Annotated in this window: 47 protein-coding genes (1 of these 47 running past the window's edge); 28 read left to right on the top strand and 19 right to left on the bottom strand. The window is 66.1% G+C overall.

The window, feature by feature from the left end; all coding sequences use genetic code 11:
* From NY1_RS13420 to NY1_RS42815, 8 genes are all read right to left on the bottom strand, one after another.
* Nucleotides 1-5,124 carry the 5' portion of a DUF8616 domain-containing protein gene (locus NY1_RS13420; protein WP_067711935.1) on the bottom strand. The gene continues 1,035 nt to the left of window position 1, outside the view, so the window shows 5,124 of its 6,159 coding nt (coding positions 1-5,124); the start codon lies at nt 5,122-5,124; its stop codon lies off the left edge, out of view.
* 20 nt (nt 5,125-5,144) lie between these two features.
* Nucleotides 5,145-5,666 (bottom strand): YbaB/EbfC family nucleoid-associated protein, encoded by a 522-nt coding sequence (locus tag NY1_RS13415; protein ID WP_067711932.1) that lies wholly within the window; start codon nt 5,664-5,666, stop codon nt 5,145-5,147.
* Nucleotides 5,667-5,717: 51 nt separating this feature from the next.
* A complete protein-coding gene (locus tag NY1_RS13410) occupies nt 5,718-6,029 on the bottom strand; it encodes a WXG100 family type VII secretion target (protein ID WP_157762204.1) in 312 nt (103 codons plus the stop codon).
* A gap of 116 nt (nt 6,030-6,145) precedes the next feature.
* Nucleotides 6,146-7,315 (bottom strand): hypothetical protein, encoded by a 1,170-nt coding sequence (locus NY1_RS42830; protein WP_157762203.1) that lies wholly within the window; start codon nt 7,313-7,315, stop codon nt 6,146-6,148.
* Nucleotides 7,296-8,093: an ESX secretion-associated protein EspG gene (locus tag NY1_RS13400; RefSeq protein WP_067711916.1), complete on the bottom strand. Its 798-nt coding sequence runs from the start codon at nt 8,091-8,093 to the stop codon at nt 7,296-7,298. Before NY1_RS13400 ends, NY1_RS42830 begins: the two co-directional genes overlap by 20 nt.
* Nucleotides 8,090-9,988: a hypothetical protein gene (locus NY1_RS42825; protein WP_157762202.1), complete on the bottom strand. Its 1,899-nt coding sequence runs from the start codon at nt 9,986-9,988 to the stop codon at nt 8,090-8,092. The genes NY1_RS13400 and NY1_RS42825 overlap by 4 nt, the downstream gene beginning before the upstream one ends.
* 45 nt (nt 9,989-10,033) lie before the next feature.
* Nucleotides 10,034-10,753: a hypothetical protein gene (locus NY1_RS42820; protein WP_157762201.1), complete on the bottom strand. Its 720-nt coding sequence runs from the start codon at nt 10,751-10,753 to the stop codon at nt 10,034-10,036.
* Nucleotides 10,750-11,517, bottom strand: a complete 768-nt coding sequence (locus tag NY1_RS42815; RefSeq protein ID WP_157762200.1) for a hypothetical protein — start codon at nt 11,515-11,517, stop codon at nt 10,750-10,752. The genes NY1_RS42820 and NY1_RS42815 overlap by 4 nt, the downstream gene beginning before the upstream one ends.
* A 148-nt stretch (nt 11,518-11,665) precedes the next feature.
* On the opposite strand from NY1_RS42815, the gene NY1_RS13390 reads away from it, so the two are divergent.
* The 13 genes from NY1_RS13390 (at nt 11,666) to NY1_RS13330 (ending at nt 22,889) form a co-directional block, all read left to right on the top strand.
* Nucleotides 11,666-12,031, top strand: a complete 366-nt coding sequence (locus NY1_RS13390) for a hypothetical protein (protein ID WP_084534933.1) — start codon at nt 11,666-11,668, stop codon at nt 12,029-12,031.
* A gap of 23 nt (nt 12,032-12,054) precedes the next feature.
* Nucleotides 12,055-12,342, top strand: a complete 288-nt coding sequence (locus NY1_RS13385; RefSeq protein ID WP_067712444.1) for a YbaB/EbfC family nucleoid-associated protein — start codon at nt 12,055-12,057, stop codon at nt 12,340-12,342.
* 110 nt (nt 12,343-12,452) lie between these two features.
* The gene (locus NY1_RS13380) at nt 12,453-12,767 is read left to right on the top strand and encodes a type VII secretion target (protein ID WP_157762199.1); all 315 of its coding nucleotides are present in this window, start codon (nt 12,453-12,455) and stop codon (nt 12,765-12,767) included.
* The gene (locus NY1_RS13375; RefSeq protein ID WP_067711910.1) at nt 12,764-14,134 is read left to right on the top strand and encodes a hypothetical protein; all 1,371 of its coding nucleotides are present in this window, start codon (nt 12,764-12,766) and stop codon (nt 14,132-14,134) included. Before NY1_RS13380 ends, NY1_RS13375 begins: the two co-directional genes overlap by 4 nt.
* Before the next feature lie 27 nt (nt 14,135-14,161).
* Nucleotides 14,162-14,479, top strand: coding sequence for a PE family protein (locus tag NY1_RS13370; protein ID WP_067711907.1), 318 nt, complete (start codon nt 14,162-14,164; stop codon nt 14,477-14,479).
* Between the two features lie 14 nt (nt 14,480-14,493).
* The gene (locus NY1_RS13365; RefSeq protein WP_067711904.1) at nt 14,494-15,525 is read left to right on the top strand and encodes a PPE domain-containing protein; all 1,032 of its coding nucleotides are present in this window, start codon (nt 14,494-14,496) and stop codon (nt 15,523-15,525) included.
* Between the two features lie 23 nt (nt 15,526-15,548).
* On the top strand, nt 15,549-16,337 hold the full coding sequence (locus NY1_RS13360) for an ESX secretion-associated protein EspG (protein ID WP_084534967.1): 789 nt from the start codon (nt 15,549-15,551) through the stop codon (nt 16,335-16,337).
* Nucleotides 16,338-16,381: 44 nt separating this feature from the next.
* Nucleotides 16,382-16,720, top strand: a complete 339-nt coding sequence (locus NY1_RS13355) for a WXG100 family type VII secretion target (RefSeq protein ID WP_067711899.1) — start codon at nt 16,382-16,384, stop codon at nt 16,718-16,720.
* Nucleotides 16,721-16,768: 48 nt separating this feature from the next.
* Nucleotides 16,769-17,086 carry a hypothetical protein gene (locus NY1_RS13350; protein WP_067711896.1) on the top strand — a complete coding sequence of 106 codons (318 nt, stop codon included), beginning with the start codon at nt 16,769-16,771 and terminating at the stop codon, nt 17,084-17,086.
* 85 nt (nt 17,087-17,171) lie between these two features.
* A complete protein-coding gene (eccB, locus tag NY1_RS13345; RefSeq protein ID WP_067711894.1) occupies nt 17,172-18,680 on the top strand; it encodes a type VII secretion protein EccB in 1,509 nt (502 codons plus the stop codon).
* Nucleotides 18,681-18,774: 94 nt separating this feature from the next.
* Nucleotides 18,775-20,022 (top strand): DUF7373 family lipoprotein, encoded by a 1,248-nt coding sequence (locus tag NY1_RS13340; protein WP_157762198.1) that lies wholly within the window; start codon nt 18,775-18,777, stop codon nt 20,020-20,022.
* Between the two features lie 56 nt (nt 20,023-20,078).
* Nucleotides 20,079-21,326 carry a DUF7373 family lipoprotein gene (locus NY1_RS13335; protein WP_067711882.1) on the top strand — a complete coding sequence of 416 codons (1,248 nt, stop codon included), beginning with the start codon at nt 20,079-20,081 and terminating at the stop codon, nt 21,324-21,326.
* A 9-nt stretch (nt 21,327-21,335) separates the two neighbouring features.
* A complete protein-coding gene (locus tag NY1_RS13330) occupies nt 21,336-22,889 on the top strand; it encodes a serine/threonine-protein kinase (RefSeq protein ID WP_067711878.1) in 1,554 nt (517 codons plus the stop codon).
* Here NY1_RS13330 and eccE read toward each other — a convergent pair.
* Both eccE and eccA read right to left on the bottom strand, forming a co-directional pair.
* Complete coding sequence (gene eccE, locus NY1_RS13325) at nt 22,882-24,639, bottom strand: type VII secretion protein EccE (RefSeq protein ID WP_233434323.1); 1,758 nt, start codon at nt 24,637-24,639, stop codon at nt 22,882-22,884. The two genes, NY1_RS13330 and eccE, sit on opposite strands and share 8 nt — an antisense overlap.
* A gap of 10 nt (nt 24,640-24,649) precedes the next feature.
* Complete coding sequence (gene eccA / locus NY1_RS13320) at nt 24,650-26,485, bottom strand: type VII secretion AAA-ATPase EccA (protein ID WP_067711875.1); 1,836 nt, start codon at nt 26,483-26,485, stop codon at nt 24,650-24,652.
* 153 nt (nt 26,486-26,638) lie between these two features.
* Between eccA and eccD the strand changes: the two genes are divergently transcribed.
* Genes eccD through NY1_RS13295 form a run of 5 tightly spaced genes read left to right on the top strand, consistent with a single transcriptional unit; the run spans nt 26,639 to nt 35,503 of the window.
* The gene (eccD, locus tag NY1_RS13315) at nt 26,639-28,114 is read left to right on the top strand and encodes a type VII secretion integral membrane protein EccD (RefSeq protein ID WP_067711872.1); all 1,476 of its coding nucleotides are present in this window, start codon (nt 26,639-26,641) and stop codon (nt 28,112-28,114) included.
* A complete protein-coding gene (gene mycP, locus NY1_RS13310) occupies nt 28,111-29,556 on the top strand; it encodes a type VII secretion-associated serine protease mycosin (RefSeq protein ID WP_067711869.1) in 1,446 nt (481 codons plus the stop codon). Before eccD ends, mycP begins: the two co-directional genes overlap by 4 nt.
* A gap of 17 nt (nt 29,557-29,573) precedes the next feature.
* Nucleotides 29,574-33,584: a type VII secretion protein EccCa gene (gene eccCa / locus NY1_RS13305; protein ID WP_067711866.1), complete on the top strand. Its 4,011-nt coding sequence runs from the start codon at nt 29,574-29,576 to the stop codon at nt 33,582-33,584.
* Nucleotides 33,585-33,596: 12 nt separating this feature from the next.
* Nucleotides 33,597-34,358, top strand: a complete 762-nt coding sequence (locus NY1_RS13300) for a DUF4229 domain-containing protein (protein ID WP_067711863.1) — start codon at nt 33,597-33,599, stop codon at nt 34,356-34,358.
* A gap of 2 nt (nt 34,359-34,360) precedes the next feature.
* Nucleotides 34,361-35,503, top strand: a complete 1,143-nt coding sequence (locus NY1_RS13295; protein WP_067711860.1) for a serine/threonine-protein kinase — start codon at nt 34,361-34,363, stop codon at nt 35,501-35,503.
* Between the two features lie 20 nt (nt 35,504-35,523).
* Here NY1_RS13295 and NY1_RS13290 read toward each other — a convergent pair whose 3' ends face one another.
* The 5 genes from NY1_RS13290 to NY1_RS13270 form a co-directional block, all read right to left on the bottom strand.
* Nucleotides 35,524-37,089: a serine/threonine-protein kinase gene (locus NY1_RS13290; RefSeq protein WP_067711857.1), complete on the bottom strand. Its 1,566-nt coding sequence runs from the start codon at nt 37,087-37,089 to the stop codon at nt 35,524-35,526.
* Between the two features lie 8 nt (nt 37,090-37,097).
* Nucleotides 37,098-38,354: a DUF7373 family lipoprotein gene (locus NY1_RS13285; RefSeq protein WP_067711855.1), complete on the bottom strand. Its 1,257-nt coding sequence runs from the start codon at nt 38,352-38,354 to the stop codon at nt 37,098-37,100.
* Nucleotides 38,355-38,362: 8 nt separating this feature from the next.
* Entirely contained in the window at nt 38,363-39,586 is a 1,224-nt protein-coding gene (locus NY1_RS13280; protein WP_067711852.1) for a DUF7373 family lipoprotein, read from the bottom strand.
* A 69-nt stretch (nt 39,587-39,655) separates the two neighbouring features.
* Complete coding sequence (locus tag NY1_RS13275) at nt 39,656-40,300, bottom strand: GNAT family N-acetyltransferase (RefSeq protein WP_084534932.1); 645 nt, start codon at nt 40,298-40,300, stop codon at nt 39,656-39,658.
* Complete coding sequence (locus NY1_RS13270; RefSeq protein ID WP_067711849.1) at nt 40,297-41,136, bottom strand: GntR family transcriptional regulator; 840 nt, start codon at nt 41,134-41,136, stop codon at nt 40,297-40,299. The genes NY1_RS13275 and NY1_RS13270 overlap by 4 nt, the downstream gene beginning before the upstream one ends.
* 145 nt (nt 41,137-41,281) lie before the next feature.
* Between NY1_RS13270 and NY1_RS13265 the strand changes: the two genes are divergently transcribed.
* Complete coding sequence (locus NY1_RS13265) at nt 41,282-41,821, top strand: DUF4254 domain-containing protein (RefSeq protein ID WP_233434322.1); 540 nt, start codon at nt 41,282-41,284, stop codon at nt 41,819-41,821.
* A gap of 49 nt (nt 41,822-41,870) precedes the next feature.
* Here NY1_RS13265 and NY1_RS13260 read toward each other — a convergent pair whose 3' ends face one another.
* The 4 genes from NY1_RS13260 to NY1_RS45385 form a co-directional block, all read right to left on the bottom strand.
* Nucleotides 41,871-43,754 (bottom strand): serine/threonine-protein kinase, encoded by a 1,884-nt coding sequence (locus tag NY1_RS13260; protein WP_067711846.1) that lies wholly within the window; start codon nt 43,752-43,754, stop codon nt 41,871-41,873.
* Entirely contained in the window at nt 43,751-45,646 is a 1,896-nt protein-coding gene (locus NY1_RS13255; protein WP_067711843.1) for a serine/threonine-protein kinase, read from the bottom strand. The genes NY1_RS13260 and NY1_RS13255 overlap by 4 nt, the downstream gene beginning before the upstream one ends.
* Complete coding sequence (locus NY1_RS13250) at nt 45,643-46,833, bottom strand: DUF7373 family lipoprotein (RefSeq protein WP_067711840.1); 1,191 nt, start codon at nt 46,831-46,833, stop codon at nt 45,643-45,645. The genes NY1_RS13255 and NY1_RS13250 overlap by 4 nt, the downstream gene beginning before the upstream one ends.
* A gap of 170 nt (nt 46,834-47,003) precedes the next feature.
* Nucleotides 47,004-51,317, bottom strand: a complete 4,314-nt coding sequence (locus NY1_RS45385; protein ID WP_369690434.1) for a MinD/ParA family ATP-binding protein — start codon at nt 51,315-51,317, stop codon at nt 47,004-47,006.
* A 314-nt stretch (nt 51,318-51,631) separates the two neighbouring features.
* Here NY1_RS45385 and infA point away from each other — a divergent pair, with 314 nt between their 5' ends.
* From infA to NY1_RS13190, 9 genes are all read left to right on the top strand, one after another.
* Complete coding sequence (infA, locus tag NY1_RS13230; RefSeq protein WP_040804562.1) at nt 51,632-51,853, top strand: translation initiation factor IF-1; 222 nt, start codon at nt 51,632-51,634, stop codon at nt 51,851-51,853.
* Nucleotides 51,854-51,949: 96 nt separating this feature from the next.
* Nucleotides 51,950-52,063 carry a 50S ribosomal protein L36 gene (gene rpmJ / locus NY1_RS13225; RefSeq protein WP_033085975.1) on the top strand — a complete coding sequence of 38 codons (114 nt, stop codon included), beginning with the start codon at nt 51,950-51,952 and terminating at the stop codon, nt 52,061-52,063.
* Between the two features lie 223 nt (nt 52,064-52,286).
* Nucleotides 52,287-52,658, top strand: a complete 372-nt coding sequence (gene rpsM / locus NY1_RS13220; protein ID WP_067711829.1) for a 30S ribosomal protein S13 — start codon at nt 52,287-52,289, stop codon at nt 52,656-52,658.
* A gap of 9 nt (nt 52,659-52,667) precedes the next feature.
* Nucleotides 52,668-53,081, top strand: coding sequence for a 30S ribosomal protein S11 (rpsK, locus tag NY1_RS13215; protein WP_019045110.1), 414 nt, complete (start codon nt 52,668-52,670; stop codon nt 53,079-53,081).
* A gap of 21 nt (nt 53,082-53,102) precedes the next feature.
* Nucleotides 53,103-53,708 (top strand): 30S ribosomal protein S4, encoded by a 606-nt coding sequence (gene rpsD, locus NY1_RS13210; RefSeq protein ID WP_067711827.1) that lies wholly within the window; start codon nt 53,103-53,105, stop codon nt 53,706-53,708.
* Between the two features lie 184 nt (nt 53,709-53,892).
* On the top strand, nt 53,893-54,951 hold the full coding sequence (locus NY1_RS13205) for a DNA-directed RNA polymerase subunit alpha (RefSeq protein ID WP_029923719.1): 1,059 nt from the start codon (nt 53,893-53,895) through the stop codon (nt 54,949-54,951).
* A 53-nt stretch (nt 54,952-55,004) separates the two neighbouring features.
* Entirely contained in the window at nt 55,005-55,499 is a 495-nt protein-coding gene (gene rplQ / locus NY1_RS13200; protein WP_067711824.1) for a 50S ribosomal protein L17, read from the top strand.
* A 199-nt stretch (nt 55,500-55,698) separates the two neighbouring features.
* Nucleotides 55,699-56,613 (top strand): tRNA pseudouridine(38-40) synthase TruA, encoded by a 915-nt coding sequence (gene truA / locus NY1_RS13195; RefSeq protein WP_084534930.1) that lies wholly within the window; start codon nt 55,699-55,701, stop codon nt 56,611-56,613.
* Nucleotides 56,614-56,714: 101 nt separating this feature from the next.
* Entirely contained in the window at nt 56,715-57,539 is an 825-nt protein-coding gene (locus NY1_RS13190; protein ID WP_157762197.1) for a hypothetical protein, read from the top strand.
* Nucleotides 57,540-57,671 lie beyond the last annotated feature (132 nt).

Genomic DNA, 57,671 nt, shown 5'->3' with positions numbered 1-57,671 from the left:
ATCGATCACGTCGCCGACCTGATAGTTGGGTCGAGGTGGTCGGTTCTCTCCGCCTTCCACCATTCGCTGGACCTTGTCGATGATCCCGTCGCCGGACTTGGTGCGCAGGCTCGTGCGCGCTCCGTCGACAACTTCGGTCAGCCGAGCAAGTTCGGCCTTTACTGCTGGCTGAACGTCAGTGAACAGGCGACGGGCGTACTCGGCGACCTGCGCCCGTTCGGCGGTGGTCGGATGTGCTCCGACCTGTCGGGCGGGGTCGATGGCTTTGGCCTCGGCGACGAGCGCGTCCAGCCGCGTCTGCCCGTCGGGTAGGTGGTTGACCTCGGGTGCCAATTCCTCGAACAATGAGCCATGTCCGGGATTCTCGGCAAGGTACTCAGCCAGTGAACGATTGCCCAGGGCCTCGCCGTCTGCTAGCTCTGCCAGTATCTTCAGCGTCGAATCACGTCGGCTCGGGTCCAACAGCGCGCGAGTCAGGTCGAGCGGATGCGCCGAATCTTCGACCAGATCGCGCACAACCTTTGCGATCTCGGGATGGTTCGGAAGTGCTTCGTCGATGAGCGCATGAACCGGATTTACTGGTTCCGCTCCGCGGTGAGCAATCTCGGGGTTGCTCTCCGGTGCAGTCTGTTCGTGGAGACTCTCGTCCTGAACGACGACTGCTCTCTGCTCTTCATGAGCGCCGGGCGCGAGCTTTTCGTCCGGAGCGCGTTGCGGTGTCTGTTCGCGAGGCGCCTCGTTCGTATGGGCCGTCGGGGTTTCAGCCCGGCTTCCCGGCTGGGTATCTGCTGGCGCTGTTTCGACTGTCTCCGGTTTGTAGCCGGGGAGGATTTCGTGTTGTTCGAGGCCGAATTGTTCTGTGACCCAACTGAAGTCGCGGTTGTTCTCGGTGAGCCATTCGTGGTATTTGGTCCAGAGTTCTGGGTTTTTCTCGACCCATTTGGCGAAGCTGGTGTCTTTGGGTGGCCAGCGTTCGCTGAGTCCTTCTGGGATGTGTTGGCCGAGTTCGAGTTCCTTGTTGATTCGGAGGGTGTCGAGGAGGGCGTGAACGCGGCGTTCGATCGGTTCTTGTTCGACGCGGAAGACTTCGTATGCGGTGTGGGTGAGTTTGTTGGCTCGCCAGGCGGCGTCGGTGGGGAATTGGACTTCGAATTCGCGGCCTGTTGCCGATTTGAGAGTGGCGTTGATGTTGATGTAGCGGTTGTTTTCTTGCCAGAAGTTTTTGACGTCGACTATCTCGTATCCGCGTTCGCGGAGGGTGTTGAGGGTGTGTTCGAGTGCGGGAGTGTATCGCGTGCCTTCGGGGAGTTGGATCGAGTAGCGGACGATGTCGTTGGTTCGTTCGAGGAAGCTCTCGACCGTTTCGACGGTGTGGGTTTGTTTGTCGACGGTGCGGTCGGTGTAGTACTTGCGTTCGAGTGATTCGGCGGATTTGACGCGGTGATCTTCGCCGAGGGTCTTCAGCGGTTCGTGTTGGAGGTTGAGGTCGTTGTTGACCTGGTTGAGCGTGTCGTGCAGGTCGGTGAGGATCTGGTCGGCGTCGGGTCTGGCCTGACGGACGGCTTCGGCGATCTGCTCTCGGTCGTGGGTGGCCAGGTCGACGGTGACCTTGTCCGCGGGCTTGGCCGCGTATACGGGCGCATGCTCCGAACCCAACAGATCACCTGGCAAGAGACTGCGTTGCTCCGCAGCCCGAAACAGTGCTATCTCGTCCCATGTTTCGGCAACGCGCCCGGGCCTGTAGGCGACATCGCCATGCTCGCCGCCGACACGCAATGTGCCATCAGCAAGTTCGCGAATCTCGACGCGTAACGGGTTGCGCTCGCGCCGGCTTTGATCCCACTCGTGTGCCCAATCGGCCAATCGCTCCGAGGGCGAGTGCAGTGCGATCGGTACTTCCTCGATGCCCGCCATACGCGCCGCAGTCAGACGACGGTTGTCGAGACTGACGACTCGTCCGTCTTCGTACAGCACAGCGTGTGCTGGACCGCCTCGCCATCCGGTTTCCGCCATGCGGTTCGCGAGCTCCTCGATGGGAATTCCATCCGAGGTTTCGCGGCTCACGCTGCGCTGGGTGAAGCGGACTTCCTCCGTGGGAACCATCTTGGTGACGGGTAGCGCTTGTTCGACGCCATGCCGTATGTCCAGGGGCACCTCTTCGAGATCACGGAACCCGAGATCCTCCAGCGAAGCTGGCCGATACTCTTCAATCGGCCCTGCCTGATGCTCTAGAGATTCCCTTTGGTGAAGGGGATTCGGAGTTTCCTCCTCGATGCGTCTGGCAAGCTCTGGGTCGTGTTCGCGGAGTAGCCGTTGTTGCGACTCCTTGGTCGCCGGATCCCGCATCCCGAGTTCGTCCAGCACCTCGGCGATTTCGTTACGCAGCCTGGTGTGCTCGTCGGTCCGGGTCTTGTCCTGCAGAGCCCTGTCGAGTTGGGCGTCCAGTACTTTCAGCTCCGCGAATCGACCACCCAGGTGGGTTGTCATCTGTGCCGGAGTCTCGGAGATCGGGTCTCGCAGGATCGCCGGATCCTGCTCCAACCGGATCTCGGCGACCTCGTGCGCCACTGCGCGGGCGACGTCTTCGGTGCGCGCACGTTCGGAGACGGTTACTTCGTAGGCGGGCTTCTGTTTCGAGCCCTCCGGGCCGTGTGCTTCGGTTTCCTCGCGCCGGGTGAACTTCGCCACTGTGCCGGGATCGGACTCGCCGACTCGGACGTGGATCTCCGTGCCATCCTCGAGGACGAATCGGGAGCCTTCTGCATCCCACACCGCGTCCTCGGGCTTGACCGCGGCGAGATTCTCCTCGATTTCGCGAGTCAATTCGGGGTGAGTGAGGTTGGGTTCGTTCGGTGGTCGGGCATCGCCACGGAAGCTGCCGAGATCGGATGCGTTGCCGCCACGGCTGGAATCCGGGCGAGCGGGCTGCGTGTCGTTCGGCCGGGCGGCTTCGATCGGTTCGGGGACCGGGAACACGCCTCCGGTGGGATCCGCGGGTTCGGCCTGGCGCCGGTTTTCCGGAAGGTCCGCACGGCCGTTCGGATTCCGTTCCGCCACAGGTGTGCTCGACCCGGGGCGTGTGGGCGGAGTCTCGCCGGTACGGCCTGGCTGGCCTTCCGGCATCCGCTCCGGACGGGGTATGGGAGCGTCCGCAGACGGGCGATGGGGCGCGACGGGCGTTTCGGCGGGTGTCCGGGTGCCCACATCGGCGGGGGGCCGATTGGGTGCCGCGGGTTCAGCCGCGTTGCGGTCTGGGGGAGCGGCAGGTTCTTCGGTTGCACGCTGCACCGGTGTCGCGGGATCGCGCGCCGGCGTCACCGGCTCGTGGGCCGGGGCCGCAGGGGTGTGCCGAGGCGCCGCAGGTTCGACGGGCGCGCGGGTAATCTGCGGTGCGTCGCTGTGGATCTCCGCTCCGGGCCTGGCGGCTTCCGTCTTGCCCGGCTCACCGTGATTCTGTGTTACCTCGCCCGGGCGAGCTGTTTCGGAAGGAGTTCGCTCGGGCGCTACTTCCTGCACAACGCTTTCGCGGCCAGTGACCTTCGATTCCGGTCCACGGACCGGCACGGGCTTTTCACTCGCACCTGCTGCGACCGGCGAGCGCTCCGCATTGGCTGTAGCCGCGGCATTCCGGGCCCCGCTTTCCGCGGGTTGTGGTCGATTCTGTGCGGCGTCCCGGCTTTGCGCGTTATCGGTCGATGATGCTGCGCGGCCGGTGTTGTCAGCGGAGCGACCAGTGTTATCGGCGGCTCGCGTGTTCTCTGCCGTTGCCGCCGGACCGCCGCGCCCGCCTTCGGCCGCACCCGCGTTCGCGACTTTCGGCTCCTGGCCGACCCCGATAACGCTTGCGCCGCTGTGCTGTGCACCGTTCTGGTCCACGCCGATGTGCTGCCCGACTTCGGACTTGCCAGCTCCCGCCTCCACGAGCGACCCATGCTGCCCGCTTCGATCGCCGTGACTGGCGTTGATCTCCGGTGTTGCCGCGGCGGCACGCGAATTCTCGCCCAGCGCATTGCTCTTCGGCGCCCCGCTGGATTCCGGTGCGGCGGTGCGCGAGCTGCCATCGTGCGGAGTCATGCCATGGCGTGCACCACCCAGCCCACCCATACCCAAACCGCCGAGTGCGAGTTGGTAGTGGAACTTCTTGTCGACGTCGTTCCAATTGCCTTTGTCGTAGTACTGGTTACCGAGTCCCGCCGCGTACATGCCCCCGCCGCCGGCCAGACCGCCGAGGCCGCCAGCCAGGGTCTCGCCGAACAACTTGGCCGCTGCCGGGCCCTTGCCTGCGACCTGTTTCTCGAGCATGGACGGGATCAGCTTCCCCAGCCCGGCACTGAGCAGACCGTGCACCGGCGCACCGACCGCGCCGCCCGCACCCCATTCCAGCGCAGTTTGGAAGGTCCGCTTCAGGTCGTAACCATTGTCCCGATTGCCTTCCAGCATTTGGACGCCCTGAATCGCGGCATCCATACCCGCGCCGATCGCAGCGCCACCCCCCGCGCCGATAGCTCCCAGCGCCGGATACTTGATAATGGCCGGCGCCTTGTTGATCGCCCCCAGCCCCTTGGCGACCGGCACCCCGATATTCCGAACGAGCGGGGCGGCCATCTTTTTCGCGGCATTGCGCGCCATGATCAACCCGATGCGTTCGGCCGCCGCGGACGCGAACTTTGCCAGTGTTGTCCGCGCCGCGACCAGATAGGCCGGAGCCAGGGCGCTCCCCGCAGCCGAGTACATCAGCGAAAGCACACCCCACAGGGTCAGCAGCGCGAAGATCTCTTCCTGGATCTTCGTGTACTCGATTTCGGTTGCCGCCGAGCGGGCATCGGCTCCCAGCGATTCCAGGCTCGCGACCAATGTCGGAATGGAGTACTCGCTCTCACCGAGGAGAGTCGCCAACTCCTTGACCGCCGCCGCGCCGCCATCTCCGACGTAGTACTGCGAGAGTTTGTTGTTGGCAGCCCGCAGTTCGGGTTCGAGGTTCTTGAGGTCGGACGCCGCCTGCTTCCACGCGTCACCGAGCGCGAAAAGCTGATCCTGATCGCCCTTGGGGTAAGCCGCACCCCAATTGAGCCACTGCATGAGCCAGCCCGGGAGAAAATCACCGGCTGCGGTCAACCCCGACATCGATTACCGAACCGTGTCGTTCACCACTCGGGTGCCGAGATACTCGAACGCTGGCGAGCCTGCGGATCATGCTCGTATTCTTCGACATTCGTGAACTGCGGACCGTCGTCCTCTGCGGCGTCCAGTCGGCGCTCACGCGCATCGGGGGGTGCTGTGGAGACCTTCGGCGGCGTCGGCAGCATCGCTTTGATGTCGGGCATCTCGGGAAAGAATTCCGTGATCGTCGGGATCTGTGCTTGCTCCCGCTCCAACTCCTCCATGATCTGCGCGGCCTGCTGCTGAACCTGTGCCGCGGCATCCTGGGTGGCGGTAGTGACCGCGGTGGCGATTTCTGCGTAGGTGAGATCGTCCACGGCATCGGAGAATTCGGTCTTGATCACGATGCAGTCCGCATTGACAGTGATCGTGACGCGCCGGCCGGCCGCATGTGCGGTGGCCGTCAGCCGAGCGCGTTGTTCTTGCGCCCTCGCGACGGCGGTCATGCCGCCCTTTACCATCTCGATCAGGTCCGCAAGCTGTGCCTTCGCATGCTCGTTCACCATTGCTGTGTCCTGCTCTCCCCGTGCGCGACCCGAATTCCGACGGTTCCAGGGTCAGAACTGAGTGCCGCTGTCTCGGTCCGTCGTGTCGAGCGAAGTGGCGGCGCCGCTCAGCGTGGTAGAGCACCCGTCGATGTGAGAAACCTTGGACTTCAGAGAATCCACGAGTTTCGGCTCACGCGTCTCGTAGCCGTTCTGTCCCTGGGAGAAGTTGTGCCCGTGCTCGTCATCTCCCCAACAGCCGTTACCGGCTTGAACTGCCGCCTCAAGTGTCGTCAGAATGCTAGCGACTTCAGTGGAGATGCCTTTGAGACTGCTTGCTACATCGCGCAAACCAGCCACATCTACCTTCAGTTCTGGTGCCATGTCAACCCCCCGAGTTCGCGACTATCGGCCTGGAGAAACCCATACTCCCCGCTGATCATATACAGGGCACGTCTGGGTCGCGACCGCGTCATCTGGGCGAAGGTAATGGTTCGAAGTCACTTCACCACTCCTGCCAGCATCAACTGGTAATAGCCGCCACCGATATCAGGCACGTTGCGGCCCAGCGCATTCAACAGATGCGCGCGACTCACATACCCGCCCTCCGCAGCGAGTACCAGCGTCTCGAGCGCTGCTCGGTCGGCGTTGCCGATCAACTGTGCGATCACATCGACCGTGTCCGCTGTACTCCAGATCCCGGGCAGCGCCGCCCGCAAGGCTTCGGCCGCAGGCGATTCCCCTCGCCGCCACTCATCCGAATCCCACCAGTAGCAGAATGACAGCAGTCCGCTATCGGCGCGAGGATTCAATACCGGCGCGGCAACCCAGTCCGGAGCCCCACGATAGAGCTCCGGCAGTGGTGCCTGGTCGTTGTAGAAGGCATCTAATTCCGGTGCGTTCCATATTCCGCCCGACAGCACGGCACGACCGGCCGGCAATCGATGCAGGGAACATCCACTGTGACCTGATCCTTCGAACCAGCCCAAAGCCGTTGTAACTCGCGGCCCCCATGGCGAATTCATCGCTACGAATGCGGCAGATACGACCGCCCAGCGTGCCCAGAGCACGGGAAGCGCTGGTAACACGCCGCTGTCACGAACAGCATGGATCCCCGCGTCGGCCTCGGTCAGCGACCGGGCGAATGCATCGGCCGGTGTGCGAACCTGAACTCCCTCGTTACCGATGTACGCCGCGAGCCAGACCGGTAGCCGACGGCGCGGATACGTCTCCAGATCGGCGCGATAGGCGTGCGCCGGAAACAGGTGCTCACCAGGGAAAGGTTCAGCGCCGAAATCGTATTCGACCTGGACTCCATCACCTTCGGTCACCGCGGCCAGGAACCGCCACCATGGCCCATCGGCCGACCGCGCCGAAAGCTGCCGATGCTCCCGTAGCGCCGCGAGTAGTGCGGTCGACGGGCGAGCCAGCGCCGCCTGCTGTCCGCTCGATAGGACCATTTGTGCTGCCTCATCGGTAACTGTCATCGCGATCGCGACATCCAGACGCTCCCAACCGGGCGCGAGCAATGCGGTCAACTCGGCGGTGATCACCGACATCGGATCATTATCCAAGCGAGCCTTGGGCGTCGCAGCGATCGTCTCGCCGAGACCGAGCGTGAATCCGATGTCCGGGGACTCGGCGCTCGCGTCAGGGTTGAAGGGTCCCACGCTCATCCTTGATCGCCCGGATGACCGCCGCGACACAGACATTGATCGTGGTGATCAACTGTTTCGAATCGGCTGGAACCGCCATGTAAGGCGGCTCGCGGCGAATCACATAGCGCCCGTCGTCCTCGAGATCACGCCACTGGAGACTGTGCGAGACCATCCCCTTCGGACCGAACTTGGAGTGTCCTTGGCGGACCTCGATTGTGCCGAGGCACATCGGAGTTATCGCGAGAAACCTCTTCGAACGCACCGATGTCGAGTCCGCGAAGATGTCGTCGATGATCAAGCGGTCGAACTGTGGTTCAACAGTGGTGGTTTCGCGGGGATCGGTCAGGGGAGTGTTGCCTTGGCGGCCTGCTTCCACCTGAGGCAGAGCCGCGGTCACTTCGTCGGCCAAGCGCACGGGATCGCACTCCCGGACCGTGAATCCGGCACTATGCGAGTAGGTTTCGCCAGGCAGCTGCTCGATCAACAGGCCGCGGTCGCCCCGTCGCAAAGCGATCATCCGGATCCGTCCGTCGGCTCGCCACTCGTCGCGTCCATCGACTCCGGTGACGATCATCCGCAGGTCGGGCTGTTTGATAACGTCCGCCAGCGCGTCCACGGAGTAGTCCCACCTACTGCGCAGACGCTCCGCCATCTCGCGCTTCTCGCGAAAGTAGTCGTCTCGGAGCGGGGTACGACTGGTGAAGATCAAGGGGGCGGGCAAGTCTTCGCCGGTGATCATCTCCCAGAGCACGGTGAACTCGAGGTCGCCGAATCGCCAGTGTCTGCTCATGAGCGATCCGCCACTGGGAGGACGGCGTTGGGAGCAGCCTCGAAGACCTCTTCGAGATTCTCGTTCGATTTGAGGTACTCGGCTCGCTTCGCTTCCTTGCCCGCGCCTTGCCCAGCAGAACCTGCCCCAGTCATCGGCATGCCCGACATGGGTGTGCTTGTGGTGCCGGTCGACGTGGTCGCCAAGCCAGCTCTGGATGTGGTTGCCGCGACCTCGGTTTCGGCGCTCGCGCTCGTTTGCGCACTGGCGCGTGGGAACAACTTGCTCGACAGTTCCTTGGCCGAGGCCGCTGCGACACCCGCCCCGGAACCGCCACCCGAACCGCCGCCGGATCCGCCACTCCCGACGATGCCGGCACCTGCGGCCACACCCTCCAGGTTGGCCTTCTGTTCCTGCTGTTCGCCGCTACCCGTTCCGGTCCCCCCAGAGTTCTGTTTGAGCGAGGAGGACAGTGCCTCGATCCCCTTCTGTGCCACTGTGGAACCCTGCGTCGCCAAGGTGGATATCAGAGAGGCGCCCTGCGTGGCAACGGTGGATGCCAACGAGGCGAGGGTCGAAAGCGTGGTATCGCTGGTCGGCGAAGTGGGAGATGTCGGTGACGTGGGGGATGTCGGCGAGGTCGGTGATGTGGGGGATGTCGGTGAGGTAGGCGAGCCAGGGGTCGGAGTGGTCGGTATGCCGCTACCGTTCCCGGTGCCGTTTCCCGTTCCGCTCCCTGTCCCATTCCCTAGCCCATTCTGGCCTGGGACCCCCGCTGGGCTTCCGGGCTGCGGGTCGGGAAAATCATCGAACTTTAATATGGCTTTGTTGTACTCTTCAATTCCTTGTCTGACATAGATCATGTCGAATGAATAGCGATACTTTCGAACTAGAAGCTCAAGGCAGGCGTCAAATGAAGTTGCATATTTACGTTCACCATTATCGACGGCTTCAAACGAGGTTGGGCTGTTGGTGATAATCTGCGGCGGATGCTCGGTGGTAGGCATCGCCTTCTGTGTAGTGCTGAGAACGGCTGCAGCTTGGAATAGCTGAGTTGCGACATCGCCTAGTTTGTTTGCAAATTTCTTCGCTTCATCGACATACCTGCCAGCCGCTGACCCCGCATCGCTGGCGCCGCGTCCCGTCCATCCGTCCTTTATGAAGGTGTCCTCGGATACGGCCTTGCGGAATATATCCAATGACTGATTGAGTTGGTCTTGCATCCACAAGTAGTCGATAGCAAGTGACTCGACATTGGTATTTATTTCATTGCGCATCGCGGCGAAATGCTCCCAGAGAAGGCTCGCGGAATTCTCTGGTGTGACCGCTCGGTCATTATCGGGAACCGTTACTAGTGGGCCCTCGGCTCGGTATGACCCGTCGATATTTGTCGGGTAATGAGGTCCCGGTTGCCTGACTACAGGAACACTCGGATTATTGTTGATCGGATTAGGAAACTCTACATAGAGCCATTCTTCACCTGTGCCGACCGTCTTTCGGTGGTCGGCTATCTGCTGGTCGGTCACCCTGGTATCCAGGCTTGATGCGGATCGATTGATGGGAATGCTGGTGAAGGCTGCTGCGGAGCCATCTTCGGCACTCGAATACGTCTTTGCTGCCTCTTTGTACAGCCCGATAAAAAATTCTACTGTCTTTCGGTTCGATTCGATTATCCCGCGAGCGTCGTCTGCAATCCGCTGAAAACCATCTGCCCATTTTCTTCCCGACGCGATCGGATCATTCGGACCAGCGAAGTCGGTAGTATTTCCCTTGGTCTCATCGAGTTTATTTCTTACCGCTAACAAATGGCCGAGAAGGTCGTTGCATGCATTGATAGCCTTAGTGGCAGCGGCCGGATTGAAGCGCAAATCGTCGTTTGCGGCGAAACTGAGAAGGTTTCCTAATGACTCGACCACCGATATCCTCTCCCCGGCTGGATATTCTTTTCGACAACCATATTGCTACCCGTTGAGTCTCGGAAGGGTCGATTCTGCAACCTTGCGAAGCATTGCGAGGAGGTCGCTATCCGGCGCGAGAGTGATCTCACCAGGGTTGGCGACCAGTTCCTGAAACCAGGATATTCCATAGACCGCCCAGCCGTGTCGGATCCACAATTGCATCTCTGTATTGGAAGTCGATCCAACCTTGTGGGTGACTGTCTGGTAAGCCTCATCACCGAGGCCATCTATGCGACTGTAAACGGTGACTGGAACCAGTGACCCCAACTGATCGTCTCTGTCCGCCAGGTACCCTGCTTTGAATTCGGGGGCTGGATCGGATTGTTTGTATAGCTTGACGATCACTCTCAAATTTGTCACCGATTGTTGTCTGGCAGGAGATTCGCCAGGTGATCGGAACCGGATGGTGCAGCGCATCGTATCGAGGGCTGGATGCACGGACGCGGCGGGTGCAGGATTGCGGTAGAAGCCGGACGGGACCGACTCTGCCACGAACCCTGCCGCAACGAACGGAGTGAGGTCGGTTACCGTGCAGATGTCGTCGACGAAGTGATAACCACGCAGGTCCGCGACGGGGTTGGGATCGTCAACGGCTTTCGTACCTGCGGGACCAACAGGCTTGCCCACCGTCGAAAAAGCACCTGCCCACACCGCCGATGTCAGTAGGACAGCACCGAAAACCAATAGCCAGCGGCGGGTTCCGGAAGTGCTCGCTTTGGTCACCGGTACCTCGCCAAACCATCGCTGGCGAAGGCCGTCAATACCTGTCGCATCATGTCGTTGGAGACAGCGGTCGTGCTCGCGCCGAACGTCTGCCAAGTTGCTTCGAAGGTGAACCAGCCATCTCGAACTCGTAGTGCCGCGTGGGATCGATCATCGCTGTACACGATGTACGCTTCGTCCCCGAGCCCGGAGAGCTTCTCAACGGACTCCCCAGCGTCGCCGCTCACTCCCGATTGCTGGGTGGTTTCGAGTTGGGCCCGGAATACCGGGAGCGGATTGGACTGCTTGTGCAGGTCCGCGACGGTGCTGATCCTCGCACCGACCGCCGAAGAAGACATCAGGTCAACTTCGCAACTTGCACTGTCGATGGCTTCATGCCGAGAAACCGTGATCTGCATTCGGGAATTCGCACCATTGGCAAGCTGGAACCCTTGGGACGAGAGGCCGGCGAAATCACCTACCCGACAAGGAGTCTCGATGATTCGATGACCTCGGAGGTCTGCAGCCGTAGCTGTGTACAGGTTCTCACCCTCGACCGTGAATATCCGAGTGCCGAATACCAGCGTCGCCCATGTTAGTGAGGTGATCACTACCGCAACAACGACCCACGCTATTGCGCTGACCTGCCACTGACCAGGTAGTTGGCTCGTAGGCGCGGGTGGTGGGGGCAGGTCGGGCGCGGGCTGAATGTCCCATGCGGTGTGCGGCATGGTTCTTCGCGCGAACACCGCATCATCGTGCTGCTGATCCCCCGACCTGGACATAACCGGACCGTATCACGAAGCTGATACACCATCCTTGTGTGTGTGGTTCGGCCTACAACGCGCGAAGACGATCCCGCCGCTATCTCATTGGCGAGGACTCATGAGTATGTGATACTCCTACGCTAACGATCTGGGAGGGAGTTCGTCGATGGCCGATGAGGTGACGGGGGCAGTTGGCCCTGCTGGAGGGGGCTGGCAGACGGTTGATTCGGCGTCGCAATCCGGATCGATTCGCGTGCGAACCACCCCGCAGGGGATTCCCGTGGCCTTGAAGGTCGATCCGGCTGAGCTGCATCGAAATCCAGACGAGTTGGCTGGGGAGTTGCTGCGGTTGTGTCAGCGTGCTGCCGCCCGCGCCGGCCTCGCCCTCCGCAAGCAGTTGGAGGAGTCCGGGATGAGCGCTGAAGCGCTCGCCCGCACCGGTCTCCCCACCGAAGCCGATGTCGCTCAGCAAGAACTTGTCGAAGAGCAGGACTACGATACCGAGCCACAGAGCTGGTTGCGGACTGTGTGAGGAGGGGCTCTGTGGTTCAGTCGATGGATGAGCTCGAGGAGCGGGTTCGTAGACAGCTGTATCGGTTTCAGGATTTGGCTGATCATATGAAGGCGGTCCGGGGGCGGGAGACTTCGGAAGACGGGGCCGTTGTTGCCGAGGTGGATGGCAATGGGGCGCTTACGGATTTGCAGTTCAGCGCGGGGATTTCGCGGATGACGCCGGAGGAGTTCGAGCGGGCCGTGGTGACCACGGCGGCTGCTGCGGCTCGGGTGGCGTTCGAGCGGCGGGCGGCGCTGGTGAACCGGTTCAACGAGGAGATGGCCGGGTAGGGGCCGTTTTGTTCACGCAGGGTTGAGACTGCGTTTACGGTTTATCGTCTGGCACAACCTTTTTCAAGATTGTAGTGTTGTTCAAGATCGAGGCATGAGGGAGGGGAACCGTGCTCAAGGCGGATTACCTGTCAATCGCGAATTACGGGACCGAACACGGGGTTATCGCGGCGAACATCGCGGGGGCGGCGGCGGCCGACTCGGTGGGTGCGATGGCGCAGGCGGTGCCGGTGTTCGGGCTGATCGGGCAGGATTTCCTGGTGGCTTTCGGGCTGGCGCAGGCGAATTACCTGTCCTCGGCGGCCGAGATCGCGGCGGTGCACGCCAAGACGACCGTCGCGGCTTACTCGGCGGTGGGCGTGTACGAGGGCGCTGAGACCACGTCGGGCGTCAACCTCCTGAAATCCGTTCTGTCTTCGCTGTGACCGAAGCGGCCAATCAGACCGTCCTGGACGTGGTCCGGACCACGCCGGTGGGACCGTACCTGGACAAGCCGGTGTCGGAAGTGCTGAGCGGATTGAATCTGCCTCAGCTGCCTTCGCTTCCGACCATCAGCTTTCCGGACCTGTCCGGGATCAGCCTGCCGACCCTGCCGACGATCGACCTGTCGTCGCTGATCTCGCCATTGACTTCGCTGCTGTCCGCATTCGGCACCGCGGGAAGCAGTTTGGCGAGTGCGTTCGATCTGTCGAAGATCTTCACCGCGGTGTCGTCGGCGCTCACTTCGGCCACGGGAGCGAGTTCGGCGGCTTCCGCGACGGTGGACACCGGATTCGTCGGCCAGGGGGCGACGGCCGCAGACATTCAGAGCAAGCAGGTCGATGCCTACAACCCGATCGTCGGCGCCCAGGGCGATGCGCTCAAGGTGATCCTGGCCGATGCGGAACGTGCCGTGGCACAGGGGTATGCGCTGCTCAGCGCGCTGATCACCCGGACCATCGCGCAGATCAGCGGGGGCATGGCGCTGCTCGCCACCCCGGCCGGGGTGCCCTGGCTGATCGCCACCGTCACCGACGCGCTGACCGAGGGCGGCGTGATCGTCGCGCAGACCCGCGCCGACCTGGCGGTGCACACCGTCTCGGCGGTGCAGGCCGGTACGAAGATCGCGATCGCCGGCGCGCCGACCATCGCCGATATCGGCACGCTGGCCAGCGCTGCCTCGCAGGCGGTTACGCCGTACCTGAGCGCGGCGGGCACCGCGGCTACCAAGGTGGTCGAGAAGGGCGCTTCGGTGGCCTCCACCGGCACCACGCTCGCCAGCAGCGTGGGCTCGGCGGGCAAGGATCTGGTGAGCGCGCTGACCAAGGACACCAGCGGGACCAGCGGTGGTTCCGGTTCGGGATCCGGGTCCGGCAGCAATGGCGGCAGCGCCAAGCAGGAAGAGAAGACCGCCAGCGGCGGATCCGGCGGCTCGGGTGGGAGCGGCGGCGGTTCCGGCAGCGGCATTGTCGGCGGTCTGCCGAGCGCGGGGAGCGGCGCCGGTAGCCCGGCCAGCGGCGCGACCAGTGGCCGTATCGCGGCCAGTGAAGCCACGGCCGGCTCGGGCAGCCGTGGTGCGACCTCGGGTGCGCAAACCGCAAGGGCGGCAAGCACTCCCGGCATGATGTCGCCCGGCGCGGCGAACACCGGACGGGCCGGCGCCGCCGACGAGTCCGAAGCCGAGACCAAGGCCAACCTGGTCACCGGCGCACACGGCGACGAAGTGGTCGGCGTGATCGAAGGCGTCTCGATCCCCGTCGTCGGTGCGGTCGAGACCGTCGAAGAACCACCGGACAAAGCGCTCACGCTCTGACATATCAGGGGTAACAGGAGGATTGGCATGAGCACCAACGAATTCGAGGGCATCAGCTTCGACGCGACGAGCGCTCTCGCCGTCGCCTCGCAGCTCGACGCGCTCGCCGACCGGCTCGCCGGGGGGATGAGCATCGAGCAGGCGAAGCTCGCTATCACCCCGGCCGGCTCCGACGAGGTGTCCGTGCGGGCCGCGCAGTCGCTCAACGCGGTGGCCGCCTCGTTCCAGCAGTCCGGTGGCACCGGCGTGGACGAGGTGCGCAAGCTCGCGGCGGTGCTGCGCGCGCAATCCACCCAGTTCACCCGATCCGAGGACGAGAACGCCCTCGGCTTCACGGTCGCCTGAGCAGGTCGTATTCGATGGTCGAACCGACGAAACCCGGCTTCACCGACGTTGTCTGGGAAGCCAGGGAACCGGAGCAGCTGGCGCGTGACCTGGTGAGCGGGGCCGGTGCGGTGCCCGCTGCCGAAGCGGGTCTCGCGTGGGCGCGATTGAGCGCCGGGTTCGGGGCGGCGGCCATCGAATACGAGCGGATCCTGGCGAACCTGGATACCGCGTGGGAATCGCAGAACAGCCGGGCGTTCATCGAACGCATTCGGGCACTGCGGGATTGGTTCACCGAGTCCGCGGCCGCCGCGGCCGGTAACGCCATCAAGGCCGAAACCCACGCCGCCGCATACGAAATCGCTCGGCTGGCCATGCCGGATGCCGGTGAGGTCGAGCAGATCCGGGATATGCAGAAGCTGCTGGAGACGGTCGGGGCGGCCATCGGGGCGCCCATGCTGGCGCAGGTGGCGAAGGCGGACGAGGACGCCGATGCCGCGAAAGCCGTTGCGGCGCGGGTCATGCGGACCTACGAGGCGACCACCGAACCACTCGCCACGCCCTGGGAGCACCAGGCGGCACCCGCGGTGACGGCGGGCATGGAAGCGCTCACCGAAACGCCCGCGGCCGCGCCGGCCGAAGCCGAGGCGCCGCAGGTGTCCGGCGGGGTGCCGCAGATGCCGATCGGGCCGATCAATATCCCGCGCGTGCTGACGCGGATATCCGCGCGCGGCGTCACCCCGGTCACCAATGTCACCTCGGAAAAGACCACGGTGCAGCCGGTTACGGTGCAGCAGGGCGTGTCGTCCATGCCGATGGCGCCGGCGGCGGCCGGTGGTCACGGACAGGACGAGGAGGAGCACACGGTGCGGCCCGGCCTGGCCGGGGTGCCCGGCTCGGACGAAGCGCTCGGGCTCACCTCGGGCATGCAGGTCGCGCCCGCCGTGCTCGGCGGCGTCGATCCGAACGCGCAGCGCATCCCGGACATCGCGTTCAATGCCGCGAGCACCGGATCGGAACCGGCCGTGCCCGCAGCTCCCGCCGCCACCGCGGAGGCGGCTTCGTGATCACATTGAGCAATGACGGAGTGATGGCGCTGGCCGCGCAGCTCGGGGTGCAGACGTTGCCCCTGGTGCTCGCCATAGGCCCGCAACAGGATTCGTACCGTGAGCTGGCGCGCGCACAGGAACAAGCGCGCGCCGAACTACGCAGCGGGCGAGTGATCGACGCATACGGAGACGCGCAACCGGACACCGCCGCAGAGCTTTTCGTGCTCGCGCAGCCGGATCATGAACTCGCAGTGCGGGTCTACACCTCGAACGGTCAGATCCGGATCTGCGTCGCCCAGCGCGACGGCCAGCACGTGGTGGCCGTCCGGCGCGGGGACAGCATCGAGATCCGTTCGATCTGGGCCGACGGCACGGGCGAATCGCTCGCCGGACCGATCCTCGAAGCGCTCGGCCCCTGCCCGCCCGCAGCCGTCGCGAACTTCAGCGCCCCGGCGCAGGAAATCCGCGAAAAGCTGGATGCGGCAACGAGTTCAGCGGACTACACGAACGTGATCTACGCGCTCGGACTGCCCGAGACCGACGCGACCGCCTACGGCCTGGCCCTCGCGTCCTGCCACAGCTACGCCGAAGTAGTGGCCTATGCCCACGCCGACGGCGTCACAGACCGATCACCGGCGGCTGTCGTCATCTACGACACCGCGCGCGGCCGCATCGTGGCGGCACCGGGGGTCGCCTCGGACCAGCAAGTCTGGTCCACGTTCACACCTGGCACCGATCACCGGATCGCGCAGGCGATTTCGGCATTGGTTGGGATCGTGCCGGGAGGGAGGTGGATGCCCGATTATCACGCGAGCGACCACACCGTATGAGAGCCACAGAGCCGAAATAAGTATCACCAGGAGAGGGCAGAAGAATGGCCGGAACAGAGATTAATTTCGAATCGTTCGGCGCCAAGGGCGTCGCGGATTCGATGGCCGACGCGGTCAACGCGATCAAGACCACCATCAACTCGGTTACCGAGGCCGCCGCGGCTGCCAAGGGCGGCTGGCAGGGCCAGGCGCACACCGCCTTCGCCAGCGCCGCGATCGCTTGGGAAGACGAGGCGGACCGCTTGAAGGGCATCCTCGACAACATCACGCAGATGGTCGGCGAGGGTAACACGAAGTACTCCACCATGGACTCCGATAACAAGGACTACTTCGACAACCTGCGCAACAACGCGACCGCCGGCAAGTCGTACACGAACCTCTGACGGTTCACCAACTTCTACTAAGTCGAATACCAATCGAAAGGGTCTGTCATGTCCGACGGATTGAAGTATCACTTCGGCACCATCAGTGAACTGCAGAACACGCTCGACGAGCTGCGTGGAAAGCTGCTGGCGGAGGCCGCGAACCTGGAGACCGCCGCCAAGAATCTGATGACCGCTTGGGAAGGCAACCAGGGCTACGAAGCGTTCGCAACCACCAAGAAGAAGTGGGACGACGAGTTCGGCAGCGCTGACAGCCCGCAGCCCGGCTCGACGATCTACACCCTCGACGCCATGTCGCAGGCTGTGCGAGATGCGGGTTCCCGTGCGTCGGGTGCAGACAAGTCTGTCGAGAGCCTGTTCAGCTAGTCTCAGACGTGATGCGGCCCGCCAGCTCGCTCAGTGTGAGCAGGCGGGCCGCTAGCGTGTACGCCGTTGGCCTGATGGAGGTTTCGTGCCAGCACAATTGACCACAAAGGCCCAGGTCAATGGGTATCGGTTCCTGCTGCGTCGACTCGATCACGCGCTTATCCGCCGCGATGTGCGGATGCTGCACGACCCGATGCGGGCGCAGTTCCGTTCGCTGATCTCGGGTGCAATCCTGGCTTTGCTGGTGGTCGCGGGCGCCGCGATCATGGCGTTCATCAAGCCTCAGGGGTCGATCGGCAACGCGAATATCGTCATGGGCAAGGACAGTGGTGCCCTGTATGTGGTCGTGCGTGACAAGACCGACAAGACCAAGATGACCCTGCATCCCACGCTGAATCTCGCGTCCGCGCGATTGATCGCTGGGAGCAATGAGTCGCCGACGTCGGTCAAGGACAGCAAGCTCAGTTCGGTTCCGCGCGGGCCGATTCTCGGTATTCCAGGTGCGCCGGCTGCGCTGCCAGGAACGCGGCAAGGTGATCGATCGCAGTGGACCCTCTGCGATATCGTCCAGCTGTCGGCCACCGGTGGTGCCGCTTCCTCCGCCGGTGCCACCACCACTGCGATCGCCGGCGGCCTCGAACTCAGCGACCGTATGAGAAAAGCGGATTCCAGCGCTGCTCTGCTGGTCCGTAAGGGCGACAAGTCCTATCTGATCTACGACGGCAAACGTGCCGAAGTGGACCCGCAGAATACCGTCATGTCCCGTTCGCTGAATCTTGCCGGGCTGCAACCGCGTCCGGTATCGGCGGACCTGCTGGGAGCGGCTCGGGAAGTTCCGCCGCTGGTGGCACCCTCGATTCCGCAAGCCGGTGAATCAGGTCCCGGCAAGCTGAGCAACATCAAGATCGGCAGCGTTATCCGGGTCGGCGCGGCGGACGCGTCGAGCCCTGAGCTGTACGTGGTGCTCGCCAATGGTGTGCAACGCATCTCGACCTTCACCTCGGTAGTGATCCGAAATGCCGACTCACAGGGCATGAGCGAGATCAAGTCCGTGCCACCGGATCTGCTCGACGGTGTCCCGACTGTGAGTTCCCTTCCGGTGAAGGACTTCCCGGCGGAAACACCGAAGGTGGTTCGGGCCGAAGACAGCCCCGTTGCCTGCATATCGTGGGAAAAGGCCAGTGGCGCGGGCCGTACCGAAACCGATGCGACCGAAGGTCCCTCGGATCGCTCCACCGTGACCTTGCTGACAGGAACTCGCCTGCCGCTGGCCGAGTCGGCGACCCCAGTGGCACTGGCCACCGCGGACAAGACCGGCGATCGGATCGATGCCGTCTATATTCCTCCGTCGACTGGTGAGTACGTCGTAGTCACCGGGACGGAACCCGGCAGCCTGCGGCGCGACAGCCTGTTCTATGTGGCGGACAACGGGATTCGGTACGGAATTCCGGACAGCAAGACGGCCCAGACACTCGGCTTGGGTAGCACCCCTCATCTGGCGCCCTGGTCCATTATCGGCCAACTGGTAGCCGGTCCCACCCTGTCGACTCAGGACGCGCTGACGCAGCGTGACATCCTGCCCAGCGATTCCTGATCGGGTGGCAGGCCGCGCTTTGATCGGAACTGTTGGTTAGAATCCGCGAATCGAAAGGCATTCTCCGACAGTTGGAGTGGGTGGGGGCAAGCTCATGCTTGGGCTGAAGAAGCTATGGCGAGTCGGCGTCGGACAACGTGCAGTGCTGGCGCTCGGGCTTGCGATCGCCGTAGCGGCGAGCGCCGGCTGCGGTTCTGAATCGGAAGCGGCCACCTCGAATTCGGGATCCATAGACCTCTCGAAGCTGGACGTTGGCACGTATTCATCCGGGCCACAGGACTTGACTCCGAAGGACCCGGCTTTGCTGGGGCGAAACTTGGAGGCGTTGCGTTTTGCGCAGCTCATGCCCCTCCCACAGGAGATAGACCCCGCGCTCTCTCACCGGGCGGGCGCCGTCGCTCCCTTCATGCGCTCGGAAGACTTCAGCGGTGGCTCGATCTTGGAAGTGCTCGATGGTGACCATTTCGCGGAGAACACGCCCGGATTCGTCTCGGGCTTCCATATCCGCGGCCAATCGAGCAGCGATCAGGTGATCTCATACTCGATCAGCGCTGCCGCGATGCTTTTCGAGACCGAGGAGGCTGCGGCGGTAGCCGCGCCCGCCCTTGCGCGAAGCGGCTTCACCGAACGTTTCAAGTACAGCGAAGGAACGGAACCTGCGCGGTCGAGCATGTTTCCGACAGCCTCAGCTGTTTGGACACCCAAGATGCAAACATTCGCATCGTGGTACGCCACAGGCAGATTCGTCATTGTCAGCGTCACGCGCAGTATGGAGAACGTTCTGCTGCAGGTGACAGATCAAACTGGACTGGTGACCCTGGCGGACCGTACGACTAGCCTGATTGCCGAGCGCCTGAAGAACTTCCAGCCGACTCCCGCGGACAAGCGGCCGGGGCTACCAGTAGATCCCGAGGGAATACTGAGGCTGACACTGAGCCGCCCACCCGGCGATCAGACAAGCTATGCGGTAACCGGCACGCTCGACCGTAATACCGCTCTGCAACGCGTAGTCGATCCAACGAAGACCCGAGTGCTCTACGAGAAGGCTGGCGTTGACTTCATCGGTTTCGGAGCGGGAGAGCTGGTCCGGACGCGCGATGCTGCTTCTGCTGAAATCTACATGAAAGAGGTATCCGCCAGCAGATTCCTGCACCGCATCGACTCACCGCCAGGCTTGCCGGTTGCTTTGTGCGAGAAGTATCGCGGTCCGCGGAAACGGGAGTTTCCCTTCCACTGCTATGTGGCTTACGGAAGGTATGCCGCAGAGGTCTGGTCTCAGCAGCAGCAGGACGCGTACCAGCGGATCTCCGCCCAGTACGCCATTCTCGCGAACGACAAGTAGGGGGATTTGTGTCCGAGCGTCGGACCGACCGTTTCACTGGCCGAGCGGTTTCGGCGGTGTTCGCTGTCGTCGTGACTGCGGCGTGCTCGACCAGCTGCGGGAGCAGTGTCGCGGGTACGTCGGTCGCGGCCGAGATCGACATTCGAGCCTTGGACGTCGGTAATTACCCGACCGATCCATTCGACGTTCGCACCGAGTCCGACCATGGGAGTGCAGGTGGTCAGGCGCTGGCCACAGTGCGCTTAGCAGATGCGATCGCTCTGGGAACCGATATCGATGCCAGCCTGGTGTACGGCGATATGGGCGGAAGCGCAGTCAACCCTGCCAACGGAGCCGATGTACTCGGCAAAGCGGTAAGGCCCGCGCTGGCCAGTAATGGCGTGATCCTGACAGTTACTACTGCGAGCAGTAGCCTTCCGTTGCCCAGCACGTATGACTACGATTTGTCGGACAATTTCAAGCCGTTTGGGACTGCGAATGGAATCCCAGATGCGACCGCTGTCAACATCACCGTTCTGCAGTTCCCCGATCAGCAACGTGCCCAGTCGGCAGCAGTGCAGATGGAAGCCGCCGACTTCGACGTTGCACCGGACCAGAACGCACATGTCTTGTTGAACGGGTACCCCGAGGCGAAGGCACATTGGCGTCCCGGTGTGCCGTCGATGGCTGCGACCCTCGCACGCGGTTCATACGTGATCAACGTCTTCGTTCAACTGCCGAAGACAGATATCGATGCCCTGAAGGCTCTGGTGGAGAAGGCATTCGCCGTCCAAGCGCCGCTATTGGACAAGCTGACACCACTTTCGGCACGTGACATGCTTCGAATGGACTATGACCCCGACGGAATGCTGCGTAGGACCTTGCATCCCAGGGAGTATCTGAAGCTGAATACCAAGGAGGAAATAGTTCACGGCGCTCGCAGCTACCTGCAATTCATTGCGGATCGTACGCCGTGGAAGCAACTCTTCGACAACAACGGAGTTGACCGGATCTCGATGGCCTCCACGGGTGCACAACTGATGCGCGCCCGCGACGAGGAGGCGGCGAAGACATTGTGGTCTGACATCAAACCCATGCAGCCCGGCAGCGTCGAGGCGCCTCGTGGGGTTCCCGATGTGTTCTGCGGAGAGAACCCGAACCCGAACAAGTCCGAATACGAAACCGCCTGGGATTCCAAGAACCGCTACTACTGCACCCTTCGCTACGACCGCTATGTCGCCCGCGTCGCCAGCTCGCAGCTGTCCGACCTGCACCAGCGCGCCGCTGCTCAGTACGCCTTGCTGGCCAAAAGCCAGTACCTGTAAGGATTTGCGATGACAATCGGCCCGGGATCCGTCGTCGGTGGCTACCGAGTAGAACGGCTACTCGGAACCGGTGGCATGGGTTCGGTCTATCTCGCACGCCACCCGCAACTGCCCCGCTGGGATGCGATCAAGGTGCTCAGTGCGGAGTACTCGAGCGATAGGGAATTCCGCGGCCGCTTCGAGCGCGAGGCGAATCTCGCTGCCACACTCGATCATCCGAACGTCGTGTCGGTGTACAACCGCGGCGAGGAGCACGGGCAGCTGTGGATCGCCATGCAGTATGTGGAGGGGATCGACGCGGCACAGGTCATGGAGCGGGATCCGGGTTCCATGACAGTCTGGCGGGCGCTGCATATCGTGTCCGAGATCGGGCGCGGGCTGGATCACGCGCATCGGCGCGGCATGCTGCATCGTGATGTGAAGCCGGCGAACTTCTTGCTGTCGGCGGTGGACGGGGCCGAAGAGCGGGTGTTACTAACCGATTTCGGGGTCGCGAAGTCCACTGATGACACCAATGAGCTCACGCAGGCGGGCAGTTTCGTCGCCACGATCGCGTATGCGTCGCCGGAGCAGCTGGCGGGGCGAGCGGTGGATCATCGGGCGGATATTTATGGGCTCGCCTGCTCGTTCTTCAAGCTGGCGACGGGACGGAATCCGTATCCGGGCACGCAGCCGGCCGTCGTGATGATGGGGCATCTGAGCGAACCGCCGCCGCGCATCACCGAGGTCGATCCGGGGCTGCCCGCGGCCGTGGACGAGGTGCTGGCGGTCGCGCTGGCCAAGGATCCCGATGAGCGTTTCGGGTCGTGTCATGAGCTGACGGCGGCGTTGAAATCGGCGCTCGAATACGGTGTTTCGGGTCTTTCGATGAGTACGGTGCCCAGGCCGACGATCTCGCCGTCGCCAGCGGTTCGGCAGGAACCGGTCGTCGCGCCCGCCGGTGCAAAGCGGGGGCGGCGTGCAGTGCGCTGGTGGCTGCTGGGCGGGGTCGCCGCCACGGCGGTGGTGGCGGTGGCTGTCACCGTCGGCATGCAGTTGACGAAGGCACCTTCGAGCGCGACCGCCGGTACCGGGACGACGTCTTCGGCCGCGCTCGCCGCCCCGAAGTCCATCGCGGAGGCGAAGGCGCAGAACCCCGCGTTCAGCGGCAAATACATTGTGGCGATGGATATCTCCGGCAACAGCGGGCAGTCCGCGGACCTGGATTTCCAACTGAAGCCGGGTGCGCAATCGAAGTTCTTCGAGGACCTCGGGTTCTCCTACAGCCCCCGCTTCACCCGCACGGGCGACGAGCCCAGTCCCCGGCCTGTCGCTCCGGGCAGTCAAGCCAAATATGAAGCGCTGGCGCCGATCACGTCCGGTTATCTGCTCGTGGTGCGCAGCGATACGGACGCCGGCAATGGCGGACTGATCAATCTGCCGGTCGCGGTCGGCTCGACCCCCGCGACGATCATCGTGCTCGACGATCCCGCGGCGGTCACCGCCTTCCGTGAGTGGTCCGACAGGTCGGAGCGGATCCTGCTGGAGAAGCTGGTCCCGATCCTGCGCCGAACCGTCAGATAGCCCGCGCCGGAGCCAATCCGATGAATCGCTGCTCGGTCGGCGTGGTCACCAATTGCGCAACGGTTCTCGCCGCCGGGGTGTGCACGGTGACCATGTGCGGGTCGTTGGGGTGCTGGAGGATCGTCACGTCCGCGTCGTCGGGCTGGTAGTCGTCGGGCAGGCGGTCGTAGACCGACAGCACGGTGGCCGAGCCTGGGGGAGCGGAGGCGGGGACGCCGTCGAAGACGATGATCGTGGCGGCCGGGTGGGGCGCGCGGGGGTTCATGATGTTCTGCCGGGAGCTCTGGGTGACCGAGGAGGCCAGGGACAGGGCGTGGGTGGAGCCGACGTTGTTGATCATGGATTGCCAGGCGCCGGGGCGGTTGGTGTGGACTACCGCGCCCGCGCCGAGGGCGATGGCGCGCAGGATGACCTGCTGGGCGAGGGGGAGTCCGGAGACGACGTCGATGCGGCGGGAGCCGTCGCCGACCAGGGGGACGGCGATGCCGCGGCCGGTGGCGTCGGCGCCGATCAGCTGGCCGCAGCCGGCGGTGGGGACCGCGATGTCCGAAAGTGCTTCCAGGGGGCCGCGATAGCCGCTGGAGCGGGTTTCCTGCGCGCCGAAGGAGAGTGTGTCGGCGAGGGCCCAGAGTTGCAGGCCGTTGAGTTCGCGGAGGCCGGGCAGCGGGGGAGTGTCGAGTTCCTCGGCGGCGTCGTAGCGGACGCGGGCATCCACCTCGATGGTGTCGGCGGACGGCTCACCGCGGGTGGAGCTCTTGGCGACCGGGCGCAGGCGCACGGTCACGGTGGTGGCCAGGCTGCGGACGGTCCAGATGGCGGCCAGGCCGTCGGCGGTGAAGGCGTCCGGATCGATCTGGAAGCTGTTGAGGTGGATGCCGTTGTGCTCCAGGGACTTCGGATGCTCCACGAACTGGCCGACGGGGATGCCGCGGCTGAGTTCGCGCACCGCGCTGGTCATCTCGGCGGAGGTCAGCACGGAGGCCGTGATGCCGCGCGCGGCAAGGCGATTGGCGACGCGCCGGGTGGCGATGATGGCCGAGCGCAGCGCGCCCTCGGGACCGCCGCCGCGATTGTCGACCGCCTTGCTGTTGTTCAGCGGGTTCAAGCGCAGCACCAGCCACACCGTGCGATGGGCGATTGCCGGTAGCGGGCCGAGGATTTCGTCGTACAGGTGGCCCAGCGGCGCGATGCTGGCGGCATAACCCGACAGCACGGCCTCGGTGCTGGCGGTACGCGTACCGGTGCTGATCACATCGGCGGAATCCAGCTCCAGGTCGTATTGCCGGAGGCAGGAAGCGATTTCGGTCAGCGGCAGCACCTGATCGGTGCTCAGCGACCCGCGCTTCAGCAGCGTCAGCGTGTCCGGCGGCGGATCGATACGCAGCATGGTGGTGAGCAGCGTTCCGTCCCAGCGCAATCCATAGCTGCCGCCCTCGGGCAGCGGCACGTCGAACAACCGCGACTCGGTCATTTCCTTGCGCCGCGCCTGCCGCCATTTGAACGCCGCCCAGGAGCCGAAGCGCAGCCCGAACGGCTTGCCCCGCACCGGGAACAGCCCGATCAGGACCGGGACGGCGGCGGCGATCAGCGTGGCCCACCAGGGCGCGTGGAACGCGACGGCGACCAGCGAGGCCGCCACCGCGAGCAGGCCCACCGGAATCACCAGCCGCAGCGGCAGATTCCGGAACAGCCACAGCTCGTCCGAACGCAGTTCCGCCGGTGCGGGTCTCGGCGCGGGCGAGTCGTTCAAAGGTTCCCCCTCAGTCGGCTGCCGACGCCAAGCCCAGCGAGGTGAGCAGCGTCGTCAGCGCGGCTTTCATATCCGATGCCTCGATGCGCATCAGGACGGATTCGTCGACTTCGCTCAGGTCCAGCGATTCGTCGTTGGCGAGCCGGAATTCGCGCTCTTCTTCGGCCGTCTCGATCAGGTTGCGGATGAAGCGGCCGTTGCCGGCCAGGTCCACGCCGCGGCGCGGCTGCCCGCTCTGATCGGTGCTCTCCATCTCGTACAGCTTGGTGCAGGTGCGCACCAGCTGTTCCAGCGCGCCCTCGGACAGCGAGGAATCCCGCTTGGCCGAGATCACCTGGCCGATCTGGCCGAGCTCCTCGGCGCTGTAGGACGGGAACTGCAGGCGCTTGGCGAAACGGGAGGCCAGACCGTCGTTGGCGGCCAGGAAGCGATCGATCTCGCCGTCGTACCCGGCGATGATCACGACCAGTCGGTCTCGATCGTTCTCCATACGCGCCAGCAGCGTGTCCACCGCCTCGCGGCCGAACGCGTCCCCACCCGAAAGACCGGTCTGGATCAGCGTGTACGCCTCGTCGATGAACAGCACGCCGTCCATGGCGGTATCGATCAGCGCCTCGGTCTTGATCGCGGTCGCGCCCAGATGCTGACCCACGAAATCCGAACGCTTGGTCTCCACGACCTTGTCGGTCTTGAGAATGCCCAGGCCGCAGTAGATCTTGGCGACCACGCGCGCGATGGTGGTCTTACCCGTTCCGGGTGGACCGGTGAAGGCCAGGTGCTGACCGCGCGCCGAACTCGAAAGCCCCTTCTCGGCACGGATCTTCGCCAGCTGCGCACTCGACTGCAGCTTGGCCACCTGGGTCTTCACCGCGGCCAGGCCGATCTGCTTGTCCAGCTCGGCGCGCGCGGCGGCCAGGATCTCCTTGGCGCGATCCTCGTGCTCGGCGGCCTGCTTCTCCTCCAGCGAAGGCGCCGAAGCCGGATCCCACTTGTCGGTGCGGGCCTCGATCACCTCCTTGTTGGTCAAGGTGATCCGATACGTCCGGTCGCGCATGGCGGCGGTATTGGCATCGAAATCGGGGGCCTGCGAATAGACCTTCTCGAACAGCGCCTGCGCCTCTTCGGCGTTGCCGGTCTCGCGCAGGCACAGGCCGCGGCAGAACATGGCGGCGGTGCGGGCCGCCGGAATCGGCCCCGCCTCGGCCTGTTCCATGCGGCGGATCGCCTCGCCGAACAGACCGAGCTGCGCGCAGGCTGTGCCGACCATCACATGTGCGCCGGCGGCCAGATAGGGATCCTCCCACTGATCCGACCGCGCCAGCACGGTCATCACATCGGGCCAGCGCTGGGTGTTGTAGTGCAGGATGCCGCGCACGTAAGCCGCGATCCGGCCGTCGATTTCGAAGTCCGGATCCGAAGACCGTTCGCGGCGGTGCTTTTCCAGTTCGTCGAGCACCAGTTCGGCTTCGTCGTACTGTTTATCGGCAATCAGATGCGCGGCGTACGCGAGGTGAATTTCGGTGAAACTGGCCAGCGGGTAATCGATGTAGAGCCCGGGCAGAAAACGTCCAGCAAGCACCCGCTGCGGCAGCCCCAACCGGCGCTGTTCCCGATACAGGGAGACCGTGCTGGTCTTGTACAGGTTGTACAGAACATCCTTGGTCACCTCACCGGCAACCGCCCGGCCCAACCAGGCGTCGCACATGGTGGCGTCCCACTCGGTGGCGCGCTGAAAGGCCAGCTTCGCGTACTCGAGATCCTTGTTGGACTCCTGGCCGTCGATGCTCAACCCCAGTGACAGCACTCCCGCATCGAAGGCGCGTTGTGCCTGGCGAGTGTCGATCATCCTTGGCGAACCCCGAATTCGTAGAACCTGGTTAGGCTTTCGTTCACAATCCCACCCCGCACCGTGCGATCGCACAGGTGCGGTCAGTCGGATACATTATGGTTAACCGCCCTAGGCGGGCAACTGTTGGAGAAGTCAGGAGCAGTTCAGCACGTGACCGCACAGTCGCTCGGCGGCCTTGGAGCCACCGAACCCGAATTGTGCCGAGTGTCCGTCATCGGGGGGAACACCCAGCTCGACGTCGGGCTGCCGGCAAACACGCCGATCGCCGCATTCATCGACGATCTCGTGAAGCTCATCGAATCTCGCGACCCGGAGCCACTGGGCAGCGAAGAGGGGGGAACGCCACTTCAGCCGCAGCATTGGACGCTGGCCAAACTGGGCCGCGACATGATCGCGCCCAACCAGACGCTCAATGACGCGGAGATCTACGACGGCGAACTGCTCGTCCTGCGCGCGGTGGCGGCCAAGGAATCGCCCGCGCTCTTCGACGATGTGATCGATGCCGTATCCCGGCTCACCGCAGAGGAATTCCGGGGCTGGTCGCCGAGCTCGGCGCGCTGGACCGGCCTGGTCGCGGGCGCGGTGGCGGTGCTGATGGCGCTGGTGCTGGGCGCGGTATCGCGCGGCAACGGCGATGATTTCGTCGCGCCCGCCATGCTGCTCGGCGGGGCCGTCGCGGCACTGGTCGCGGCCATGATCGCCAAGCGCAAGTACGCCGACGAGCTGACCGCCTCGGTGCTCACGCTGTGCCTGCTGCTGCTGACCTTCGGCGGGGCGGCGCTGGCGGTGCCCGGTGAGATCGGCAGTCCGCATCTGATGCTCGGCGCGACGGCCACGCTGCTGGTGGCGGTCGTCGGCTACCGGGTGATCGGCGCGGGCGGGACCATCGTCGCCGCCGCCGTCACGCTGGTGGTGCTGGCCGGTGGCGCCGCGGCGGTGCGGGTGATCTGGGATGCGGGCACCGTGAAAATCGCTGCCGGGGTGCTGATCACCTCCATTCTGCTGCTGTCCATGGTGCCGCGGCTGGCCGCCATGCTGGCCCGGCTGCCCGTGCCGCCGGTGCCCACCGCGGGCGCGGCCATCGATCCGGCCGATCACGAACCGCGGCCGACCATCGAGGGCATCGGGGCGATCGGCGCGACGGTGCTGCCGTCCGCGCACGGCCTCGGGCAGCGGGCACGCACCGCCAACCAGTTCCAGACCGGCATGGTCATCGGCAGTGCGGTCGGTGCGGCCTTCGGCGCCGTCGTGGCCGCCGATCCGCTGGGCTCCCCGCGCTGGCAGGGCATCGCGCTCGCGGTGGTCGTCGCCGTCATCCTGTGCCTGCGCGGTCGCTCCTTCGCCGACCTCACCCAGGCCACCACGCTGATCGCCGGCGGCTGCGTCACTTTCGTGTCGCTGCTGGTGCTGCTGGCGCTCGCCGATCCCGAAATGCCGCTGCTCTCGGCCGGACTGCTGCTCGCCTTCGCGGTGGGTGCGATCGGTTTCGGTGTCATCGGTCCGCACGTCGAGGTGACCCCGGTGACCCGGCGCTTCAACGAGATATTCGAATACGGCCTGATCGTATCGATCGTCCCGCTGGTGCTGTGGCTCATGGACGTCTACTCGATGGCGCGGAACATATGAGACGGATTCATCGCGACTGGGGTCGGATCGTCTGTGCGGCAAGCATTCTCGGGGCGGCGCTGCTGGGGCCGGTAGTGCCGGCTTCGGCGTTGCCGGTCAAGGCCGTGACGCCGCCGACTGTGGATCTCGGGGCGTTGGGGGAGGCGCAGGCGCTCAGCGGCAAGCCCGCGCCGCAGCAGCCCACCGAGAAGCACGCGCTGTGCAACGAGCCCTCGCTGGCCGGGTCGGTGCCGAAGGACGAGCCGTACTCGCAGGGGGTGCTGAACCTTTCCGCCGCATGGCAGTTCAGCCGAGGGGCCGGGCAGAAGGTCGCGGTCATCGATACCGGGGTGAACCGGCATCCGCGCTTGCCGGGGCTGGAGGCCGGGGGCGATTTCGTTTCCGGTGGTGACGGCACCGACGAGGACTGCGACGCGCACGGCACCTTCGTGGCCGGCATCATCGCCGCCCAGCCCAGCCCGGACGATGCCTTCGTCGGCGTCGCGCCCGAGGCCACCATCCTGTCCATCCGGCAGGTCAGCGACCACTACAAGGTCAAAGGCTCCGGCGGCGACAAGGCGCCGGGCAATATGAGCACCCAGGGGTACGGCAATGTGACCACCCTCGCCGCCTCGGTGGTGCGGGCGGTGGACATGGGCGCCACGGTCATCAATATCTCCGAAGTGGCCTGTACCGCAGCGGGTTCCGAAACCGCCGACGGCGCGCTCGGGGCCGCGGTGCGCTACGCCTACGACCGCAATGTCGTGGTGGTCGTCGCGGCCGGGAACGTGGACTCCTCCAGCGGGTGCAGCACGCAGAACGACGAGAATCCGCAGAATTCCGCGGACAGCTGGAAGAAGGTCAAGACGGTGGCCAGCCCGGCCTGGTTCAGCAAGTACGTGCTGGCCGTCGGCTCGGTCGACCGCAACGGGAGCCCATCCAGCTTCACCCTCTACGGTCCGTGGGTCTCGGTCGCCGCGGTCGGCACCAATATCATCGGGCTGGACAGCAAGGGCGGTGCGACCGGATTGGTCGACCGGGCGCTGACCTCGAACGGGTGGCAGCCCATCGGCGGCACCAGTTTCGCCGCGCCCTATGTGTCCGGCCTGGCGGCGTTGATTCGCGCGCGTTTCCCGGAGATGACCGCGCAACAGGTCATGGACCGGATCACCCGCACCGCGCACGCGCCCGGCACCGGTCGTGACGATCGCATCGGTTACGGCCTGATCGATCCGCTGGCCGCGCTCACCGCACAGCTGCCGGACAAGCCCGTGACCGTCGGCTCCGATCAGGCGCGCGCCTTCCCCGAACCTCCCAAACCCGCTGGCCCGCCGCGTCTTCCGCGACTGGTGGCCATTGTCGGCTCCATTGTCTGTCTGTCCGCGCTCGGAATCGGTCTCGCGCTGTCGATCCCGTTCCGCCGCGCCCGCCGCGACGACGAGCTGCCCGACCTCGATTCGTAAGAACCGGAGCAATATTCATGGCTACCGAAGGTTTCGTACGCCGGCCCCGCATCGCCCCGCCGCGCGCGCCGGGCGGCGAGATGGCGCTCACCCCGCCGCCGGAAATCCCGCGGGCGGTGGCGGGTTCGCTGCTCACCAAGCTCATGCCGGTGGTCATGGTGGTGGCCATGATCGGCATGGTGGCCATGATGGCCATGATGGGCCGGTCGATCCTGACCAACCCCATGATGATGATGTTCCCGATGATGATGATCATGTCGATGGCCGGCATGCTCATGGGCCAGCGCAGCGGCAACAAGAGCGCGGCCGAACTCAACGAGGATCGCAAGGACTACTTCCGGTATCTGGACCAGACGCGCCGGGAAGTGCGGCGCACGGCGCAGAAGCAGCTGGAAACGCTGGTGTGGAGTCATCCCGAACCCGCCGACCTGCCCTCGGTGGTGGGCTCGCGGCGGATGTGGGAGCGGCGGCCCAACGATCCCGACTTCGGGCATGTGCGGGTCGGGATCGGCACCCACCGGCTGGCGGCCAAGCTGGCGCGGCCGGAGACCGGGCCGCTGGAAGACCTGGAGCCGGTGTCCACGGTGGCGCTGCGGCGATTCGTGCGCACCCACTCCGTGGTGCACGAACTGCCGACCGCGGTGTCGCTGCGGGCATTTCCGGCCATCAATGTCGAGGGTCCGGCCGAGGACGCCCGCATGATGGTGCAGAGCATGCTCATGGAGTTGACGGCTTTCCATGGGCCCGACCATGTTTCGGTCGCCATCGTGTGCGCCGATCCGGATGCCGAAGCCTGGTCGTGGGCGAAATGGCTGCCGCACCTGCAGCATTCGTCGGCGCGTGACGGTATGGGCGCGGCGCGCATGATGTACGGCTCGCTCGGTGAGCTGGAGACGGCGCTGGCCGACGATCTGCTCGAACGCGGGCGGTTCATGCGCAATCCGCAGCCCACGCAGGGACGGGTGCATCTGGTCGTGGTCATCGACGACGGGTATGTCAGCGGTAACGAGCGGCTGATCAGCGAATCCGGTCTGGACGCCGTGACGGTGATCGACCTCAGCGCCAGCGAGAACTCCCTGGCCGCGCGGCGTGGGCTGCAGCTGGTCGCCGCCGGCGGTGAGGTGTTCGCCAAGAGCGCCGCGGGCACCGAGAAGTTCGCGACCGCCGACCGGGTGACGCTCGCCGAGGCGGAAGCGTTCGCGCGCAGTCTCGCCCGCTATCGGATCGCCACCGCCGCCCAGATCGTGAGCCTCGGCGACAACACCACGACCACCGATCCCGGTCTGATGGCGCTGCTGAAGATTCCGGACGCCGCGCAGATCGACCCGTCCAAGGTGTGGCGGCCGCGCGCCGGACGCGAGCGGCTGCGGGTGCCGATCGGCGTCACCCCCGACGGCACGCCCGTCGAGATCGATATCAAGGAATCGGCTGAGAACGGTATGGGCCCGCACGGGCTGTGCATCGGCGCCACCGGTTCGGGTAAGTCGGAATTCCTTCGGACCCTTGTGCTTTCGATGGTCGCCACGCACTCGCCCGATCAGCTCAATCTGGTGCTGGTCGACTTCAAGGGTGGCGCGACCTTCCTCGGCCTGGATCCGCTGCCGCACGTCGCGGCGGTCATCACCAACCTCGAGGACGAGCTCGCGCTCGTCGACCGTATGCGCGACGCGCTCGCCGGTGAGATGACCCGGCGGCAGGAATTGCTGCGTTCCGCGGGCAATTTCGCCAATGTCAACGATTACGAGAAGGCGCGGGCGGCCGGCGTGCCGCTGGATCCGCTACCGGCGCTGTTCGTGGTCATCGACGAGTTCTCCGAATTGCTCTCGCAGAAGCCGGATTTCGCGGATCTGTTCGTCATGATCGGCCGGCTCGGGCGGTCGCTGCACGTGCACCTGTTGCTGGCCTCGCAGCGGCTCGAGGAGAACAAGCTGCGCGGACTGGACGCGCACCTGTCGTACCGGATCGGTCTGCGTACCTTCTCCGCCAACGAATCCCGGGCCGTACTCGGTATCACCGACGCCTACCACCTGCCCGGTGTGCCGGGGTCGGGTTACCTCAAGAGCGATGCGTCGGATCCGTTGCGGTTCAACGCGACCTACGTGTCCGGGCCCTATGTCGCGCCGCGCGCCACCCGGCAGGCCGACGGCAGTGCGCTCGTCGAAGCGCCGCCCCGGGAATTCACCGCCGCGCCGGTGGAAGTGCTGGCGCTGCCCACGCCCGATCGCGTGGATCCGCTCGATCTGCTGCCGCCGCCACCGACCGCCGACGAAGGCATTCCGGACAGCCTGCTGCAGGTCGTGGTGAAGCGCCTGACCGGGCACGGGCGACCGGCGCACGAGGTGTGGCTGCCGCCGCTGGAGGAATCGCCGACGGTGGACATGCTGCTGCCCGATCCGGACTGGCGGTCCCCGGTCAACCGGCACGGTCAGCTGTGGATGGCCATCGGCATCATCGACAAGCCGTACGAGCAGCGGCGTGACGTGCTCACCATCAATCTCGCTGGTGCGCAAGGCAATGTGGCGGTGGTCGGCGGCAAGCTGTCCGGTAAATCCACCGCGCTGCGCACCATCATCATGGCGGCGGCGGCCACGCACACCCCCGAACAGGTGCAGTTCTACTGCCTCGACTTCGGTGGTGGCTCGATGGCCAGCCTGGCCGGGCTGCCGCACGTCGGATCGGTGTCCAACAAGCTCGACGTGGATCGCATCCGGCGCACCGTCGCCGAGATCGCGACCCTGCTGCGGCAGCGCGAGGAGCGGTTCGCCGAGCTCGGCATCGAATCCATGGCGGAGTTCCGGCGGCGCAAGCATGCCGCGCTGTCGCAGGGCATTCACGATGATCCGGTGTTGCAGGACAAGTTCGGTGACGTCTTCCTGGTCGTCGACGGCTGGGGTGTGATCCGCGAGGAATTCGACTTCCTGGAAGGGCAGATGAATGCCTTTGCCGCCCAGGGACTTTCCTACGGCATCCACCTGGTGATCGCGGCCAACCGCTGGGCCGAGATCCGGCCGGGCGTCAAGGACATGACCGGCACCCGTATCGAGTTGCGCCTCGGTGACCCGTCCGACTCCGAGATGGGGCGCAAGGTCGCGGTCAATGTGCCGGTGAACCAGCCCGGGCGCGGTATCACCGCCGATCCGCTGCATATGCTGATCGCGTTGCCGCGCCTGGACTCCGATACCGATCCCGATACGCTGGCGGCCGGTGTGGCCGATGCGCGCACCCAGATGGAAGCCATGTACGGCAACCGGCGGGCCGCGGAGGTCCGGATGCTGCCGCTCAGCGTGCCGCGCGAGCAGGTGCTCAATCTGGCCGCCAAGCACGGCATCCAGCAGGGGCCGACCAAGGTGGTCATCGGTATCGGCGAGGCCGAATTGCAGCCGGTGGTATTGGATTTCGCGGCGGAACCGCACTTCATGGCGTTCGCCGACATCGAATCCGGCAAGACCACGCTGCTGCGCAACCTGATCCGGGGGATCGCCGAGAACTCGAACTCGCAAGAAGCGCGCGTCATCCTCATCGACTATCGGCGCACGCTGCTGGGCACGCTCGAAGGTGAACAGCTGGCGGGTTATTCGACGTCGTCCCAGACCTGTGGGCCGATGATCAAGGAAGTCGCCGGGTACCTCGCGAACCGGATCCCCGGCGCCGACATCACGCCCCAGCAGTTGCGCGAACGCAATTGGTGGACCGGGCCCGAAATCTATGTCGTGGTGGACGACTACGACATGGTCACCACCGGCGGCAATCCGTTCGGACCGCTCGTCGAACTGCTCCCGCAAGCCCGCGACATCGGCCTGCACCTGGTCGTGACCCGCATGATGGGCGGCGTCTCGCGCGCCCTCTACGACAATGTGCTCGGCACCATGAAGAACCTCTCGGTGTCCACCCTTCTCATGAGCGGCCCCCGCGACGAAGGCAAGCTCATCGGCGATCTCCGCCCGATGAAGCTGCCGCCCGGGCGTGGCATCCTCTGGTCCCGCTCGGGCGACCAGATGATCCAGATCGCCGATCTCCCACCGGAATAGGGTTTCGTTCACGTGGCAAGACTGTTCATTCTCTTCACCCTGTTGGCCGGGGTCTTCTCGGCCCTGGCCTTCAAACAGGGCGGCTACCTCCCTGGCGTCGTCTTCGCCCTGCTCGCGGGCGGCCCGCTGGCGTGGTTCGTCTACGCCGCGGTCCGCACGCGCCGCAATGGCGGCGTGGTACCCGAGGGTTCGCCCCGTAGCCGCGCCATCGGCTGGATCGCGGTCGCCCTCATGGTCCCGCTCACCGGCTACTCGGTGTATTGGATGTTCTGGATGCCGAAGGCCAGCCAATCAGCGCTCTCCGAGTACCGCGATCTCGAAAAACTCTGCGGCGGCAGCGATCGCACCTATTTCCCCGACGGAGCGGCCCACCAGGGCAACGGCCCCCACCCCGTGGCCATCTTCTACGTGGACGAATCCGAAACCACCCAGCACGTCTCCCTGGTCGGAGCCTCCGCCCCCAGCTACTGGAGCGGAGACTATAAAAACCCCGGGAACATCCAGCTCGTAGCTTGCCTCGGAAGCGCCTCCAAAGGCCAGCGCATCACCAAGTGCGAGTTCAAAACCGACACCCTCGATCAATACCAAGGCATCTACGACGCCACCCTCTACGAAACGACCACCGGCAAGAAAATCGCCGAAGCCCGCCTCTCCGGCGCCACCACCCCCAACTGCCCCCACTTCACCATGACCAAGGGCAAAGACCCCGTCCTCTACACCGAACCCGACTTCGCCGAATACCAACGCGCCTTCGGCAAGTACGTAGAGAAGTAGCCGTGAACATAGGCCCCGGAACAGTCCTAGGCGGCTACCGCATCGAGCGCGCCCTCGGCAGCGGCGGCATGGGCACGGTCTACCTCGCCCAGCACCCGGCGCTACCCCGCCACGACGCCCTCAAGGTCCTCTGGCCCCACCTGGCCTCCGACCACGAGTTCCGGGCCCGCTTCGAACGCGAGGCGAAACTCGCCGCGACCCTGGACCACCCGAACATCGTCGCCGTCCAGAACCGTGGCGAGGACGAAGGCTGTCTCTGGATAGCCCTGCAATATGTGCCCGGCACCGACGCGGCGACCGCCGCCGAACACGATCCCGCGGCGATGACCGCGCAACGTGCATTGCGCATCATCACCGAAATCGGCAAGGGTCTCGATCACGCCCATCGCCGTGGCATGCTGCACCGCGACATCAAACCCGCCAATTTCCTGCTCGCCCCGCAGGATTACGGGCAAGAACGCGTCCTGCTGGCCGATTTCGGCATTGCCAAACAGGCCGACGGCAATACCGAATTGACCCGCACCGGTACCTTTCTGGCCACTATCGCCTACGCCTCTCCGGAACAACTCTCCGGCGGCCCCGTCGATGCCCGCAGCGATATTTACAGCCTCGCCTGCTCGTTCTATCGCCTCCTTACCGGCGAAACTCCCTATCCTGGAACCCAACCGGCCATGGTGATGATGGGACACCTCAACGAGCCGCCGCCGCGCATCACGGCGAAAAGGCCTGATCTTCCGACCACGCTGGACGCTGTGATCGCCAGGGCCCTGGCCAAGGACCCCGCACGCCGATACTCCTCGTGCGAGGAGTTCACCGCAGCCGCCGAATCGGCGCTCGCCGGTCGGCCCGCGAATGCCGCTCCCGCCCAGCGGAACTCGTCCGGCCCGCGCAGTACACCACGCCCGGCAAGACCGGAAACTCAGCGGCCCCACGAAAGTGAAAACGAGTCAGACCACGGGGGCGCGACCTTGGTGGCCGTCGTAGTGGTGGGCGCGGCGCTGTTCATGATCGCGGCCTTCGCCATCATCGGCAGCAGAGACGACACACCCGCACCCAAGCCGCTCGTGACTACGACCAGCCCTACCCCGACGTACTCGGTCCCTGGCGCAATCCCGCGCACATCGAAACCAACCGCACCGAGATAGCCTGCCGACCGTCGATCGAGCTATTTGACGCTCTTGCGGAGGACTGGGATCAGTTTTTCCAGGAGGATGCGTTCGGATTGGTCGGTCCAGTTGCGGAGGGCTTCTACGGCGGCGGGGTCGTCGAGGACCATGACGGTGGCTCGGCGGCTTTGGATGCTGGAGGGCAGGTTTACCAGGCCGCCGCCGCCGGAGTTGGTGTCGCTGCGGACCGCGAGTAGGTAGCCGGAGTCGATTTGGTCCAGGGGGGAGGACTCGTAGCGGATTATGGGGCGGGGGGTGGTTTCCTCGTCTTTGCGGGTGCAGGCGGCGTGGTAGACGAAGCCGAGGTTTTGGAAGAAGGTGGCTTGGGGGCTGGGTTTCAGGTGGAGGGCGACGGTGGCGTTGTAGCCGGAGGTTCCTGAGACATCCACCGCGGCTATGGTTTTGCCTTCGAAGGCGGGGTTTTGGCGGCGGGCGTCGGCGGTGGTGGCGGGGGCGCCGGTGGGGGTGGGCGCCACGGTGGAGGTGGCGGCCGCTTCCGGGGCGGAGGTGTCCCGGGTGGACCAGATGCCTATGCCGGCGGCCAGTGCGAGGACGGTGACCGCGGCGGCTGCGGCGAACCAGAGGCGCTTGCGGGCGGGGGCGGTCCGGTCGCTCGCAGGTGGGGCGGCGGAAGGCGCCGGCGGGGTGTGGGTCTGGGTGCGCGGGTAGGACGCCGGGGTGGCATAGCGGCTCGGGAGGGTGTGCATGGTGAGGTCGGAAACCCCGAAATGCATTGCGGATTCGAGCGCTTTGGTGAATTCGTGGCAGGTGTCGAAGCGGCGGTTCGGGTCCTTGTCCATGGCTACCGCGAGGACTTCGTCCAGGGCGGGCGGGAGACCGGGGAGGGCGGCGGAGATGAGGGGCGGGGGTTCGGTGAGGTGGGCCATCATGATCATGGCCGGTTGGGTGCCGGGGTAGGGGTTGCGGCCGGTGGCGAGTTTGAAGAAGGAGCAGGCCAGGCCGTAGATGTCGGAGCGATGGTCGAGCTGGCCGCCGGTGAGCTGCTCGGGTGCGGCATAGGCGATGGTGGCGACGAAGCTGCCGGCCTGGGTGAGCTCGGTGGTGTCGGCGGTGGATTTGGCGACGCCGAAGTCGGTGAGCAGCACGCGTTCCTCGTCGCCATCGCCGTGGGAGAGCAGGAAATTGGCGGGTTTGATGTCACGGTGCAGCAGACCGCGGCGGTGGGCGTGGTCGAGACCGCGGCCGACTTCACCGATGATGCGCAGGGCCCGGTGCGGGGTCATCGACCGCGGGTCTGCCTTCATGGCGGCGTCGGCGTCGACACCGTCCACATACTGCATGGCGATCCACAGCTGCCCGTTCTCCTCACCGCGGTTGTAGACCGACACGATGTTCGGATGATCAAGGGCGGCAGCGAGATTGGCCTCCCGCTGGAACCGGGTGCGGAACTCGGCGTCGGCGGAGAACTGCGTGCTGAGCACCTTGATGGCGTCACGTCGGGGCAATACCGGATGCTTGGCCAGATAGACCGTACCCATGCCGCCCGCGCCGAGCACCCGCTCGATGTAGTACCCGCCGATCACGGCACCCGGTCCGATACTCATGTCTTCCCTTACATCCATTCCGCATTGGCGAGCAGCGCGTATTGTGCCGCGGCACGCTGGTGCACGTCGGTCAGCTGATTGCTGACGACCATCGCGACGTAGCGGTTGTAGCGAATGACGCACCGGAAGCGTTCGGCTGCTTGGGGATCGGCCGCCTCCTCGCAGATGACATCTGGAACACCTTGGGGTGTACTAGCTTTGTTCTTAAAGCCGCCGGTTATCGCGCCCGACAAGGTCGCGGCGGCAGCGGCGTCGCGGGCACGCAACAGCAACGCGCCGTTCTTGGTTTCCGAGACCAGGTCCACCCCGGACGGTTCGATGATCGCCCGCCATTTGTCCTGAGCGGTCACCCCGTGCAGGAAGCCGCGTGCGCTCATCACCCATTCGGATTTGACGGAGGGGTCGGGGCTGCCGGTGAGTTGCAGCGTGCGCCGGAGCATGCCCTGCGGGTCGTAGTCCAGGCGTACGACGTCGCGGGGCGTCAACGGCGGCAGCTGGTCCAGCATCGGGAGCTGAACGGAAAGCGCCTGCTGCGCGAGGCTTTTCAGCCCCGCCTCTTCCGCCGACGGCTTCTGCACGAACACGTTGATCAGGTAGTCGCCGTGCGACAGCGTTACGCCCATGGTCGGAATGCCCGGCCGCCAATGGCCTTTCGCCTCCGGATACTTGTCGAGCGTGACCGGCTGGTTGGCCTCGGCCGCGACGGCGAAGTCCGCGGCCTCGATCTCGGTCGCGGTCTTGGCCGCCGATCCGGCGTCGGGGAACTGGATAACGGCGATATTGACGCTGGTGGTCTGCCCCGGATTGCCGCCGTCCGAGCGGTTCACCTCACGCTGGACCGTCTGGTCCCGCGCGGTGCTGAGATCGGTGTCGGCCGCCGACATGCTGAAGCCGAACATCATATTGCTGTTCTCGAGGATCGGCGTATCGACGGCGGCCAGGATATTCCCGGCATTCCGGGCGGAGGTGATGCCGACCGCCGCACGCCCGAATTTCAGGCTGGGATCGACTTCCGTCCCGTTGGCTACGAAGCCGGCCAGCCGCATGGCGGCCAGTTCGTTCCCCTTGTACACCTTGTGGAAATACTGCGCCCGGTAGTCCAGCGGGATGGTCGAGTACCGCCCGACATCGAAGGTGCGCGCATCGGGCTCGGCGGCGCCGGGAGCACCGGGCACCGTCGGCCCGCACCCGGTCGCCAGCGTGACCGTAGCCAGGGCGAGCGCGCCGGAGAGCAGGCGGCCGGGAGTGCTGCGGAAGAATGCCATGCGCTGTCTCACTTGCTGTTCGCGAGGATCGCGTACTGGGCCGAAATGCGTTGCTGGGCTTCCGGTAGCAGAGACGCGAAAGCGAACCCCACATAGCGGTCGTAGCTCACGTAGCAGTAGTAGGGGACCGCGTTGGCGATAGGACCCCGGTACTTCTGGCAGCGTGCGCCGGGCAACCCCTTCGGGGCCTCGGCCTCGACCATGTACTTGTCGGCGGTCACGTCGGCCAGATACTGCTTGGCGGCGGCCGCGTCCCGGGTCCGCACCAGTTGCGTCGCACCGTAACCGACCAGATCGACACCGGTGCGTTCGTACAGCGCCCGGGTGCGTTCGGGATACTCCGCGAAATGCAGGTCGGCCGCCGCGCTGTAAACGCCCGGTGGCCGTTCGTAGGAATCGCCGTCCGGTTTGGGCAGGGTCCGGTAGAGCATCTGGTCCGGATCCGAGACCCGCTGCGCGAGCTGATCGGGCGGGGTCGGCTGGAACGCCCGCAAACGATCGGCGACCACGCGAATCGCGTTCTCCGCCATGCCCAGCAGCTTGTCCGGTTCGGAGACGCCGAGTTGCTTGTCCTCGGCACTGTCGACGACCGGCACGATCACGTACTTGCCGGTCGCGTACCAACCGGCCAATGCCTTCTGCTCGGCGTGGAAGCCGAAGACGGTGTCCGGGTACTTGCCCGACTTGATCGCGGTGATGTCCTCGGGTCGCCCGCCGGTGTTGCGGAACCCGCGTACGGCCAGGGCGCTCGCGGCGGCGCCGGCCTGGGCTTCGGTGCCGAACAGCAGCACCGACACCGACATCGAATAGCCGATGCCCTGATCCGCGTCGGACTGCCCGGTACTGGCGAATCCGCCGATGAATCCGGGTGCGTCGGCGGCGAATCCGGTCTGGTCCAGGTACGAGAACATCGGTCCGGCGTAGCTTTCGCCGGGAGCCAGGAAGGCGTGCACGACATCCGGCCGATTGACCTTCAGCGACTGATCCATCTCGGCCGTCAGCGGTACGACGCCGGCGAGCGCCTCCGCTTCGAAGAACCGCCCCACGAATTGGCGATCCTTGGGTTCGAAGGCTTTCGGCTGGGTGCGATAGTTGCCCACCTCGAGCGCGGCGAGGTCGACCACGGGCTCCGGATCACTGCCCGCGCCGGAGTCGCCACCGCACGCCGCCGTGCCCGCGACCAGCGCAGTCGCCAGCGCCAGCGCCTGCCATGCTCGCGAAAATGTGCGCAACGACTTCGCCCCCCGGCCCCTTGGTCCACCTCGATTCGCGGGTGGATGTCAATCCTTGTTGCCGGGAGTCTAACCAAACGCTCGGTTTCGGGCGCGGCCCAGGTCGTACGCCGCTACTCCGGCGTAGCCCCCCGCCGTGCCCGGCACGTGGAGCGGTTGCAACTCACCCGGCTCCCAGGTCGCCGCCTCGGGCCAGCTGTCGGCTCGGCGTTCGAACAGGGCCGCCGAGGGCCCCGTGGCCTCCGGTCCGGCGATCCGGGCCAGGCGGAATCCGGCCCGCCGATAGTAGTCGTGCAGGCCGGTATTCGTGGTCCAGGCGTCCAAACGCACCCAGGCGCGGTGCTTTTCGCGGGCGAGGGCTCCGGCGTGGGACAGCAGTGCTTGGCCGATGCGATTGCCCGCGAAGCGCAGGTCGACGATCATGAAGTGGACGATGACCGCGTCGGCGAGCTCGCCGGGTGACCAAAGGCCTTGGTCGGCGCGGTCGTTCACCGTGATGGTGCCGGCGGGTTCGCCGTTGACCTCCGCTATCCAGGTCTCCCCATTGCGCACCGAGCGGGTGACCGCGCGGGCGAAGAGCTCGATGGGGAGTCCGCGTCCGGCCCGGGTCCATTGATCACTGCCGTGGGCTGCCAGCCAGTGGGTGCGTTGGAGGCGGAGCCTGGTGATGGTTCCCAGGTCGGCGAGTCGGGCCGGGCGGACGTGCGGAGTCATGGCGAACTAGGTAGCAGGGAACTCTCGAAGGAGTGGGCATTGGCCGGTGGGGGCGGCGAGCCGAGGGTCTTGCGAATGATCTCGGTACCCAGGTCGTCGCCGAGCTCGTAGGCCAGGCGGTTGCGTGCGGCCGTGGAGCGGTGCCGGGTGACCCGGGTGATCCGCTCGTGGTTCGCACCGATGCGCAGGTGGTCCAGCAGGACGGTGCCCGGGCCGATGCCGAGGATGACGGCCTCCTCGGCGGTGGCGGGGCGGGCGACCACGGTGTCGCGATGGGCGGTCTCGGCGTAGCCGCGCTCGGCCAGCCGCCGGGTGGTGCCCTCCGGGATGTCGTGCGGGCAGTCGATGCCGGTCGCCTCGGCCAGGTCTCTGGGATAGAAGCTGACCTCCCAGGACCAGGGCTCGTTGTCCAGGTACTGCATGATGGTGCGCGATACCACCCAATCGTCCTTTTCCACGCCGAGCCAGTGCGCCACCTCCGGACTGGCCGGTTCCATGCGGGCACTGAACTGCTTGGACGGTTCCCGGCCCGCGGCCAGCGCGATCTCGACGAAGATATCGCGCGCGGTCTTGGGCCGATCCGGCCGAATCGGGCTGGTGACAACGGATTCCAGCACCTCGCGGCTGCGCACGATGGTGCCTCTGGAAGTTGCCGTGTAGACCAGGTTTTCGGCGACCAGGAGCTGAATTGCGTTGCGAGCCGTGGTGATCGAGACCTGCATCTGATCGGCCAGCTCGTTGTGACTGGGTAGTCGATCGCCCGGTTTCCATTTGCCGGCGCGGATCTCCTCGCGGAGGAGGTCTGCGATCCGTTGATATCTCGGACCGTCCGCCATCTCGCTCCTCGGTTGTTGCTTCAAGGCTCAGAAGTCTACTCCCGGACCCCTACTGCCGTGTAAGGCTTGACAAGCGCTTTCCGAGGTTTATTGTAATGAACGTCCTGAATGCGGTGTTGTTTTACGTCGATGAAGTCGAGGCAACGTGGCAGGTTCGGAGACATCGAATACGGTTGTTGTGGCACTGCCCGACATGTCCCCTTCGTATGGGGATATCGAGGCGCCGTCATTGGTCACCGGTCTTTTACCGACCTCCGACCTACTCCTGCGCGCATGCCGCGGTCATCGCGTCATCGGCGGACCCCTGCTGTGGTTCGCTCATGACCTGGCCGTACTGCATGAGCGCAGGTTGGTCGGCCGCGGCGGCACCGGCCCCGACACCGATCCGACGTCGATCATCGAAAACAAGCGCCGCCGAATCGAATTGGTAATGGCCATAGACGATTGGATCGTGCGTTCGGTTCCCCAGCATCGCCTGGGTGCGACCTTGCATACCGAAACGGTCGGATCGGTCATCGATCGATTGGCGGAGGCTTCCATTCGCGCTCATCACGCGTTGATGACCCTTGACGCGAATGATGAAGTGCTACACGGTGCTTGGCACCATTTGGCTGAATTGTCCGACGCCTACGATGATCTCGTACGCGACGTCCTAGCGGGCCGGCGGCGCCTACCCGCGTGGTGATGACCTCCGGTGTGCTCCGGGTCCGAGGGTGACCCGGAGCGCGCCGGACTCATTTCGGCAGGTTCGCCACCACTGTGCGAGCGATGGATTCCGCTGTGCGGCAATTGGCTTCATTGTCCGATCCGCCCTGTATCCGGATCTCCAGCTGTTCGGTGAACTCGCCGAGCTCCCGGTACCGGAAGTCGCGGGTGCAGATCGAAGCCACCTTGCTCGCCGGAGCCAGCAGCACCCGGCCGTCGCCCAGATCGACCTCGGGGTACTGTCGCGAGGTCGTCCGCTCGCGGCTCGCGGTCACCTTCAGATCCTGGGTGCCGGTCCACTGGCAGACGTGCGCGGCGCCTTTGGCGTTGTCGTCGGGCTGCGGGCCGAGCGTCGCGGTGAGGGTCTCGCGATCGACCAGCGTGCACGGGTCGACGAGCGCCAGTGACCCGGTGCGGTCGGCGGCGCGCGGCGGCGAGCCGATGGCGATCGACTTGGCGAGCGCGTAGTCCGCCAGCGCGCACTGATCGCCCTTGCCGACGGACACCCGCAGGCCCCAATGTTCCTGTGCGCCAGCTGTTTGCAGACCGCGTTCGCAGCCGGACTCGTAGCTCGATCCGAGCACCGGGCGACTGGCCAGTGTGGTTCCGGTGCGGGTGAGCGTGTCGAAGTACCCGCCGGGCTGGAACGACAGCGTTTGATCCCGGCCGCCGACCGCGCGGCAGCTCCAGTCCGGTTCGGTCTGGAACTGCCACGTCGTGACGTCCGGCGACCAGGCCGGTACGAGGTTCTCCGGCAGCGTGGAGCCCAGCGCCGCGCGCAGCCAGCCGCAGGCGTCGGTGGCGCGCAACTCGGCCAGCGTGTGCTGGGCCGGGTCGGCCGCTTTCTCGCCGTCCCAGCGCCACCAGGCCGCCCCCGCCGTGACCGTCACGACGAGTAGTGCGACCAGCGCGGTGACCAGAATCCGTGAACGGCCGCGCCGGCGTGCCGAGGGCGCGCCGGCCATGGCGGTACGGGTAGCCGGGTTCCGGCGCGCGCCCGGCAGTACCGAGGTGCCTTCCGGGTCGGCGGTCAGCACGGTCAGTTTGCTTGCCCGCCGGTCGATTTCCTCGTGAATGGCTTCCGGCCACGGCCGCCCGAACGATTCCGGCCGGCCGAGATACTGCAAGATCTGCGCGGGCGTGGGGCGCGCGGCCGGATCCTTGTCCAGGCAGGTGGTCAGCAGCTCCCGGAACTCGGGCGGCACCCGGGACAGGTCCGGGTCCACGTGCACGATATTGAACAGCGTGTAGGCCATGGTCTGCGCCGCGAACGGATGCGCGCCCGTCGCGGCGTTCACCAGTAGCGCACCCAGCGAGAACACGTCCGAAGCGGACGAAACACGCTCCGACAGCGCTTGTTCCGGTGACATGAAGGCGGGAGAGCCCAGTGCGGAACCGGTTTCGGTGAGACCGCCCGGATTCTCCGCCAGCTGCGCGATACCGAAATCGATGACCCTGGGACCGTCGGCGGCCAGCAGCACATTGGCGGGCTTGAGATCTCGATGCACCAGCCCGGCGCGATGCACCGCCTCCAGCGCCGCCGCGAGCCCGGCGGCCAGCATGCGCAGCGCGGGCACCGGCAGCGGACCCCATTCGGAGATCACCTGATCCAAGGGCACGCCCAGCACGAAGGCCGACGCCAGCCACGGGGCCGGCGCATCGATGTCGAAATCGATGACCGGTGCGGTGAACGCGCCCGAAACCCGGGTCGTCGCGGTCACTTCCCGGCGGAAGCGGGCCCGGTACTCGGCTTCCCCGAGCAGATGGCCGTGCACCTGTTTGATCGCCACCAGGCGGCCGTCCGCGCCGGTGCCGAGCAGCACGCGGCCCATACCGCCCGCGCCCAGCACGCCGAGGATCCGGTAGCGGCCGATCTGGTGCGGATCGTCCGGACCCAGTCGCTGGACGGTCATTTCGGCAGCTGGGGTAGTACCGCGGCCATGGCCTGCTTGGCCCGGTCGCAGGAGGTCGTGTTGTCGTCGCCCCAGCTGCCCAGCATGATGTTCACGACGTCCGCCTTCTTGTCGGCGGTGGGGCGAACCATGTACTTCAGCGTGCAGTTCCCCTGGCCGTACTTGGTCACGCCGTCATCGAGATAGACGATCTTGCCGTCGACCTGCGTGGTCGGCGGGGCTTTGCCTGATAAATCGGGCAAATCTGGCCGGGTGGTCTCCGAGAGCTCGAGGCTCATGAAGAACTTGTCGCTCTCCAGGTAACAGGTGCCGGGTTGGAGCAGGCGCCGGGAGTCGGTGCCGCCGAGCACCTTCGCGGCCGTTTGCCCGTCCAGCAGCGCGCACGGTTCCAGCCGGCGGATCGCGTTGCCCGGAACGGTCACCAGCGGGGCGTTCACCGCGAGCTGGTTCGCGATCGAGAGGATCCCCGCTTCGGCGGCTTTACACGATTCGATGCCCTTTCCGCCCGCGGTCACCTCCAGCACCATCCGCGGGCTGCTCTGGGTCACCACCCGGCGCTGGCAGTTGGTGGTATCCAGGAAAAGTCCGTAGATCGGCATCCACGCGGCGGAACCGCCGGTCGGCGTCCACTTGCCCAACGTTTCCGACACGGTCCCCGTGAAAGTGAGGCTCAGGCTGCGCTTCTCGCCCGAGGTCGGTGTGAAGGAGGATGAACAGCCGCCGGAGACATCGTTCTTGATCTCGCCGGTGCGCTGGCCGATTGTGGCGATACCGGCCTTCTCCACCACGGCACAGGTATCCAGCAGCTGCCATTCCGCTCCGGTCAGCGCCACCGGCGGGTTGGTCATCGGGGTGGCGTGGCCCGACTGCAATGCCAGTTCGCGTGCACCCGCGCCGAGGCCGCAGAGCAATGCCACCACGCCCGCCGCTGCGGCGGAGCGGAGCACGGTGCGTTTGCGCCGGGCCTGCAGATCCGCCAGCTGCGCTTGATATTTCGCGTGTTTGGCGGTGGTCTCGGCCCACCATTCGGAATCGGTGCGATGGGTGGCGATCACCTCGCGCACCGCACCCGGCCATACCGGTTCGGCCTCGATCTGCCCGGCCGCCGCCATCAGTTCCTCGGGTGCCGGGCGTTGTTCGGGATCCTTCGCCAGGCAGCGACCGACGATGTCCCGCAACGGTTCCGGCACCCGGGAGATATCCGGCGGGTTGTACATGACGTTGTAGAGCACCTGCGGGGTGGCGGTACCCGCGAACGGGCTCGCCCCGGTCGCGGCCATGGTCAGGATCGCGCCCACCGAGAACACGTCGGCGGCCGGGGACAGCGGCTGGCCCTGCGCCTGTTCGGGCGACATGAAGGCGGGGGAGCCGATCACCGAGCCGGTGGCGGTGAGCTGGGCATCGCCTTCCAGGGCTCGCGCGATACCGAAATCGATCACCCGTGGGCCGTCGGTGGAGAGCAAGACGTTGGCGGGCTTGAGATCTCGGTGAATGAGCCCCGCCCGGTGGATCTCGATCATGGCCGCCGCCAGACCGGCGGCCAGCAGCCGCAAGCCGCCCAGGGACAGCGGTCCGGTCTCCTCGACCACCGTCTTCAGCGACGGGCCGGGGATGTATTCGGTTGCCAGCCAAGGGGTCGGCGATTCGGTGTCGCTGTCCACGACGCCGGCGGTGTACGCGCCGGTGACCTTGCTGCTGGCCTGCACCTCGCGATGGAAGCGGGCGCGGAATTCCGCGTTGCCGGCCAGGTGCGGGTGAATCCGCTTGACCGCCACCAGTCTTCCCGACGGCGCCTGGCCCAGCAGCACCCGGCCCATGCCGCCCTGGCCGATCACGGCCACCATGCGATTGCGGCCCAGCCATTCCGGATCCTTGGAACCCAAGCCCTTCATTCGCCGTCCTTCAATACCGCGTACTCGGCGGCAGCCAGTTGGCGCACATCCGACTCTTGATTGCTGAACACTTCCGCGACGTACTTCCCGTGCGGGATCAGGCAGCGGAAGCGATGTGCGGTGGCCACGGTCGGATCGGCCTGGGCCGCTCGGAGACACGCGATCTCGGGGACGTCGGCGACGCCGGTGATCGGCGCGTACTTCGATACGCCCGGGTCGGCGGCCAGCTGTGCGGCGAACCCGGTCGCCGCGGCGGCGTCGGGGAGCCGATACAGATACTTGTTGTCCGACACCGCGATCGCATCCACCCCGGCGTCCCGGTATCGCTTGGCAGCGGCCGCCGGGGCGGTGTTCCTGACCGCGAAGGCGCGAGGACCGTAGACCGCGAAGTCTCGTTGATCGGGGGTTCCGCTGCCGGTCCGCACCAGCCGGGTGAGGAGTTTGTCGCGGTCCAGCTTCAGATTCGGCTCGTCGGCTTTGGTGGAGGCCACGGTGTAGTCGGCCAGCAGCGCGGTCTGCAGCTGGTAGGCCTTGGACGCGATGGCGACCATGCGGTCCAGGTTCGGTTCGCGGATCTGCACGTACATGCCGATCACCACGGACTTGTATGCCATCCAGGTGCCCATGTCCGGACGGCCCGGACGCCAATGGCTCAGTGCCGTCGGCTGATCCGGGATCGGGAACGGGACGTTCTCGGCGTTCAGGCGGAAGTCCTCGGCCTCCACGGCTGCGGCGGCCGCGGTGGCGGCCTGCTCGTCCGGGAAGGAGAGCAGGGCCACCGTCAGTTCGTAATGATCTTCGTGCGCACCGAGATACGCGGTATCCGCCGCATCCGCGACATAGGCGCCGAGCAGGTCGAACGGCACCACCGCTTCGGCGCGCACGGCGGTGGCGTTCTCCAGGCCGTGCGGCTGGTAGATCACCCGGCCGCCGCGGCCCGCCGTCAGCTCCGGCGCGACGTCGCTGCCGTACACGATGTGATCGGCCAGGCGCAGGCTCTCCGCCAGGCGGCCCCGGCCGCGGTCTGCCCCGTCGTCGTATTCGCTGCCCGGGCGTTGGATCGAATATGTGCCGTAGCGTGAATCCGCCTGGCTCGAAACGGAGTCCGAACCGCAGGCGGCGGTGAGACCGCTCATGGATACCGCGGCCAGCGCCACCGCAGCGAGCCGGTGGAACCGGAACCGCATAACCCCCCTAGGTCCGGCGACGGTGCGCACGGACTTTTCGACTGCAAACTGAACCGAGCGACTGTCCGGTCTCGGTCGGCGTCAACCTATCACCGGCGCGCCGGGGCCAGCCAGCCGAGAAACCGGTTACGGGGCACCCGATTTGTGCCGGTCCGGGGCGGTGCCGCGGATCAGCCGCGATGGCGGCGGTGATCGACGACGAAATCGTCGGCCACCGTGGCGGCGAGCTCCACGTACGCGCGCTTCACCGGCTTGCTCAGGCGATGCAGGTCGATCTCCGCGCCCTCGCCCAGATGCGGGTCGTAGGGGATGATGTGGACCGCGCGGCAGCGGGACAGGAAGTAGTCACGCAGCTGATTGATGCCCACGTTCGGCGCGCCCGGGCGGGGCAGGTTGATGACCACCACCGCGTTTCGCACCAGATGGTCGTGGCCGTGCAGTGACAACCAGTCCAGGGTGGCCGCCGCACTGCGCGCACCGTCGATGGCCGAGGACGAGATCAGCACCAGCGAATGCGCCAGGTCGAGCACGCCCGCCATGGCCGAATGCATCAGCCCGGTACCGCAATCGGTGAGGATGATGTTGTAGAAGCGCTGCAGAATCCGCGCCACGGCACGGTATTCCTCATCGCTGAAGGCTTCCGAAGCGGCCGGATCCCGTTCGCTGGCAAGCACTTCCAACCGGCTGCCGCCCTGCGAGGTATGCCGCCGCACATCCGAGTACCGCTGAATGTTCGGGTCCAGCAGCAGATCTCGCACGGTGGACCGCGTCTGCAGCGGCACGCGCTGCGACAGGGTTCCGAAGTCCGGGTTCGCGTCCACCGCGATGACCCGGTCCCCGCGAATGGAAGCGAAAGTCGACCCCAGACCCATGGTAGTGGTGGTCTTACCGACGCCGCCCTTCAGCGACAGCACCGCGATCCGGTAATCCCCGCGCACCGGCTGCCGAATCCGCGCGACCAATTCCTGCAGCCGCCGCTCCTCGGCCGACATGCCGGGATTGATATTCCCGCCCGACATGTGATGCACAGCCTTGCGCCATCCGGTCCCCGGCGCCTTCTTGGCCCGTCGCATCGGCACATCGTCGAGCGAAGGCGCCGGACTCCCCGGAGCACCCCCACCCCACTGCGGCTGCCCACCCCACTGCTGTCCGCCGGACCCCTGCGGCTGGCCCCACTGCTGCCCGTCCGCCCCTTGCCGGGCGGCCTGCTGCTGCGCGGCCCACGCGGCCAACTGCGGGTCCACAGCACCGTGCTGTGCCGGCTGCCCGCCCTGCGCCCAGTTGGCCTGCTGCCCAATGGCATCCGCGCCGGCGTGCGGGGCTGCGCCCGGCTGACCCTCGGTCGCAGGATCGGATCCCGGCTGTCCTGCGGCTCCGAGAGGTGCGTTCCCACCCGGCTGCCCGGGCAGTTCGCTCGGCCGCTGTCCGCTCGCCTCGTGATCGGGACGCGCATCAGCGGATTGCCCCGCCTCGTGCGGGCTACCGCCTTGGGGCGCATTCGTCGGCGCGGCCGTACCGGCCTGCTGCCCCGGACCAGTTGGGATCCCCCCGCCATTCCACTGCGAAGGCGAACCGACCGGACCGTTCTGCTGCCACGGGCTCTGCTGGGATGCGGGACCGTGCGACGGCACGCCGTCCGGGGCAGTAGGAGCATTAGGCCCGTATCCGACCGGCGGCACCAGCGGATTCGACCCGGACTGCGTCGTAGATCCTTGCGGCATCGGCGAATTCGAGTGCGGCACGAGCGGCTGCGAGCCGGTCCCCTGAGGATTCATCCCCGGTGCGAAGTGGCCACCATTCGTTCCCGGACCGCCCGGCGAACCGTTGGTCTGCCACGGATTCGGCTTCGAAGCAGGCCCGTAAGGCTGCGCGCCACCGACGTTGCCCGGCACCGGATTCGACTCGGAGCCGACCGGCGGCGCGAACGGATTCTGCCCGGTCCGAGCCCCCGGCCCCGGTCCCGGTCCCACCGGGGAATTCGGATCACCCACACCCGGCGGCACCGAGCCGGGCGCACCGGACGGATAAGCAGGCGGGGCCATACCGACTGGACCGGGCGCCATATTGCCCGGCCCGAGAGGCTGCGCGGCCGGTGCCATATTGCCCGGGCCCAGGGGCTGAGCAGGCGGGACCATATTGGCAGCGGCCGGCGTATGCGGAGCCGGAGCCGCCCACTGGTTGCTCGGATCAGGCTGCGGAGCGGCCGGACCGGGCACGCCCGGCTGACCGGGCTCGACGCCACGGGGACCGTAAGGCGACGGGCCCTGCTGATTCGCCCACGAATCCAGCTGCGGCCCACCGGCTGCCTGGAAACCCTGCGACGGAGTAAGCGGCGCATCGATCGCGCGATGCCGCCCACCGGTCACGGGCAACTGCCCGGTGCTGGGTTCGCCTTCGGCATTCGAAACGTCGGAGGAAGCCGGAGCCTGCGCATCTGTTTCGGCCGCTTCGGCATTGTCGCCGGACGGCGTGCCGATGAGTCCGGAGGCGGCAGCCGCCTGTGCGGCGGCGGCAACCGGATCGAAGTCGGAGGTTCCACGAATGGGTCCGCTCGCCGCCGCCCACGCCGCGTCGGTCGGGTGCAGACCGATCGGCGACGGGGTCCCCGCGGCGTTGGGTGCGCCCACCGTTCGGGAGTCGGCCGTTGCGGAGCTAGGCCCGGATTGCGCTGCGGCAGAAGCCGGATCGGCGTCACCGGCCGTGGTGTCGAGGTCGGAACTGTTCCGGGTCCGCGCGGCGTCGATCGGATCGGAGACGGCCGAGTCCGATCGCGGGATACCACTCGAACTTTGGCTGCCCGTGGTGGCTGCGGGCACCGCATAATCGGACGTGCCGGAATCCGCGGCTGCGCCCGTGGCATCGGAGCCGACGGCCGGGCGGTTCAGCGGCGGTGTGACCGCACCGACATGGGGGCGTGGCGCGGCGGTCGTCGAATCCGCGGCCGCAGTTCCATCCGGCGAGTTCGAGTTCCCCTGTGCGGTGGTCGCTTCGGGCCTCGGGCCGGTCAGCGCTCCTGCGGCGGAGCGGGAATCGGTCGCAGGGTTGGCCGCGCCGGGGCGGTCCTCTGGTGTGTGATCGCGGTCGGTCGGCGAAACCGCTTCGGGGGCAGGGCTGTCCGGGAAGCGGGTGGTAGGCGCGGCAGTTGCCGGGGTGGGGCCGGTCGCGCCGGGATTGCCTGCCGGATTCGGCGGGGCGGGGATCTCGGGGCGGGCGGGTGGGGTCACCGGGACGCGGGTCGTGAGGTCGGCCGGGCCTGCGGTGCCTGGCGTCGGGGCATCCGCGGCGGGCGGCGGCGGAGGCAGCGGAACTCGGGCCGGGTGCGGTGCGGACGACTGTGGTTGCTGCGCTTCGGCGTTCGGGTCGAGTGGAGCCGGAGGCGGGGGAGCGGCATTCGGCGATGGGGGCAGCGGCATGCGCGTGGTCATCGCGGATGGGGCGGACGCGGCCGGCGGTTCCGGGATGCTCTGGCCGTTGTCGATGTGCGGCGGCGACGGCGGCAGCCGGCGATCACCGTTGAGGTCGGGCTGTGGTGGCAGTTGCCGGCCGGGTCCGGTGGCGGGCTGTGGCGGGAGTCCACCCTCGGCGGCGTGGCCGGGCCGAGACGGGAGCCCGTGGTCGCCCGCGAGATCGGGGCGAGGCGGGAGGCCGTGGTCGTTCGCGAGATCGGGGTGGGGTGGGAGCCCGCGGTCGCCTGCGGGGTCGCGCTGGGGCGGAATTCGGCTGTCGCCGTTGCGGTTTGCTGCGGGCGCGGGTGGGAGGCCGGGGTCGCCGAGGGGCGGCATCGGGGGGATGCGGGTGTGAACGGTCGGGTCCGAAGGGGCCACGGGCGGGCGCGGCGGGACCGGGTCGGCTCCCGTGAACGGGGCCGGGATGTGCGGTGGCGCAGGAGGATTCGCGGCGCCGCGCAGCTGCGACGGGGTCGGCGGATCGGCCGGACCGCGCTGCTGGGGCGGGGTCGGCAGGTCGGCCGGGCCACGCTGCTGGGGCGGGGTCGGCAGGTCGGCCGGGCCACGCTGCTGAGGTGGGGTCGGCAGGTCGGCCGGACCACGCTGCTGAGGTGGGGTCGGCGGGTCGGCGGGGGGCCGCTGTTGGGGCGGGGTGGCCGGTTGTGCGGGTGGCTGGGTGGCGGAGGACCAGCGCTGGGTGGGGGCGGCCGGGGTGGCCGGAGGTTGGGTGGGGGCTACCGGGGGGCGGTAGGGCTGGGATTCGGGGGCGCGGCCGTCGGTGGGGGACGGGGGCTGGCCGGGCTGGTTCCACGAGGGGGTCGGCGGGATGCGGACCGGTTCGGGGGTGTGCTCGGGTTCGGGGGCCGGGGCGTCTTTGCGGGACTTGCGGCGGCCGAAGAAGCCGCGGGAGGACTTCTCCTCCGGGATCGGGTCCTCTTGGGGGAGGTTGCGTACGGGTTCTTCGTAACCGGCCGGCGTGACCTCGTTCTCGGACAGCCACGGCGGCAGCATGGGGAGGCCGTCGTTGGTGCGACTCACATCTACCCCTCGTACCCCTGAGTCCCGATCTTGCTCGATTGCGACGCCAGTTTAGCGAGAGTCGGCGGGGCTGTCCGGGGGAGGCGGGACGAGAAGGTGTTCTGGCGCACGTCCGGGCGGCCGTATTTGGCCGCATCTGGGGATACGGGTAAGCTTGGCTGCTGGTGCGTTCTCAGAGTGGTTGTGGCATGTCCGCATGCGGGCCCGCTGAGTATCGCAGCTGGTCGACGCAAATGCACGACGAACTGTGACGACCCACCAGCCGTACAGAGCATGAACCAACCAGGTTCAGCCTAACCGGGATCGCGGAGGATATGGCGAAGAAGGAAGGGGCCATCGAGGTCGAGGGCCGGGTTATCGAGCCGTTGCCCAATGCGATGTTCCGGATCGAGCTGGAGAACGGTCACAAGGTTCTCGCGCACATCAGCGGCAAGATGCGGCAGCACTACATTCGCATCCTGCCCGAGGACCGCGTCGTCGTGGAGCTTTCGCCCTACGACTTGACCCGCGGTCGCATCGTCTACCGCTACAAGTGAGTTTCCGGGGCCTCGAGTCCCGGTTTTCCCCGGTCGAACTGACCGGGGAACAACTGTGTTCACGGCCAGTGGACACCAACCCAGATTGGATCTGACGTGAAGGTTCAGCCGTCCGTCAAGCCGATCTGCGAGAAGTGCAAGGTGATTCGCCGTCACGGGCGAGTCATGGTGATCTGCGAGAACCTGCGCCACAAGCAGCGTCAGGGCTGAGTCCGGTCTTAGCGCCGGGCTCACCGGGGTTGTTTTCCCGGTCGCTCACCAGCCAAGCACCGAACGCGGTTCGGATTGGCTAGAAGAAGAACTCCCAGCACCAGTCGCCGTCGCCGAGTCCCGTCAGGGGCGGATGGCGGCCTTCCCCCGGCACGGAGGCCGGGGCCCCACACGCGGGGACGGACTGGGAGCAGACCTCCGCAAAAGTAAGGAATCGCCAAACATGGCACGTCTGATGGGCGTCGACCTCCCGCGCGAAAAGCGCATGGAGATCGCGCTGACCTACATCTACGGCATCGGCCGTACCCGCGCCAAGGAGATCCTGGCCGCGACCGGCGTCAGCGCCGATCTGCGTTCCAAGGACCTCAGCGATGACGACCTGACCAAGCTCCGCGATTACATCGAGGCGAGCGAGTTCAAGGTCGAGGGTGACCTGCGTCGCGAGGTGCAGGCCGACATTCGTCGCAAGATCGAGATCGGCTGCTACCAGGGCCTGCGGCACCGCCGCGGTCTCCCCGTGCGCGGCCAGCGGACGAAGACCAACGCCCGCACGCGTAAGGGTCCGAAGAAGACCGTCGCCGGTAAGAAGAAGTAGGGATAGCGCATGCCTCCGAAGAGCCGGGCCGCTGGCCCGAAGAAGACTCAGAAGTCGCGTCGCCGGGATAAGAAGAACATCCCGCACGGCCACGCGCACATCAAGAGCACGTTCAACAACACGATCGTGTCCATCACCGACCCGGAAGGCAACGTCATCTCGTGGGCGTCCTCGGGTCACGTCGGCTTCAAGGGTTCGCGTAAGTCGACCCCGTTCGCCGCGCAGCTCGCCGCCGAGAACGCTGCCCGCAAGGCGCAGGAGAACGGTGTCAAGAAGGTCGACGTCTTCGTGAAGGGCCCGGGTTCGGGCCGCGAGACCGCGATCCGCTCGCTGCAGGCCGCCGGCCTCGAGGTGGGTTCGATCTCTGATGTCACCCCGCAGCCGCACAACGGCTGCCGTCCGCCCAAGCGGCGTCGCGTCTAGCGGGAAAGGATTTAGCGAAAAATGGCTCGTTATACAGGCCCCATCACCCGCAAGTCGCGTCGTCTGCGTGTCGACCTCGTCGGAGGCGACCAGGCGTTCGAGCGTCGTCCTTACCCGCCCGGCCAGCACGGCCGCGCGCGGATCAAGGAATCCGAGTACCTGATGCAGCTCCAGGAGAAGCAGAAGGCTCGTTTCTCCTACGGCGTCATGGAGAAGCAGTTCCGCAAGTACTACGAAGAGGCGAACCGCCAGAAGGGCAAGACCGGCGACAACCTGCTGCGTCTGCTCGAGGCTCGTCTGGACAACGTCGTGTACCGCGCCGGTCTGGCTCGTACCCGTCGCCAGGCTCGTCAGCTCGTCTCGCACGGCCACTTCATCGTCAACGGCGTGAAGGTCGATGTGCCGTCGTACCAGGTCTCCCAGTACGACATCATCGATGTCAAGGAGAAGTCGCTGCCCACGCTGCCTTTCCAGGTTGCGCGTGAGACCGTCGGCGACCGCCCGGTTCCGGGTTGGCTCCAGGTCGTTCCCGGCCGCCTTCGCATTCTGGTGCACCAGCTCCCCGAGCGTGCGCAGATCGATGTTCCGCTGCAGGAACAGCTGATCGTCGAGTTCTACTCGAAGTAATAGGTGCGGTAACGCACCGCTGGTGGGAAACCACGTGGGGGCTTCGCCCCCACACCCCCGGAAAGGGGGACTGGGGGCCTTGCCCCCAGGCCCCCCAAAGGGATTGGGGCGCAAGCCCCTTGGTTTCTCACAGCTCCCAAACGTGGGCGTCAAATAGTGGGCGTCCGAAGGAGGAAGAGTATCCATGCTGATTTCACAGCGACCGACGCTGACCGAAGAGGTCGTGTCCGAGAACCGGTCGCGGTTCACCATCGAACCGCTGGAGCCGGGCTTCGGTTACACCCTCGGCAACTCGCTGCGCCGCACCCTGCTCTCGAGCATTCCGGGTGCCGCGGTCACCAGCATCCGCATCGACGGCGTGCTGCACGAGTTCACCACGGTTCCGGGCGTGAAGGAAGATGTCACCGACATCATCCTGAACCTCAAGGGCCTCGTGGTGTCGTCCGAAGAGGACGAGCCGGTCACCATGTACGTGCGCAAGCAGGGCCCGGGCACCGTCACCGCCGGTGACATCGTCCCGCCGGCCGGTGTGACCGTCCACAACCCGGACATGCACATCGCCACCCTGAACGACAAGGGCAAGCTGGAGATCGAGCTCGTTGTCGAGCGCGGTCGCGGCTACGTTCCTGCCGTGCAGAACAAGGCCTCGGGTGCGGAAATCGGCCGGATTCCGGTGGATTCGATCTACTCCCCGGTCCTGAAGGTGACCTACAAGGTCGAGGCGACTCGTGTCGAGCAGCGCACCGACTTCGACCGGCTCATCCTGGATGTCGAGACCAAGAACTCGATCTCCGCTCGGGATGCGCTGGCGTCGGCCGGTAAGACCCTGGTCGAGCTGTTCGGCCTGGCGCGCGAGCTGAACGTCGAGGCGGAAGGCATCGAGATCGGGCCCAGCCCGGCCGAGGCCGACCACATCGCTTCGTTCGGTCTGCCGATCGAGGATCTGGATCTGACCGTGCGGTCCTACAACTGCCTCAAGCGCGAAGGTGTGCACACCGTCGGCGAGCTGGTTGCCCGCACCGAATCCGACCTGCTGGATATCCGGAACTTCGGCCAGAAGTCCATCGACGAGGTCAAGGTCAAGCTGCACTCGCTCGGCCTGTCCCTCAAGGACTCCCCGGCTTCCTTCGATCCGTCCTCCGTCGTCGGCTACGACGCGGCGAGCGGCACTTGGAGCGACAGCGGTTCGTTCAGCGACACCGACAGCGGCGAGCAGGACTACGCCGAGACCGAACAGCTTTAGGCAATTCGGGGTGTAGCGCCCCGAATCGGCCTTAGACACAGGAGATTCCAACAATGCCCAAGCCCAAGAAGGGTGCCCGCTTCGGCGGGACGGCGTCGCACCAGAAGGCGATCTTCGCCAATCTGGCGACGGCGCTCTTCGAGCACGGTCGCATCACGACCACCGAGGCCAAGGCCAAGGCGCTGCGCCCCTACGCCGAGAAGCTTGTCACCAAGGCGAAGGGCGGCACCCTTGCCGACCGTCGCGAGGTGATGAAGGTGATCCGTAGCAAGGATGTCGTGCACAGCCTCTTCGCCGAGATCGGTCCCTCGTTCGAGGGTCGTGACGGTGGCTACACCCGGATCATCAAGACCATCCCGCGCAAGGGTGACAACGCGCCGATGGCGATCATCGAGCTGGTTCGCGAGAAGACCGTGACCAACGAAGCCGATCGCGCCCGTCGCGTTGCCGCCTCGCAGAAGGCCGCTGAAGCCCCCGCCGCCGAAGAGGCTGTGGTCGAGGCCGAGGCTCCGGCTGCTGAGGCTGCCGAGGAGAAGAAGGAAGACTAGTTCTTCCTTCCCCCACTCTTGGGGTTCTCAGGGGTAAACCCCTGAAACCCCGATCGAGTGGGACCGGTTCCGAGGTCGGGGTTCTCAGGGGTAGTTCCTTGGGCCTCGATCGTGTGGGACCGGTTCCGAGGTCCCGGGTTCGTCCCGGGGCCGACGAGCTGGATTCCGGGCCCGCCTGGAATCCGAAGCGGGAAAGCCCATGAGTGAGCCCGCCGTCCCCTCCGGGTCGGCGGGCTTTCTCCATGTTAACCAGGAGATCGCTGTGACGGTTGAGGATCTGCCGCCGGGGCCGGTTGCGGTTCGGGTACGACTGGATATCAGCTATGACGGCACCGATTTCACGGGGTGGGCGCGGCAGCCCGGATTGCGCACCGTGCAGGGCGTGCTCGAGGAGTCGCTGAGCAAGGTGCTGCGCGAGAGCGTGCAGCTGACCGTGGCGGGGCGGACCGATGCGGGTGTGCACGGGGAGGGGCAGGTCGCGCATTTCGATACCCGCGCCGAGGTGGACGGGCCCAAGCTGGTGCATCGGCTGGCCCGGTTTCTGCCGAAGGACGTGCGGGTCAAGGACGTTCGTATCGTGCCGCCGGAATTCGATGCCCGGTTCTCGGCGATTCGCCGGCATTACGCCTATCGGCTGACCACCGCGGCCTACGGGGCGGAGCCGTTGCAGGCGCGGCACGTGGTGCCCTGCCGGTCCGGCGTCGACCTCGAAGCCATGCGGGAAGCCTCGCGAAAGCTGTTGGGGCTGCACGATTTCGCCGCGTTCTGCAAGCGGCGCGAAGGCGCCACCACCATTCGCGAACTGCAGCGCTTCGACTGGGAGCAGGACGGTGACCTGCTGACCGCGTACGTGAGCGCCGACGCCTTCTGCTGGTCCATGGTGCGCAGCCTGGTGGGCGGCGTGCTCGCGGTGGGCGAAGGCCGCCGCACCCCCGACTGGATCGTGGGTTTGCTGAACGAACGCGAACGCTCCAGTTCGGTCACGGTGGCGCCGGCGCACGGCCTGAGCCTGATCGCCGTCGACTATCCCGCCGACGCGGATCTCGCGGCCCGGAATGCGCAGACCCGTGAGGTGCGCACCGTCGCGAGCGCCGAAGGCTGTTGCGGGGACTGACTTTTCGACGGCACGACACGCCGGTCGTGCGGGTCGCGCGAAGCTTCGCGCACCCCGAGGTATTCGGCATGGCGGATCTCGCGGCCGGGGATCGTGGGGTCATGAGCCGAAACAGGGGGCGTAAGGCGCGAAGGCGCGGCGGGCAGGGGAGCGGAACCCGATTCCGCAGGCCGGGATGGTGCGGTTGCCCGCGCTGCCGGCGCGGCGAGTTCGATCCGTGGCAGCTGCTGGAGGGCGTGCTCGCGGGCGCGGCCGAATTGCCTGCCGACGAGGGCGCGTTCGAAGGGGAACTGCTGGCGGCAGCGGTGTCGGAGTTCGGCGGTCTCGGGGGACCTGCCTTCGCGCATGCTTTCACCGCCTGGTGCGTGCTGCTACTGGAGACCCGCCCCGGCCCGGCTGCGCTGGGGGTGCTGTGCGGCTTGTCCCGGCTCGCCACCGGAGAACTGGCCGATGCGGCGAGTGCGGCCGTGGACCGCCTGGTGCTGGCCGGAATCATCCCGCCGCCGTGGGCGTCTCGGCTCACCGAACCGGTGCGGCCGACCGCGTTCACCCGCGTGAACTCGCCGGACGGCGTCGGTGCGGCATTGGTGGGCACCTTCGAACGATCCGGCTGCGCACACGGATTCCTGCTCGAAGTGGACACTCTCGGCGACGGCTCGGCGGAGCAGATCATCCCGTTTCCCGGCACTGAGCTGGAGACCGCGGTGCGCCTCGCGCGAGAAAGATTCACCGGCGCTGTCGAAACCTTGCCCGCCCCCGAGTTTCGCCGCCAGGTCGAAGCGGCACTGGCCGTCCGCACCGAACTGGACTTCGCCGACCTTCATGCCGGTGTCCTGCCCTTCGACGAATCCGTCGACGGCATCCCGCCGTTCAGCGTGGCCGCCCGCGTCCTCCGGGCCCACCTGCACAGCATCGCACTGGAATAGGCTGCCGCCCTTCAGCGTCTCGCACCGCATCCTGCCGGACAATGCGTGTGATTTCCGGTGGTTTGCGCACTGCCGCGTGCTGGTGGAGGTGTCTGCTTTCCGGTGGTGTTCGCGCTGTATCGCGCTGGGAGC

This window comes from Nocardia yamanashiensis NBRC 100130, from assembly GCF_001613325.1.
Classification (GTDB): domain Bacteria; phylum Actinomycetota; class Actinomycetes; order Mycobacteriales; family Mycobacteriaceae; genus Nocardia; species Nocardia yamanashiensis.
The sequence above is the reverse complement of the archived record's forward strand: the minus strand, read 5'-3'. Positions and strand labels throughout refer to the sequence as shown.

Bases quoted from the DNA above. Each gene is read 5' to 3' on its own strand.
- NY1_RS13275 (WP_084534932.1), bottom strand. From the start codon at position 40,300: ATGACTCCGCACGTCCGCCCGGCCCGACTCGCCGACCTGGGAACCATC.
- NY1_RS13285 (WP_067711855.1), bottom strand. From the start codon at position 38,354: ATGGCATTCTTCCGCAGCACTCCCGGCCGCCTGCTCTCCGGCGCGCTC.
- NY1_RS13340 (WP_157762198.1), top strand. From the start codon at position 18,775: ATGCTTGGGCTGAAGAAGCTATGGCGAGTCGGCGTCGGACAACGTGCA.
- eccA (WP_067711875.1), bottom strand. From the start codon at position 26,485: ATGATCGACACTCGCCAGGCACAACGCGCCTTCGATGCGGGAGTGCTG.
- infA (WP_040804562.1), top strand. From the start codon at position 51,632: ATGGCGAAGAAGGAAGGGGCCATCGAGGTCGAGGGCCGGGTTATCGAG.
- NY1_RS13205 (WP_029923719.1), top strand. From the start codon at position 53,893: ATGCTGATTTCACAGCGACCGACGCTGACCGAAGAGGTCGTGTCCGAG.
- NY1_RS13250 (WP_067711840.1), bottom strand. From the start codon at position 46,833: ATGCGGTTCCGGTTCCACCGGCTCGCTGCGGTGGCGCTGGCCGCGGTA.
- NY1_RS13260 (WP_067711846.1), bottom strand. From the start codon at position 43,754: ATGACCGTCCAGCGACTGGGTCCGGACGATCCGCACCAGATCGGCCGC.
- NY1_RS42815 (WP_157762200.1), bottom strand. From the start codon at position 11,517: ATGTCCAGGTCGGGGGATCAGCAGCACGATGATGCGGTGTTCGCGCGA.
- NY1_RS13350 (WP_067711896.1), top strand. From the start codon at position 16,769: ATGTCCGACGGATTGAAGTATCACTTCGGCACCATCAGTGAACTGCAG.
- NY1_RS13330 (WP_067711878.1), top strand. From the start codon at position 21,336: ATGACAATCGGCCCGGGATCCGTCGTCGGTGGCTACCGAGTAGAACGG.
- rpsM (WP_067711829.1), top strand. From the start codon at position 52,287: ATGGCACGTCTGATGGGCGTCGACCTCCCGCGCGAAAAGCGCATGGAG.
- NY1_RS13400 (WP_067711916.1), bottom strand. From the start codon at position 8,093: ATGAGCAGACACTGGCGATTCGGCGACCTCGAGTTCACCGTGCTCTGG.
- NY1_RS13365 (WP_067711904.1), top strand. From the start codon at position 14,494: ATGGTCGAACCGACGAAACCCGGCTTCACCGACGTTGTCTGGGAAGCC.
- rpsK (WP_019045110.1), top strand. From the start codon at position 52,668: ATGCCTCCGAAGAGCCGGGCCGCTGGCCCGAAGAAGACTCAGAAGTCG.
- rpsD (WP_067711827.1), top strand. From the start codon at position 53,103: ATGGCTCGTTATACAGGCCCCATCACCCGCAAGTCGCGTCGTCTGCGT.
- NY1_RS13415 (WP_067711932.1), bottom strand. From the start codon at position 5,666: ATGGTGAACGAGCATGCGAAGGCACAGCTTGCGGACCTGATCGAGATG.
- NY1_RS13370 (WP_067711907.1), top strand. From the start codon at position 14,162: ATGAGCACCAACGAATTCGAGGGCATCAGCTTCGACGCGACGAGCGCT.
- NY1_RS13390 (WP_084534933.1), top strand. From the start codon at position 11,666: ATGGCCGATGAGGTGACGGGGGCAGTTGGCCCTGCTGGAGGGGGCTGG.
- NY1_RS13270 (WP_067711849.1), bottom strand. From the start codon at position 41,136: ATGGCGGACGGTCCGAGATATCAACGGATCGCAGACCTCCTCCGCGAG.
- truA (WP_084534930.1), top strand. From the start codon at position 55,699: ATGAGTGAGCCCGCCGTCCCCTCCGGGTCGGCGGGCTTTCTCCATGTT.
- NY1_RS13255 (WP_067711843.1), bottom strand. From the start codon at position 45,646: ATGAAGGGCTTGGGTTCCAAGGATCCGGAATGGCTGGGCCGCAATCGC.
- NY1_RS13355 (WP_067711899.1), top strand. From the start codon at position 16,382: ATGGCCGGAACAGAGATTAATTTCGAATCGTTCGGCGCCAAGGGCGTC.
- mycP (WP_067711869.1), top strand. From the start codon at position 28,111: ATGAGACGGATTCATCGCGACTGGGGTCGGATCGTCTGTGCGGCAAGC.
- rplQ (WP_067711824.1), top strand. From the start codon at position 55,005: ATGCCCAAGCCCAAGAAGGGTGCCCGCTTCGGCGGGACGGCGTCGCAC.
- NY1_RS13360 (WP_084534967.1), top strand. From the start codon at position 15,549: ATGGCGCTGGCCGCGCAGCTCGGGGTGCAGACGTTGCCCCTGGTGCTC.
- NY1_RS13190 (WP_157762197.1), top strand. From the start codon at position 56,715: ATGAGCCGAAACAGGGGGCGTAAGGCGCGAAGGCGCGGCGGGCAGGGG.
- NY1_RS13290 (WP_067711857.1), bottom strand. From the start codon at position 37,089: ATGAGTATCGGACCGGGTGCCGTGATCGGCGGGTACTACATCGAGCGG.
- NY1_RS13385 (WP_067712444.1), top strand. From the start codon at position 12,055: ATGGATGAGCTCGAGGAGCGGGTTCGTAGACAGCTGTATCGGTTTCAG.
- eccCa (WP_067711866.1), top strand. From the start codon at position 29,574: ATGGCTACCGAAGGTTTCGTACGCCGGCCCCGCATCGCCCCGCCGCGC.
- NY1_RS13410 (WP_157762204.1), bottom strand. From the start codon at position 6,029: ATGGCACCAGAACTGAAGGTAGATGTGGCTGGTTTGCGCGATGTAGCA.